This is a genomic window from Streptomyces sp. NPDC102279 (assembly GCF_044766365.1).
Lineage (GTDB): Bacteria > Actinomycetota > Actinomycetes > Streptomycetales > Streptomycetaceae > Streptomyces.
Map to the genome: position 1 here is coordinate 113,581 of NZ_JBIWLU010000014.1, position 56,684 is coordinate 170,264.

49 protein-coding genes and 2 pseudogenes (1 of these 51 running past the window's edge) are annotated in these 56,684 nt (G+C 72.2%); 29 read left to right on the plus strand and 22 right to left on the minus strand.

Annotated features, from left to right (window positions below; all coding sequences use genetic code 11):
• The 4 genes from ACIRQH_RS32420 to ACIRQH_RS32435 all read left to right on the plus strand — a co-directional run.
• A protein-coding gene (locus ACIRQH_RS32420) for a CHAT domain-containing protein (protein ID WP_404228266.1) crosses the window boundary here: on the plus strand, positions 1 to 1,235 show its 3' portion. The gene continues 1,495 nt to the left of window position 1, outside the view; the window shows 1,235 of its 2,730 coding nt (coding positions 1,496–2,730); its start codon lies off the left edge, out of view; it ends in the stop codon at positions 1,233 to 1,235.
• A gap of 62 nt (positions 1,236 to 1,297) precedes the next feature.
• A complete protein-coding gene (locus ACIRQH_RS32425; RefSeq protein ID WP_388871445.1) occupies positions 1,298 to 2,047 on the plus strand; it encodes an NUDIX domain-containing protein in 750 nt (249 codons plus the stop codon).
• A 282-nt stretch (positions 2,048 to 2,329) separates the two neighbouring features.
• Entirely contained in the window at positions 2,330 to 3,445 is a 1,116-nt protein-coding gene (rsgA, locus tag ACIRQH_RS32430; RefSeq protein ID WP_388871442.1) for a ribosome small subunit-dependent GTPase A, read from the plus strand.
• Positions 3,446 to 3,648: 203 nt separating this feature from the next.
• Positions 3,649 to 5,088: a bifunctional transcriptional activator/DNA repair enzyme AdaA gene (locus tag ACIRQH_RS32435; RefSeq protein WP_404228425.1), complete on the plus strand. Its 1,440-nt coding sequence runs from the start codon at positions 3,649 to 3,651 to the stop codon at positions 5,086 to 5,088.
• Between the two features lie 36 nt (positions 5,089 to 5,124).
• Here the strand turns inward: ACIRQH_RS32435 and ACIRQH_RS32440 are convergent, their stop codons facing one another.
• The 4 genes from ACIRQH_RS32440 to ACIRQH_RS32455 form a co-directional block, all read right to left on the minus strand.
• The gene (locus ACIRQH_RS32440) at positions 5,125 to 5,286 is read right to left on the minus strand and encodes a GNAT family N-acetyltransferase (RefSeq protein WP_404228269.1); all 162 of its coding nucleotides are present in this window, start codon (positions 5,284 to 5,286) and stop codon (positions 5,125 to 5,127) included.
• 61 nt (positions 5,287 to 5,347) lie between these two features.
• Positions 5,348 to 5,512 carry a hypothetical protein gene (locus ACIRQH_RS32445; protein WP_404228271.1) on the minus strand — a complete coding sequence of 55 codons (165 nt, stop codon included), beginning with the start codon at positions 5,510 to 5,512 and terminating at the stop codon, positions 5,348 to 5,350.
• A 152-nt stretch (positions 5,513 to 5,664) separates the two neighbouring features.
• Positions 5,665 to 6,405: a peptidase E gene (locus ACIRQH_RS32450; RefSeq protein WP_358818210.1), complete on the minus strand. Its 741-nt coding sequence runs from the start codon at positions 6,403 to 6,405 to the stop codon at positions 5,665 to 5,667.
• Positions 6,406 to 6,500: 95 nt separating this feature from the next.
• Positions 6,501 to 6,869: a PPOX class F420-dependent oxidoreductase gene (locus ACIRQH_RS32455; RefSeq protein ID WP_404228274.1), complete on the minus strand. Its 369-nt coding sequence runs from the start codon at positions 6,867 to 6,869 to the stop codon at positions 6,501 to 6,503.
• Between the two features lie 209 nt (positions 6,870 to 7,078).
• Between ACIRQH_RS32455 and ACIRQH_RS32460 the strand changes: the two genes are divergently transcribed.
• Positions 7,079 to 8,362, plus strand: a complete 1,284-nt coding sequence (locus ACIRQH_RS32460; RefSeq protein WP_404228276.1) for an SGNH/GDSL hydrolase family protein — start codon at positions 7,079 to 7,081, stop codon at positions 8,360 to 8,362.
• Between the two features lie 25 nt (positions 8,363 to 8,387).
• Here ACIRQH_RS32460 and ACIRQH_RS32465 read toward each other — a convergent pair whose 3' ends face one another.
• Positions 8,388 to 8,870, minus strand: coding sequence for a DUF456 domain-containing protein (locus tag ACIRQH_RS32465; protein ID WP_358818207.1), 483 nt, complete (start codon positions 8,868 to 8,870; stop codon positions 8,388 to 8,390).
• Between the two features lie 36 nt (positions 8,871 to 8,906).
• Entirely contained in the window at positions 8,907 to 9,887 is a 981-nt protein-coding gene (locus ACIRQH_RS32470) for a helix-turn-helix transcriptional regulator (RefSeq protein ID WP_388871429.1), read from the minus strand.
• Between the two features lie 1,603 nt (positions 9,888 to 11,490).
• Between ACIRQH_RS32470 and ACIRQH_RS32475 the strand changes: the two genes are divergently transcribed.
• The 3 genes from ACIRQH_RS32475 (at position 11,491) to ACIRQH_RS32485 (ending at position 16,327) form a co-directional block, all read left to right on the plus strand.
• Positions 11,491 to 13,194, plus strand: coding sequence for a protein phosphatase 2C domain-containing protein (locus ACIRQH_RS32475; protein WP_404228427.1), 1,704 nt, complete (start codon positions 11,491 to 11,493; stop codon positions 13,192 to 13,194).
• Between the two features lie 99 nt (positions 13,195 to 13,293).
• Positions 13,294 to 15,036 (plus strand): pyruvate dehydrogenase, encoded by a 1,743-nt coding sequence (locus tag ACIRQH_RS32480; protein ID WP_358818204.1) that lies wholly within the window; start codon positions 13,294 to 13,296, stop codon positions 15,034 to 15,036.
• A gap of 877 nt (positions 15,037 to 15,913) precedes the next feature.
• Positions 15,914 to 16,327 (plus strand): ATP-binding protein, encoded by a 414-nt coding sequence (locus tag ACIRQH_RS32485; protein ID WP_388871662.1) that lies wholly within the window; start codon positions 15,914 to 15,916, stop codon positions 16,325 to 16,327.
• Between the two features lie 84 nt (positions 16,328 to 16,411).
• Here ACIRQH_RS32485 and ACIRQH_RS32490 read toward each other — a convergent pair whose 3' ends face one another.
• A complete protein-coding gene (locus ACIRQH_RS32490) occupies positions 16,412 to 17,449 on the minus strand; it encodes a DUF2637 domain-containing protein (protein WP_388871423.1) in 1,038 nt (345 codons plus the stop codon).
• 315 nt (positions 17,450 to 17,764) lie between these two features.
• Positions 17,765 to 18,556 carry a (2Fe-2S)-binding protein gene (locus ACIRQH_RS32495; RefSeq protein ID WP_404228430.1) on the minus strand — a complete coding sequence of 264 codons (792 nt, stop codon included), beginning with the start codon at positions 18,554 to 18,556 and terminating at the stop codon, positions 17,765 to 17,767.
• A gap of 252 nt (positions 18,557 to 18,808) precedes the next feature.
• On the opposite strand from ACIRQH_RS32495, the gene ACIRQH_RS32500 reads away from it, so the two are divergent.
• On the plus strand, positions 18,809 to 19,822 hold the full coding sequence (locus ACIRQH_RS32500) for an FCD domain-containing protein (RefSeq protein WP_404228280.1): 1,014 nt from the start codon (positions 18,809 to 18,811) through the stop codon (positions 19,820 to 19,822).
• Between the two features lie 155 nt (positions 19,823 to 19,977).
• The gene (locus ACIRQH_RS32505; protein ID WP_404228283.1) at positions 19,978 to 20,283 is read left to right on the plus strand and encodes a hypothetical protein; all 306 of its coding nucleotides are present in this window, start codon (positions 19,978 to 19,980) and stop codon (positions 20,281 to 20,283) included.
• Positions 20,284 to 20,452: 169 nt separating this feature from the next.
• Here the strand turns inward: ACIRQH_RS32505 and ACIRQH_RS32510 are convergent, their stop codons facing one another.
• Together ACIRQH_RS32510 and ACIRQH_RS32515 are read right to left on the minus strand one after the other, a co-directional pair.
• Entirely contained in the window at positions 20,453 to 21,226 is a 774-nt protein-coding gene (locus tag ACIRQH_RS32510; protein WP_404228285.1) for a hypothetical protein, read from the minus strand.
• Between the two features lie 137 nt (positions 21,227 to 21,363).
• The gene (locus ACIRQH_RS32515; RefSeq protein ID WP_388871408.1) at positions 21,364 to 23,037 is read right to left on the minus strand and encodes a PucR family transcriptional regulator; all 1,674 of its coding nucleotides are present in this window, start codon (positions 23,035 to 23,037) and stop codon (positions 21,364 to 21,366) included.
• A 409-nt stretch (positions 23,038 to 23,446) separates the two neighbouring features.
• Here ACIRQH_RS32515 and ACIRQH_RS32520 point away from each other — a divergent pair, with 409 nt between their 5' ends.
• The 6 genes from ACIRQH_RS32520 to ACIRQH_RS32545 all read left to right on the plus strand — a co-directional run bounded on the left by ACIRQH_RS32520 (position 23,447) and on the right by ACIRQH_RS32545 (position 31,677).
• Complete coding sequence (locus ACIRQH_RS32520) at positions 23,447 to 24,337, plus strand: xanthine dehydrogenase family protein subunit M (RefSeq protein WP_358820890.1); 891 nt, start codon at positions 23,447 to 23,449, stop codon at positions 24,335 to 24,337.
• The gene (locus ACIRQH_RS32525; RefSeq protein WP_388871405.1) at positions 24,337 to 24,939 is read left to right on the plus strand and encodes a (2Fe-2S)-binding protein; all 603 of its coding nucleotides are present in this window, start codon (positions 24,337 to 24,339) and stop codon (positions 24,937 to 24,939) included. Before ACIRQH_RS32520 ends, ACIRQH_RS32525 begins: the two co-directional genes overlap by 1 nt.
• A gap of 2 nt (positions 24,940 to 24,941) precedes the next feature.
• Complete coding sequence (locus ACIRQH_RS32530) at positions 24,942 to 27,329, plus strand: molybdopterin cofactor-binding domain-containing protein (RefSeq protein ID WP_358820888.1); 2,388 nt, start codon at positions 24,942 to 24,944, stop codon at positions 27,327 to 27,329.
• A gap of 272 nt (positions 27,330 to 27,601) precedes the next feature.
• Entirely contained in the window at positions 27,602 to 29,059 is a 1,458-nt protein-coding gene (locus ACIRQH_RS32535) for an NCS2 family permease (RefSeq protein ID WP_388871401.1), read from the plus strand.
• Positions 29,060 to 29,101: 42 nt separating this feature from the next.
• Positions 29,102 to 30,256 carry an XdhC family protein gene (locus ACIRQH_RS32540; protein WP_404228290.1) on the plus strand — a complete coding sequence of 385 codons (1,155 nt, stop codon included), beginning with the start codon at positions 29,102 to 29,104 and terminating at the stop codon, positions 30,254 to 30,256.
• A gap of 245 nt (positions 30,257 to 30,501) precedes the next feature.
• Positions 30,502 to 31,677, plus strand: a complete 1,176-nt coding sequence (locus ACIRQH_RS32545; protein ID WP_358820885.1) for a glycoside hydrolase family 6 protein — start codon at positions 30,502 to 30,504, stop codon at positions 31,675 to 31,677.
• Positions 31,678 to 31,893: 216 nt separating this feature from the next.
• Here ACIRQH_RS32545 and ACIRQH_RS32550 read toward each other — a convergent pair whose 3' ends face one another.
• The 3 genes and pseudogenes from ACIRQH_RS32550 to ACIRQH_RS32560 form a co-directional block, all read right to left on the minus strand.
• Positions 31,894 to 32,334 (minus strand): SRPBCC family protein, encoded by a 441-nt coding sequence (locus ACIRQH_RS32550; protein WP_404228293.1) that lies wholly within the window; start codon positions 32,332 to 32,334, stop codon positions 31,894 to 31,896.
• Between the two features lie 160 nt (positions 32,335 to 32,494).
• Positions 32,495 to 33,286 carry a polysaccharide deacetylase family protein gene (locus ACIRQH_RS32555; protein ID WP_404228296.1) on the minus strand — a complete coding sequence of 264 codons (792 nt, stop codon included), beginning with the start codon at positions 33,284 to 33,286 and terminating at the stop codon, positions 32,495 to 32,497.
• Between the two features lie 120 nt (positions 33,287 to 33,406).
• Positions 33,407 to 33,990, minus strand: a pseudogene (locus ACIRQH_RS32560) (FAD:protein FMN transferase); the annotation flags it as partial.
• 86 nt (positions 33,991 to 34,076) lie between these two features.
• Between ACIRQH_RS32560 and ACIRQH_RS32565 the strand changes: the two are divergent.
• Both ACIRQH_RS32565 and ACIRQH_RS32570 read left to right on the plus strand, forming a co-directional pair.
• The gene (locus tag ACIRQH_RS32565) at positions 34,077 to 34,775 is read left to right on the plus strand and encodes a response regulator transcription factor (protein WP_404228298.1); all 699 of its coding nucleotides are present in this window, start codon (positions 34,077 to 34,079) and stop codon (positions 34,773 to 34,775) included.
• Entirely contained in the window at positions 34,772 to 36,313 is a 1,542-nt protein-coding gene (locus ACIRQH_RS32570; RefSeq protein WP_404228301.1) for an ATP-binding protein, read from the plus strand. Before ACIRQH_RS32565 ends, ACIRQH_RS32570 begins: the two co-directional genes overlap by 4 nt.
• Positions 36,314 to 36,386: 73 nt before the next feature.
• On the opposite strand, the gene ACIRQH_RS32575 is transcribed toward ACIRQH_RS32570, so the two are convergent.
• Both ACIRQH_RS32575 and ACIRQH_RS32580 read right to left on the minus strand, forming a co-directional pair.
• Positions 36,387 to 37,760, minus strand: a complete 1,374-nt coding sequence (locus tag ACIRQH_RS32575) for a diacylglycerol kinase family protein (RefSeq protein ID WP_358820880.1) — start codon at positions 37,758 to 37,760, stop codon at positions 36,387 to 36,389.
• Between the two features lie 149 nt (positions 37,761 to 37,909).
• Positions 37,910 to 38,395 carry a winged helix-turn-helix transcriptional regulator gene (locus tag ACIRQH_RS32580; RefSeq protein WP_388871378.1) on the minus strand — a complete coding sequence of 162 codons (486 nt, stop codon included), beginning with the start codon at positions 38,393 to 38,395 and terminating at the stop codon, positions 37,910 to 37,912.
• Between the two features lie 97 nt (positions 38,396 to 38,492).
• Between ACIRQH_RS32580 and ACIRQH_RS32585 the strand changes: the two genes are divergently transcribed.
• Complete coding sequence (locus tag ACIRQH_RS32585) at positions 38,493 to 38,984, plus strand: PaaI family thioesterase (RefSeq protein WP_388933379.1); 492 nt, start codon at positions 38,493 to 38,495, stop codon at positions 38,982 to 38,984.
• Between the two features lie 21 nt (positions 38,985 to 39,005).
• Here the strand turns inward: ACIRQH_RS32585 and ACIRQH_RS32590 are convergent, their stop codons facing one another.
• Positions 39,006 to 39,395 carry an NUDIX domain-containing protein gene (locus ACIRQH_RS32590; RefSeq protein ID WP_388871368.1) on the minus strand — a complete coding sequence of 130 codons (390 nt, stop codon included), beginning with the start codon at positions 39,393 to 39,395 and terminating at the stop codon, positions 39,006 to 39,008.
• Positions 39,396 to 39,580: 185 nt separating this feature from the next.
• On the opposite strand from ACIRQH_RS32590, the gene ACIRQH_RS32595 reads away from it, so the two are divergent.
• The 5 genes from ACIRQH_RS32595 (at position 39,581) to ACIRQH_RS32615 (ending at position 45,407) form a co-directional block, all read left to right on the plus strand.
• Positions 39,581 to 40,216 (plus strand): DUF1345 domain-containing protein, encoded by a 636-nt coding sequence (locus ACIRQH_RS32595; protein ID WP_388871365.1) that lies wholly within the window; start codon positions 39,581 to 39,583, stop codon positions 40,214 to 40,216.
• Positions 40,217 to 40,368: 152 nt separating this feature from the next.
• Positions 40,369 to 41,424, plus strand: coding sequence for a Dyp-type peroxidase (locus tag ACIRQH_RS32600; protein WP_404228305.1), 1,056 nt, complete (start codon positions 40,369 to 40,371; stop codon positions 41,422 to 41,424).
• Between the two features lie 2 nt (positions 41,425 to 41,426).
• Positions 41,427 to 42,269 carry a family 1 encapsulin nanocompartment shell protein gene (locus ACIRQH_RS32605; RefSeq protein WP_358820874.1) on the plus strand — a complete coding sequence of 281 codons (843 nt, stop codon included), beginning with the start codon at positions 41,427 to 41,429 and terminating at the stop codon, positions 42,267 to 42,269.
• Positions 42,270 to 42,502: 233 nt separating this feature from the next.
• Entirely contained in the window at positions 42,503 to 45,064 is a 2,562-nt protein-coding gene (locus tag ACIRQH_RS32610) for an ATP-dependent Clp protease ATP-binding subunit (RefSeq protein ID WP_404228308.1), read from the plus strand.
• Positions 45,065 to 45,128: 64 nt separating this feature from the next.
• Complete coding sequence (locus tag ACIRQH_RS32615; RefSeq protein WP_358820872.1) at positions 45,129 to 45,407, plus strand: hypothetical protein; 279 nt, start codon at positions 45,129 to 45,131, stop codon at positions 45,405 to 45,407.
• 120 nt (positions 45,408 to 45,527) lie between these two features.
• Here ACIRQH_RS32615 and ACIRQH_RS32620 read toward each other — a convergent pair whose 3' ends face one another.
• Positions 45,528 to 46,016 carry a GreA/GreB family elongation factor gene (locus ACIRQH_RS32620; RefSeq protein ID WP_404228311.1) on the minus strand — a complete coding sequence of 163 codons (489 nt, stop codon included), beginning with the start codon at positions 46,014 to 46,016 and terminating at the stop codon, positions 45,528 to 45,530.
• Between the two features lie 169 nt (positions 46,017 to 46,185).
• Between ACIRQH_RS32620 and ACIRQH_RS32625 the strand changes: the two genes are divergently transcribed.
• Positions 46,186 to 46,263 (plus strand): 50S ribosomal protein bL37, encoded by a 78-nt coding sequence (locus tag ACIRQH_RS32625; RefSeq protein ID WP_373287922.1) that lies wholly within the window; start codon positions 46,186 to 46,188, stop codon positions 46,261 to 46,263.
• A gap of 44 nt (positions 46,264 to 46,307) precedes the next feature.
• On the plus strand, positions 46,308 to 48,590 hold the full coding sequence (locus tag ACIRQH_RS32630; RefSeq protein WP_404228433.1) for an FdhF/YdeP family oxidoreductase: 2,283 nt from the start codon (positions 46,308 to 46,310) through the stop codon (positions 48,588 to 48,590).
• A 117-nt stretch (positions 48,591 to 48,707) separates the two neighbouring features.
• Here the strand turns inward: ACIRQH_RS32630 and ACIRQH_RS32635 are convergent, their stop codons facing one another.
• Together ACIRQH_RS32635 and ACIRQH_RS32640 are read right to left on the minus strand one after the other, a co-directional pair.
• Entirely contained in the window at positions 48,708 to 50,351 is a 1,644-nt protein-coding gene (locus ACIRQH_RS32635) for a peptidoglycan-binding protein (protein ID WP_404228314.1), read from the minus strand.
• A 164-nt stretch (positions 50,352 to 50,515) separates the two neighbouring features.
• Entirely contained in the window at positions 50,516 to 50,977 is a 462-nt protein-coding gene (locus tag ACIRQH_RS32640) for a peptidoglycan-binding protein (RefSeq protein ID WP_358820868.1), read from the minus strand.
• A gap of 316 nt (positions 50,978 to 51,293) precedes the next feature.
• Between ACIRQH_RS32640 and ACIRQH_RS32645 the strand changes: the two genes are divergently transcribed.
• The 3 genes from ACIRQH_RS32645 to ACIRQH_RS32655 all read left to right on the plus strand — a co-directional run bounded on the left by ACIRQH_RS32645 (position 51,294) and on the right by ACIRQH_RS32655 (position 54,275).
• Complete coding sequence (locus ACIRQH_RS32645; RefSeq protein ID WP_404228317.1) at positions 51,294 to 52,199, plus strand: peptidoglycan-binding protein; 906 nt, start codon at positions 51,294 to 51,296, stop codon at positions 52,197 to 52,199.
• Positions 52,196 to 53,155: a helix-turn-helix domain-containing protein gene (locus ACIRQH_RS32650; protein ID WP_404228321.1), complete on the plus strand. Its 960-nt coding sequence runs from the start codon at positions 52,196 to 52,198 to the stop codon at positions 53,153 to 53,155. Before ACIRQH_RS32645 ends, ACIRQH_RS32650 begins: the two co-directional genes overlap by 4 nt.
• A gap of 340 nt (positions 53,156 to 53,495) precedes the next feature.
• Positions 53,496 to 54,275: a cobalt-precorrin-6A reductase gene (locus ACIRQH_RS32655; RefSeq protein WP_388871346.1), complete on the plus strand. Its 780-nt coding sequence runs from the start codon at positions 53,496 to 53,498 to the stop codon at positions 54,273 to 54,275.
• A gap of 13 nt (positions 54,276 to 54,288) precedes the next feature.
• On the opposite strand, the pseudogene ACIRQH_RS32660 reads toward ACIRQH_RS32655, so the two are convergent.
• The 3 genes and pseudogenes from ACIRQH_RS32660 to ACIRQH_RS32670 all read right to left on the minus strand — a co-directional run.
• A pseudogene (locus ACIRQH_RS32660) lies at positions 54,289 to 54,437 on the minus strand (SAM-dependent methyltransferase); the annotation flags it as partial.
• A complete protein-coding gene (locus ACIRQH_RS32665) occupies positions 54,434 to 55,075 on the minus strand; it encodes a precorrin-8X methylmutase (protein ID WP_358820864.1) in 642 nt (213 codons plus the stop codon). The gene ACIRQH_RS32665 and the pseudogene ACIRQH_RS32660, both read right to left, overlap by 4 nt.
• Positions 55,076 to 55,309: 234 nt before the next feature.
• Complete coding sequence (locus ACIRQH_RS32670) at positions 55,310 to 56,563, minus strand: magnesium and cobalt transport protein CorA (RefSeq protein ID WP_388871343.1); 1,254 nt, start codon at positions 56,561 to 56,563, stop codon at positions 55,310 to 55,312.
• Between the last annotated feature and the right edge of the window lie 121 nt (positions 56,564 to 56,684).

Genomic DNA, 56,684 nt, shown 5'->3' on the forward strand with positions numbered 1-56,684 from the left:
AGGCGACGGAGGTGAGGGAGTGGAGGGAACTGCTCATCGAGCGGGAGCAGCAGTACGAGGACCACTTCCTCCAGCACCCACTGACATCGGCGACCCATGACGACGACATCGCCCATCAGTTGGTCCAGTACACCCTCAACCACGAGGGCTCATGTGTCGTGCGGTACTTCCGCTTCGGTACGTCGGATGCGGCCCTGGAGGGCGAGGAGACGACCGAGCCCGACTCTCTCGGCATCGTGGTCTGCCGGGACGGGGTGCTCACCCTGCTGCCCTCCGTTCCGTACACGGACGTGGCCGAACTCGCGCGCAAGGTCTTCGAGGACCTCGCGGACCCGGCGTTTCCGGTACCGAAGGAAGAGACCTGTCGGCGCATCTGGAACCTGCTCGTCGAGCCGGTGTGGGAGAGCGCCAACAAGGGAGGGCCGCCGAGCCATCTCACCCTGATCCCGACCGACGACATATTCGCGATCCCGCTCCACGTCGCCACCGCGCCGGAGGACGACCGGCCGCTCGCCGCCCGGGTTCCGCTGTCCCACTCGGTGAGCGTGGCCGCCTTCGTCACGCGTGGCCGCCATCTGCTCAAGAAGCAGCTCATGGAGCACGACGACGACCTGGCTGCCCTGCTGTCCACCGACGCACGGGCGACGGGCGACGAGATCGTCGATGTCGGCTGGACCGCAACGCACGTCCATGTGGCCGGTCAGGTCCCCGACGCCCTCGTGGGCAAGATCGGGGGCGCCTTCACCGCCGACTGGGACGGACTTGAACAACTGGTCGCAGCGAAACCGGAGTTCTTCGTGTACGCCGGGCATGGCGTGTACGTGGAGGAACCCGAGGTCTCCGGCCCGCTGATCTACCTGGGAGAGACGGACATGCTCTCGCAGTTCGACCTCGCCTTGCGTGTCAGCCTGCCGAGGAACAAGCTCACCGTGCTCGGCGCCTGTCTGGCCGGACAGGGTATGCGGTCCGACGGCGGTGACGTCCTCGGATTCATGCGGTCTCTGATCATCAGCGGTGCCGGTGCCATAGGGGTGCCGCTGTGGTCCGTACGCAACTCGGCGATGGTGGCGACGGTGAGTGCCCTGCTCCGCGAGAGCAGAGCGGTTCTCGGGTCCTCGTCCACCGGCGTCTTTGACGTGGTGCAGACCCTGCACGACCACTACAGGGAGAGTATCGAGACGTACACGTCGGTGGAGGCCCGAGTCGATCGGCTCCCCATCGCCCTGTATCTATGATCCGGTCGCGCTCGTCCCCGTCCCGGCGGCGGACCGACACCGCGCGCAGATTGAGGAGGGCCATGAACTCACCCGACCGAGCCACCCGTAAGCGGGCCGCACTCACCGACTACGAGGCGCTGCGTGAGCACCGCCCGGAGCTCTTCGTGAACCCCTCCGGCGCGGCTTTCGAAATCCTCCTCGACCGCGCAGACCAGGACCGGGCAGCCGACGCCATGTCGCGAGTGGCCGTCGCGGCCGGGCTGCCCGAGAGCGTCGGACACATCGGCGTCGTCTATCGCGACGCCTACTTCTGCCTGGTACGTGATGCCGTGCGGTTCACGAACGGCCAACTGGGAACGTACATCCGCATCGTGTCCGCATCCGTGTCGGGAGGAGCGGCGGTTCTTCCCCTGCTCGCCGACGGACGCGTCGTCCTGTTGCGTCACTTCCGCCATGCCAGCCGGCACTGGCACTGGGAGATCCCCCGCGGCTTCGGTGGTCCGGGGGAGGGCGGCGCGGGTACGGCCGCCCGGGAACTGCAAGAGGAACTGGGCGTCCATGTCACGGACTTCACGTATCTGGGCCCCCTTTCTCCCGACACCGGCCTGCGTGCGGGCGTGGACCATCTGTACCTCGCACACCTCGGGACAGCCGAGTTGGCGGATGAGCCCACCCAGGACGCCAGGGCGGAGGGGATTGACGCGTACCGGGCCGTGACGCAGGGAGAGCTCCGGACGATGGTCGCGGACAGGGAGATCTCCGACGCCTACACCCTGTCCGCGTACGCACTGGCCATGGCCCAGGGCGTGCTGAAAGCCGACATGGGCTGACGGGAGCGAGCGGGGGAGGCCCGGCGTCCGGGGCTCTGTCCGTAATTCGATGGCGCCGTCGCTGAGCGGTCTCTAGAGTGGGGGCCGTTGGAGCGACCACGGTGTTCGTGGCGCAGGTGACGTGGAACGTGCACGGGGAGGTGTGACCGATGGCTGTCTTTGAGATGGGCGCTGCCCGCATCCAGAAGTTCATCAAGTCCATCTCCGTGGCCGCCGGCTGACCTTCCTCTTCCTTCGCGCCGTTGTGCGCGTCGCCGGGGCCGCCCTTGTGAAGGGTCTCCCTTGACTTCCAGTTCCGCCCTCCCGACCTCGTTCGCGTCCCTGGACCTCTCCCCGCTCGTGTCCTACGGCTGGGACGACGCCTGGGCCGACGAGTTCGCTCCCTACCTCTCCGAAGGTCTCGTCGCCGGGCGCGTGATCCGCGTCGACCGCGGTCAGTGCGACGTGGCCACCGCCGACGGGGTCATCCGCGCGGACACGGCGTTCGTGACACCGAACGACCCGATGCGCGTCGTGTGCACCGGCGACTGGGTCGCCGTCGAGCCCTCCGGTCACCCCCGCTACGTACGGGCGTATCTGCCCCGCCGTACCGCTTTCGTACGCTCCACCTCCTCCAAGCGGTCCGAGGGGCAGATCCTCGCCGCCAACGTCGACCACGCGGTCGTCGCCGTGTCGCTCGCCGTCGAACTGGACCTCGGCCGGGTCGAACGCTTCCTGGCTCTGGCCTGGGAGTCCGGCGCGCAGCCCGTGGTCGTCCTCACGAAGGCCGACCTGGTGCCCGATCCGGTGACGCTCGGCCATCTCGTCCAGGACGTGGAGAACTCGGCACCGGGCGTGCCCGTGCTCAGCGTCAGTGCCGCGACCGGCGAGGGACTCGACGTCCTCGAAGCCGTCCTCGCCGCAGGGACCGCGGTCCTGCTCGGCCAGTCCGGCGCCGGCAAGTCCACCCTCGCCAACGCCCTGCTGGGCGCGGACGTGATGGAGGTCCAGGCCACCCGCGACATGGACGGCAAGGGCCGGCACACCACCACGACCCGCAACCTCCTCGTCCTGCCGGGCGGCGGCGTCCTCATCGACACCCCGGGACTGCGCGGAGTCGGCCTCTGGGACGCCGAGACCGGCGTCGGCCAGGTGTTCGCCGAGATCGAGGAGTTCGCCGCCGACTGCCGCTTCCAGGACTGCGCCCACGTCGCCGAACCCGGCTGCGCGGTGCTGGAGGCCGTCGACTCCGGCGCGCTGCAGGAACGGCGGCTCGACAGCTACCGCAAGCTGATCCGGGAGAACCAGCGGATCGTCGCCAAGACGGACGCCCGGCTGCGCGCCGAGATCCGCCGGGACTGGAAGCGCAAGGGAGCCGAGGGCCGCGCGGCGATGGAGGCCAAGCGGGGCCGCTGGTAGCCGCACCCGCGGAGAGCCGGTGGTTCCGGCTCTCCGCGCCCGTTCACCGGTCCGGCCGGGTTGGCGCGGACGGCCCGTCCGTCGCTCCACCCCGGCCTGCCGGGGCCGCCGCAGCGTCGCTCCCGGCGCCTTCGACCGGTCCGCAACGTGGTGTCCGATTCCCGCCAGCCGCGCGGCCCGTCCCGGGCCACACTGGAAGGGTGATCGACGAGGACGCCAGGTACGAGACCGTACGCAGCCGGGACGCCCGCTTCGACGGGGAGTTCTTCTTCGCCGTGCGGACGACCGGGATCTACTGCAGGCCCAGCTGCCCCGCGGTGACCCCGAAGCGGCAGAACGTCCGCTTCTACGCGACGGCCGCCGCCGCACAGGGCTCCGGGTTCAGGGCCTGCCGCCGGTGCCGCCCGGACGCCGTGCCCGGTTCCGCGGCATGGAACGTACGGGCCGATGTCGTCGGCCGCGCCATGCGTCTGATCGGCGACGGCGTGGTGGACCGCGAGGGCGTCGGCGGGCTCGCCGCCCGCCTTGGCTACAGCGCCCGCCAGGTGCAGCGCCAGCTCACCGCCGAGGTCGGCGCGGGCCCCGTCGCCCTCGCCCGCGCGCAGCGGGCGCACACCGCGCGCATCCTCCTCCAGACCACCGGACTCCCCATCACCCAGATCGCCTTCGCGGCCGGGTTCGCCAGCGTGCGCCAGTTCAACGACACGATCCGCGCGGTCTACGCGTCGACGCCGAGCGCACTGCGGGCCGCCGCGCCCCGCACCGGCCCGGCCGCCCGTCGTGCGGACACCCCCGCCGCCGGTGTCCCCCTCCGGCTCGCCTACCGCGGCCCCTACCAGGTCACCGCCGTCTTCGACCTGCTGGCCTCCGAGGCCGTACCGGGCGTCGAGGCCGTGAGCGGACACCGAGGCCGCCGCAGCTACCGGCGCACCCTCCGACTTCCCTACGGAACGGGAATCGTCGCCGTCGACGAGCGACCGCGCGGAGGAAGGGGCGGCGAGGCGTCAGCCGAGTCGAGCGGCGCCGGTGCGGGCGGGGCCTGGTCCGACGGCCGCCCGGGTGGCTGGCTGGACGCCCGGCTGCATCTCACGGACCTCCGCGACCTCACCACCGCGGTCCAGCGGCTGCGCCGGCTGTTCGACCTCGACGCCGACCCGTACGCCGTCGACGAGAGGCTGGGGTCCGACGCCCGGCTGGGCCCGCTCGTCGCGGCGCGGCCGGGCCTGCGTTCGCCGGGCACCGCCGATCCGGACGAGCTGGCGGTACGCGCGCTGGTGGGGACGGAGGAGGCCGAGCGCCTCGTCCTGCGCTACGGGAAGGAGTTGGACGCCCCGTGCGGCACGCTCACGCACCTCTTCCCGGAGGCGGCCGTACTCGCGGGGGCGGAGCCGGAGGGCCCCCTCGGCGCACTGGCCGCGGCCCTCGCCGACGGGGCCCTGCGCCTCGACCCGGGCGCCGACCGCGACGAGGCGCAGGAGTCCCTGCTCACCCTGCCCGGCATGGACGGAACCACCGCCACCGTCATCCGCACCCGCGCCCTGGGCGACCCGGACACGGCCGCCCCCGACACCGACCTCCCGGACGCCTGGCGCCCCTGGCGGTCGTACGCGGTCCAACACCTGCGCGTGGCAGGACAGTTGTAGGAAGACGGGCGCGCCGTGGGCCGGGCGCCCAGCGGGTCACCGGCCGGAGGGCAACGCGTCTGGCCGGATCAGGGCGGGCAGGTGCCGGTCGTGCCTGCCGTTGTCGTGGAGCAGCGCTTCGCGCAGGGTGCCCTCCAGGGCGAAGCCGGTCCGTCCGGCGACCCGGCAGGACGCCGGGTTCGGCACCGAGTGGCCCAACCACGGTCGGTGGAGGCCGAGTTCTCAAATGCCCAGTGGGTGACCCGTCGTACGGCCGCCGTCACGACGCCACCGCACCGGGCCTCGGGAGGACCCAGTGGACGATCTCCGCACTGCTGTCCGCGAGGTCGACGTCGTTCCACCCGATGAGCCCGACCGGCCGGTCGTCCGCCGACCGCGCGACGGCCCACACCACCCCGGTCTCGGCCCGCCCGTGCTCCCGCATGTGCTCGCTCCGCGGACAGGTCGCCTCCCGGGACTCCACGAACAGCAGGCTCCACCGGCGGTCATCCCCCTGCGGGAACCGTCGGCGGCGGGGGAGTGACGGGGATCATCGAGGCATCGTGCCGCGGGCGTTCGGGGCCGCGGCAACCGATATCAGTCGCCCGGCGCGGCCAGTTCGCGGGGTTCGACGCGGGTCTCCGTCGCCGTGTCGCCCTCGCGGGTGACGACGTAGGCGGCCTTGCCGGGGACCTCCGTGACGGCCTCGATCAGGCGGGTGCCTCGATAGACCAGGCCCACGCCGTCGTCGGTGCAGTGGGTCTCGGGGAGGGTGCCGTCGGCCACGAGGCGGTGGACGAGGGGGCGGCGGCCCGGGTCGCTGTCGTAGTGGACGCCGTTGCCGAACGGCAGGTAGCCCAGTCCGTCGGTGAGCGCGCGGAGTTCGGGGCCGAAGGAGTCCGTGGTGCCGCCCCGGAACCAGCAGAGCGAGCCGGCGCTCACCCCGCTGAGCACGACCCCTGCCTCCCAGGCCCGGCGGAACACCGCGTCGAGTCCGTGGACCCGCCACACGGCGAGCAGGTTCGCCGCCGAACCGCCCATCACCCACACGACGTCCTGTTCGAGCACGGCGCTCTCGACGTCCTCGATGTTCGGCATCGGGAACAGGTGCAGCGGCGTGAGGTCGAAGCCCGCCACCCGGGCCGCCTCGCTCATCCTGGACGTGAAGTGCTCGGCGTCGCCGATCGCCGTCCCGACGTACATGACGCGGGGGCGGCGGCCCTCGACCCGGGCCAGTTCCACGGCGTGGTGGACGAGCGGGCCGAACAACACCCGGGTGCGGTCGCCGACGCGGTGACCACCCGAGGTGGCCAGGATCGTGGGTTCCGTGGCGGTCATGGGTCGGGACCCTACCAAGGTCCACAGGCCTCGCGATCTTGGGCCGATGTGTCTCCAGATGGACCTTCATCAACGGGTTCGGCCCGCTTGGCCGTTCAGTCCTCCAGGCCCCAACTGTGGATCCGCCGCGGGTGGATCCGGATCAGCTCCTCACTGAAGTGCGGCCCCAAGTCGTGCTTGCCGGTGAGGAGTTCGGCCTCGCCGCGGATGTCGAGGCCGCGCACCTTCCACGGACTCAGGCTGACGATGTCGTCGACGACCAGCGCGACCTTCGGATTCCTCTGCAGATTGCGCCATTTCTTGGTCGTTCCCATGGCGTACCCGCCGATCAGGATCGTCCCGTCGTCCTGCGGGAAGAAGCCGACGGGGTTGGCCTGGGGCTGCCCGAGAGGGTCCACGGTGGCCAGTCGTCCCAGCCGCTGCGACCTGAGGTACGCGCGTTCCGCCTCGCTGAATTCGGTCATGACTGCAGCCAAACACGCGCCGCCCCGCGACGCATCGGGTTCCGGACCCAGGTCCATCGGAGGACACGGATCCGGGTCGACGGCGCGGGCGGCCGCCGGCCAGGGTGGTGCCGCAGCCCGGCCTTGCCCGGACGGTGCGGCCCGTCGTCTCGCCGCCATTGGTGTGACGGTGCGTTGCGCGGGTCCGTGGTCAGGGAAGCCATGGCCCCATGAGCCGCGCGATCATGCTCAGGCGCCTTCTCGTCACCCTGGTGACCACCCTGGTTCTCACCCCGCCGAGCGCGATCGCCGAGGCGGAGTCCGGCCTCGGCCCGATCGCGGCGGCGCGGGCGGAGAACCGGAACGGCGCCCGGGACACCTGGACCGGCAGCTGGGAGGGCGCCGCCTCCGGCACGGCTCCCGCGCTGCCCGGCGCCTCCATCCGCAACGTCGTCCACACCAGCGTCGGCGGCCGGGCCGCCCGCGTCCGTCTCTCCAACCGGCTCGGCACCGCGCCCCTCCAACTCGGCTCCGTCACCCTGGCGTTGCAGATCCCGGGCGCGCCGGCCCGCCCGGGCGCCGTGGCCGGCACCATGCGCACCGTCACCTTCGGCGGCGCCCGTTCACTCACCGTTCCCGCGGGCCGGGACGTGGTCAGCGATCCCGTCGCCCTGACGGTGCCCGCCGACGCCAACCTCCTGGTGTCGGTGCACACCCCCGCCGACTCGGGCCCGGCGACGTTCCACCGCTCCGCGCTCCAGGCCAACTTCGTCGCGCCCGGCGGCGACCGTACCGCCGACGAGGGTGGCGCCGCGTACACGACGACGGTCGGCAACTGGTACTACGTGACCGGCGTCGACGTGCTCGGCCCCTCGACCGCGGGCAGCGTGGTGGCGCTCGGCGACTCCATCACCGACGGGACGGGCTCCTCGTTCAGCGCCGACCACCGCTGGCCGGACCGGCTCGCCGACCGGCTGCGGGACCTCCCCGCGGGCCGCCGCCCCGGCGTCCTCAACGCGGGGATCTCCGGGAACCGCGTCCTGCGCGAAGGACGCGGCCCGAGCGCGCTGACCCGTCTCGACACCGACGTCTTCTCCCGCTCGGGCGTCCGCACGATGATCGTGCTGGAGGGCATCAACGACATCAAGGGCAGCCCCGAGGTGACGGACCCGCTCGACCTGGAGAACGCCTACCGGCTCCTCGTGCGCCGCGCCCACGCCCGCGGCATCCGCGTCATCGGCGCCACGATCACCCCGTACGGCGGCCACAGCGCGTACACCCCGGCGCGTGAGGCGGTGCGGCTCGCGGTCAACGACGCCATCCGCACCCGGCGGATCTTCGACGCCGTCGCGGACTTCGACGCCACGGTCCGCGACCCGGCCCGCCCGAACCGCATCCTCCCCGGCTACGACCCGGGCGATCATCTGCACTTCAACGACACCGGCATGCGGGCGCTCGCGGACACGATCGACCTGACCGCCCTCGTCCCGACCGGGGCGGCGCGCCACCCGTAGGCCCCGGTGGCGGGTGACGATCCCGTCAGCCCCAGATCGCGGCCCCCAGCCACGCCCACAGGATCAGCAGGCAGGCGAAGAACTCCGTCAGGACGCTCCAGCCGCCCGACCGCATCGCGGTCCGTACCGACGTCCACGCCTCGCCCCGGCCGCCGAGGCGCAGCCGCTCACAGAGGTAGATCCCGCCGACGAAACCGGGGATCGCGCCCACCACCGGCAGCAGGACGAAACCCAGCAGGGACCCGGCCCCGGCGTACACCGCCATTCGGGTGGTGGCGCCGCTCTCCCGCAGCCGGCGTGGGGGAAGCACGAACCGGACGGCCTGTGCGAGCAGCAGGACCACCGTCGCGCCGACGAGGACCCCCCAGGACAGGGCCTGGGGATCGCTCAGCGCCCACCACAGGACCGCGGCCCAGACGAGCCACGACCCCGGCAGACCGGGCACCAGTACTCCGGACAGGCCGAGCAGAATCACCACGCCGACCAGCAGGAGTTCCCACACTCCCATCTGCCCAGCCTGCCCGAGCGGGCGCGGAACCGCAGGTCAGTCCCGCGCCACCCAGCCTCGTTCGTAGGCGTGCCAGCCCAGCTGGAGCCGGGTCGCGACGCCCGTCAGCTCCATCAGCCGCTTCACCCGGCGCTGTACCGTCCGCAACCCCAGATCGAGCTGTTTGGCCACGCTCGCGTCGGTGAGCCCAGCGAGGAGCAGGGAGAGGATTTCCAGATCGGCGCCGTCCGGGCCGTCCGGCTCCTGCTCCAGCACTCCCCGGCTGCCCAGCCGCAGCGGCAGCGCGTCCCGCCACACCGACTGGAACAGCCCCGACAGCAGCTCCAGGAGCCCGCTCGCGTGCACCACCAGCGCCGCCGGCTCCGCGCTGTGCGAGGTCAGGGGCACCATCGCCAGGGCCCGGTCGGCGATGACCAGCTTGGTCGGCACCTGGTCCACGACCCGCACCTGCTCGTCGCGGCCCAGTGCCGCGGACAGCTCGGTGATGCCGGTCGGCAGGTCGAGGACGGACCGTTCGACGACGACGCGGTAGCGCACGCCGCGGTCGGCGGCCTGCTCCTCCGCGTCGTTGTCCGTTCCGGACACCACCAGCGGCTTCCCGGTGACCAGCGCGCACACCTCCTCGGCCGCGCCGAGCTGGAGCTGGAGGAACCGCTGCGAGACCGCCGCCGCGCCGATCACCACCTCCACGAGGTCGTGCACGGCCGGCTCGGCGGCGGAGGCCCGGTACTCCTCGGCCAGCAGGGCCGCCGCCAGCTCCGCCTTCTCCAGTTCGTGGCGCTGCTGGGTGAGCAGCGCGCCGAGGGCGACGCCGGGCGGCGCGGCGACCCAGCGTCCGGGTCGCGCCGAGGACTGCGCGGCCAGACCGTGCCGCTCCAGGATGCGCAGCGCGCGCTCCGTGTCGTGCTCACCGAGTGTGAGCCGGCGCGCGAGATCGGGTACGTCGGCGGCACCCACGGACACCAGTGCCCGGTACGCCGACTCGTGGGTCTCGTCCAGACCTATCGCTCCCAGCATGCGGCGACGTCCCTCCCCAGAATGCGTTCCGGCCGGTCGGCGGCACCATGGCGGGAAACGGCCACGGCGCAAACCCGCCTCGGCACATCATCGCCGTACCCCCCGCCCCTCTGACAAGCTCACGTCACCGCAGCACCAACCGCCGCCCGTAATGCCCTGCTTGGGTGCGGCCTGCGCGAACGCGGGCCGCGCCGGCCCGGGGCACTCACCTCGGTGAAGCTGTCGCACTCCTAGGACGAGGGGAAGACCTGGACGCCCGCCGCGACCGTCCGGCACGACGGCCGGCGGACGGCGACCGCCGATCACAGCGGAGCCCAAGGGAAGCAGGTCACACTCGAGGCCGAACTGACCGACGCAGCAGGCGACTCGGTCGGTCAGACCGTGAACCGGGCCTGCGACGTGCGCTGAGTCCCGGGCACCAAGACGCCGCCGGGCGGTTCTCCCGTGGGGGGTGGGACCGCCCGGCGGTCATGTGCGAGGGCGTTCTGCCCCGTATTTCTGTTCGACGGCCCCCTCGGCAGGCCGTTCGACGGCCAGCACCTTGGCCGGTTTTTCCGGATGCCCCGTTTTCAACAGGCCGTCGCGGTGGACAATTAGGGGCATGAGCCAGCAGGGGGAGAAGCCCACCGGTCACGAGGACGCATGGTGGGGGGAGTTGTACGACGACTCCACCGAGGACACGGGGCCCGCGCCGGCGGCCGACTCCCTGGACGACCGGTTCGCGTCGGCGGCCGGGACACTGGGCGACGGATCCGGAACCGGCCAGGAGCCCGCGCCCGACGGGGAGTTCGGACCGGAGCGGGGTCTCGTCCCGGGGCCGGGGCAGGCACCCGGAGCGGGGCCGGTTCCCGTACCCGCGCAGGGGACCGTGCCGGGACCGGGACCCGTGCCGGGGTCCGGGGCCGCGCCAGGACCGGGGTCGGAATGGGGACCCGCGCCAGGTCGCGGCAGCGGGACCACACAGCCCTCCGGTGCCTTCGACGACGAGACTCCTGCGCCATATCGGGGTCGGCGAGACGCCGGTGCGCCGGACGCGTCCCGCCCGGAGGCGGGGGAGCGGCCCCCTGGCGTGCCCGGACAGGCTCCCTCCGGCTGGGACCGCCCGTCCCCTTCTTCGGCTTCTTCGGCCTTCGACGAGGCTCCTGCGCCGTACCCCGGTCGGCGGGACGCCGGTGCGCCGGACGTACCCGGCCCGGAGACCGGGGACGGGCCGCCCGCCGTACCGGGGCAGACCCCCGCGGCCTGGGATCGGGAGTCCGCTCCCTGGGCGGAGCGGGACAGTACCCCGGCGCCCGGGGCCTGGACCGGCGCGACCCCCCGCCGTGAGGCGGCGGCGCCACGCCCCGGCCGATGGGAGCGGGGCCCGGGGACGGGTCCGGATTCCGATGAGGCCGCGTATCCGGACAGGGACCCGGAACCCGACGCGGACCGGCCCACGCGGGCCGGGCTCGGGCACCGGCCCGGCTCCTGGAACTCCCCGCCCGCCGATCCGGCGGCCCCCGCGCCGTTCCCGCCCGGCCCGACGCCACCGGGGTTCACCCCTCAGAGGTCCGGCCCGGGCGTGAACGCCGAGGTGCCCGCAGGGTGGGTGCCCGGGTCGAGGGTGCCGGCTGACGCGCCCCCGCCACCGGCGGTCGCGCCGCCCAAGCCCACGTCCGCACCCCCGAAGCCCGTGTCCGCGCCCGGCGTTCCGAACGCCGCGGAGCCCGGCGGTGCGACGGTCGGTCCGGATTCCGCCGGGCCCGCACCTGCGGGTCCGCCACCCGGCCCGGGCCCGGCCGGCGACACACTCACCGGTTCCGCACCCGTCGGCCCAGGTCCCGCCAGGTCCGCACCCGCAGGTCCACCCCCTGCCGGTCCCGCACCGGCGGGCCCTGCACCGGTCGGCCCGGGGCCCGCCGGGCCTGCGGCGGGTCCCGCCTCTGCCGGGTTCGGTCCCACCGGTCTTGCACCCGCAGGTCCACCCCCTGCCGGTCCCGCACCGGCGGGCCCTGCACCGGTCGGCCCGGGGCCCGCCGGGCCTGCGGCGGGTCCCGGCTCTGCCGGGTTCGGTCCCACCGGTCTTGCACCCGCAGGTCCACCCCCTGCCGGTCCCGCACCGGCCGGCCCCGCACCGGTCGGCCCGGGGCCCGCCGGGCCTGCCCCCAGTGGGACTGCGTCCGCCGGGCCGGATCCCGTCGGCGCCGTTCCCGCAGGGCGGGCAGAGGGCGGTCCCGTGCCCGCCGCCCCTACCGGGCTCCCGAGTACCACCGGCGGTTTCCGGACGCCCCGGGTCGCGGTCGAGCCCGCCGACGCCCCCGGCGCGTCCAGGGAACCCGCGCTCTCCGTCCCCCAGCAGCCGTCCGCCGTCGGCCACGTCGGATCCGGTCCGCCCACCTACGACGCCGAACCGACCGCGCTCCCGCCCGCCGACCCGGACGAACTCGACGACCTGGTCGCCGACACCGTGCTCGACGGCGCCCGCTACGGGACGAGCACCCTGCGGGCCGCGTCGGTGCGCGGGGACTCCGCCCGGTACCGGGGCGAGCCGCGCCGGGACGCGCTGCTCACCGCCCGGTTCGGGTCGGGCGAGCAGGCCCTCGTGCTGGTGGCGATGGCGACCGGCGCCCGGGCCACCCCGGGAGCGCACCGGGCCGCGGCGGAGGCGTGCCGGTGGATCGCGCGGGCCGTCGGACGCAGCCACGCGCGGCTGGCCGACGACATCCGCGCCGCGCGCCGCGGCGACCTGAAGTCGGGCCTGCACCGCCTCACCGACCGCAGCCTCGGCAAGCTGCGGGCGAGCGCGGCGGAGCAGGGCGTCGAACCGGAGGAGTACACGGCAGGCCTGCGCTGTCTGCTGCTGCCCGCCGACCCCGAGTGCCGTACCCGGGTCTTCTTCGGCGTCGGCGCCGGCGGTCTGTTCCGGCTGCGGGACGGCGAGTGGCAGGACATCGAGCCACGGGTCGCCGAGGCCACCGGGGAGGCCGTGGTCGGCTTCGGCTCGCTGCCGCACGAGACCCCGGAGGGTGACCGGCTCACCATGGACCTGGGGATCACGACACCCCCGAGCCCCTACGAGCCCGCGCCGCGCCCGCCGCGCCCCCCGTTCCGGTTCCGGGCCTCGATCGCCCGCCCGGGTGACACGCTCCTGCTCTGCACGGGAGGTATGGCGGAGCCGCTGCGCGGCGAACCGGAGCTGGCGGAGTACCTCACGACACGGTGGGCGGAGGGGGAACCGCCCGGCCTCGCGGCCTTCCTCGCGGACAGCCAGGTCCGGGTCAAGGGGTACGCGGACGACAGGACCGCAGCCGCTGTTTGGGAGGCGTAACCGCGCGCGGTGTGAATTCATGGAGCCAGGGGACGGACGACGGGACGGGGGACCCGGACCGCCCGAGGGCTTCGAGGATCACGAAGAGGTGCGTGCAGCATGGCCAAGCAGAACGTCGCCGAGCAGTTCGTCGACATCCTCGTCCGTGCGGGCGTCAAGCGGCTGTACGGGGTCGTGGGCGACAGCCTCAACCCCGTGGTGGACGCGATCCGGCGCAACGCGGCCATCGACTGGATCCACGTCCGGCACGAGGAGACGGCCGCGTTCGCCGCGGGCGCCGAGGCGCAGATCACCGGCAGGCTCGCGGCCTGCGCCGGCTCCTGCGGGCCGGGCAACCTCCACCTGATCAACGGCCTCTACGACGCGCACCGCTCCATGGCCCCGGTGCTGGCCCTCGCCTCGCAGATCCCCTCCAGCGAGATCGGCCTCGGCTACTTCCAGGAGACCCACCCCGACCAGCTGTTCCGCGAGTGCAGTCACTACAGCGAGCTGATCTCCAGCCCGAAGCAGATGCCGCGGCTGCTCCAGACCGCCATCCAGCACGCGGTCGGCCAGTCCGGGGTCAGTGTCGTCTCGCTGCCCGGTGACATCGCCGCCGAGCCCGCCCCCGACAAGACCATCGAGACCGCCCTCGTCACCTCCCGGCCCGGTGTCCGGCCGGGCGACACCGAGATCGACGCACTCGTCGAGATGATCGACGAGGCCCAGAAGATCACGCTCTTCTGCGGCAGCGGCACGGCGGGCGCGCACGCCGAGGTCATGGAGTTCGCCGAGAAGATCAAGTCGCCGGTCGGGCACGCCCTGCGGGGCAAGGAGTGGATCCAGTACGACAACCCGTTCGACGTCGGCATGAGCGGGCTCCTCGGGTACGGCGCCGCCTACGAGGCGACCCACGAGTGCGACCTGCTGATCCTGCTGGGCACCGACTTCCCGTACAACGCCTTCCTGCCCGACGACGTCAAGATCGTCCAGGTCGACGTCCGTCCCGAACGCCTGGGGCGGCGCTCCAAGCTGGACCTCGCGGTGTGGGGAGACGTGAAGGAGACCCTGCGCTGTCTTACCCCGCGGGTCCGGCCCAAGGGCAACCGGCGCTTCCTCGACAAAATGCTGAAGAAGCACGCCGACGCGCTCGAGGGCGTCGTCAAGGCCTACACCCGCAAGGTCGACAAGCACGTCCCGATCCACCCCGAGTTCGTCGCCTCGGTACTCGACGAACTCGCGGACGACGACGCGGTGTTCACGGTGGACACCGGGATGTGCAACGTCTGGGCGGCCCGCTACATCTCGCCCAACGGCAGCCGCCGCGTGATCGGTTCGTTCTCGCACGGGTCGATGGCGAACGCGCTGCCGATGGCGATCGGCGCCCAGTTCACCGACCGGAACCGGCAGGTCGTGTCGATGTCCGGCGACGGCGGGTTCTCCATGCTGATGGGCGACTTCCTCACCCTCGTCCAGTACGACCTGCCCGTGAAGGTGGTTCTCTTCAACAACTCCGCCCTCGGCATGGTCGAGTTGGAGATGCTCGTCGCAGGTCTGCCCTCGTACGGCACCACCAACAAGAACCCGGACTTCGCGGCCGTGGCGCAGGCGTGCGGGGCGTACGGCGTCCGCGTGGAGAAGCCCAAGCAGCTCGCCGGAGCCCTGAAGGACGCCTTCGCCCACAAGGGCCCCGCCCTTGTCGACATCGTCACCGACCCGAACGCCCTGTCCATCCCGCCCAAGATCAGCGCGGACATGGTGACGGGCTTCGCGCTCTCGGCGTCGAAGATCGTGCTGGACGGCGGTGTCGGGCGCATGCTCCAGATGGCCCGGTCCAACCTGCGCAACGTGCCCCGACCGTAGGCCGCGGGTTCCGCGCCGGTGCTGTCGGGGGCCCGGCGCACGCGGTGTGCGGACCCCGTAGGGCCCGGGGGTGAGGACGGCGGGCCTCAACTCCGCTTCTTGTACAGAGAGTTCGGTAGACGCGTGTAGGCGGATCGGCTGACCGTCCACGGTCGGCACGTCTCCCGGACGCGCGGTCCCGAAGCCGTGCCGGGCGAACGGCTCGCCGCGTGTCCCCGCCGCGGGCGCACCGCCCCGCCTCCCCTCGCGGGAGTACGGCGGCGGGCCCGGGTGAGGACGCCGCGAGGGACGACCGACGCGTCGTACGGCGGTGCCTCCGTCCGGGGGACCGGGACCGCGCCCGGCGCGACCGGGGCGGGGCACCCCTGCACCGTGGGGGCCGCCGTCTCCTCAGGCGTCGGGTCTCCGACGCGGACCCCTCCGTCGACCAGGAGTTTTCTCCGGCCGGGCAGGAGGCGTAGGGCCCACGAGCGATCCGGAACTCCCGGACCCCGCACGCCGGATCGATCCGAACATGCCACAGGTCCACGCCGGTGGCACCTGGTGCGCTCGCCCAGCGGAGCGCGGTGACGGCCGAGGCGCCCGCCTCCGGCCCGCCCCGGCGGACACGGGACCGGCGTACGGAGAGGATCTCCTGCCTCCGGACGGTTCCGTCGCGTCGATCGGTGCCCGATGCAGGCGTCGCACGACCGCGGCCGTGGACCCGGTGACCGGCGATTCGACATGACTGTCACGTTCCCGTTGGGGCATGGATCCCGTGAACGTGTTCGAGCAGGGGGGATCCGACATCGGCACGCAGGCGGGGGTCATGAAGAGGCAGCCAAGCGGAGGCGCTCCGACGGCCAGGGGGACCTCCTCCACCGACCCGGTGGACGACATGTCCGACGGGGCGACGGAACAGCCGGACACCACCCAACTGCGGCGCCGGCTCGTCAAGGCGGACCTGCGGGCGGTGCCCGAGGTGCGCAGGGCGCTGCGCGAGCTGTTACGGCACTGGGGGAAACCGGGCCGGTCCGAGATAGCCGAGCTGCTGACCAGCGAACTGGTCACCAACGCGCTCGTCCACACCGACCACGACGCCGTCCTGACGGCGACCGTCGGAGCGCGCCGACTGCGCGTGGAGGTGCGGGACTTCGTGGGACGCAGGCCCCTGCTGCGGGTGCCGGACGCCGGCGACGGCACGCACGGCAGAGGTCTGGTCCTCGTGCAGTCCCTGGCGGACGCGTGGGGCGTGCGGGCGCACGGCGTGGGCAAAGCGGTGTGGTTCGAACTGGACGGCGGCGCGGTGTAGAACACCGCGCCGCCGTCGTCATGCGTGTCCGGGTCCGGCCGGGGCCGGATCACCCGGGCTGTCGCCCGGGCCGGGAACCGGGCCTCAGCCGAACTGCCGCTCCAGGTCCTTGAGCTTGCGCTCCAGGGAGTCGAGCCGCGGAAGGGCCATCGTGTCGTCCTCCGTGGTGAGGTCGACGGTGATCGGCTCGGTGTTCTTGCGGACGGGGGTGAGGGAGGGCCGCGAGCGCACGGGCAGCTGCTCCGCGGTGGATATGGCAGGCTCCGCGGAGCCCGCGGCGGGCGCCCGCTCCACGGTCGCCGTCTCCAGTTCCCGGCCGCCACCCCGCCCGGCGAAGCCGCGGTGACCACGGCTCAGGGCCTTGAGGTGCGCCCGCTCGACGCGCTCCTCGTTACGGCGGCGCAGTCGGTTCTGCTCCTTCTGGCGCCGGTCCTCGCGCACCTCGTCCACGGCCTCGTCCAGGGTGCGGACGTTCTCCAGGAGCATCAGCGACCACGCGCTGTACGTCTCACGGGGGGCCCGCAGCCAGCGGACGATGCGGATCTGCGGCAGCGGACGCGGCACCAGACCCTGCTCGCGCAGCGCGGCACGCCGGGTCTGCTTCAGCGCGCGGTCGAAGAGCACCGCGGCCGACAGGGACATGCCCGCGAAGAACTGCGGGGCGCCGGCGTGGGCCATGCCCCGGGGTGCGTGGACCCAGTTGAACCAGGCCGCGGCACCCGCGAACGTCCACACGAGTATGCGGGAACCGAGAGCCGCGTCACCGTGGCTGGCCTCGCGCACGGCGAGGACGGAGCAGAACATGGCCGCGCCGTCCAGGCCGAACGGTACGAGGTACTCCCAGCCGTCGGAGAGGCCCAGGTTCTGCTGGCCGAAGCCGACCAGGCCGTGGAAGGAAAGTGCCGCCGCGACCGCGGCACAGCAGAACAACAGCACATAGGAGGCCGAGCCGTAGATGGCCTCCTTACGCCTGCGGCGCTCCTCGCTGCGTTCCCAGGAGTCGTCGCCGCTCGTGTCCCCGGACCGCTTGCCGCGCGCGAGCACCGCCACCGCCGCCAGCAGGCCCAGGAGCAGAACGGCGCCTGGAAGCAGCCAGTTCAGCGATATGTCGGTCAGTCTCATCTGGGGTCCCTTGCATTGGGATAGGGCGTAACGCCCGCCATAGTGGCCCAATCACGTCGGCCCTCAGGGGGTTTCGGGGCAAGAGGCCGCCAAGGAAGTGCAAGGGGATGCGCAGGGCGACGTTCTGCTCGAACTGCCGCGCGAGGGACGGGAGTTGAGTGCGAATAAGATTACCCGTACGGATGGTTCGACGGAAAGTTCCTGCGAGAAGTGAGGAACTTGTGAACTACCTGTGATCCGGGAAACCTCTCCGAGGATCCCTCGGGTGATGTTGATCTTAGGGTACGCGCGGGCCCGCGCCCGACCGCGGGTGCTTCAACTGGCTTCGACGGCCGTCAACTTGCGGACGCGGTCCGCGTCGCAGGTGCGCGGGCAGGTCGCGCAGGTGTCCTTGGGGGCCAGTGTGTAGAAGAGGCAGCAGCTCGCCCGGTCGCGGGTGGGCAAGGACTGGCCTGCGGGGCCGGTCAGTTCACGGAACGCCGCGGAGCCGACGTACGGCCGGGTGGCGCCGGGCAGCAGCAGCTCCAGCTCGCGCCTGCCGCGCGCCTCCTCGCCGAACAGGGGTGCGAGGTACCAGAGGCCTTCGACGATCTCGTCGGTCGCCATGCCCCACAGGGCCCGGCCGCGCCGCCGCATGCGCGGCCCGAATCCGCCGAGGACCGGCTCCAGGTGCTCGGCCACGGCGGCCCGCACCTCGGCGCGCAGTGCCTCCTCGTCCGGCACGACCCGCGCACCGGGCAGCCCGGCGGCCGGGTCATCCGGCAGGCAGGCGAACGTGGTGACACGGACGGCGAACCGGCCGAGCTCGCGGTGGTATGTGACGTGCTCCACAGGCATGCGGGGCACCCGGCGCTGCAGGAACCACGGCACGGTGATCAGGAGGCAGGCCGGCCAGGCGTACCGGTGCAGTCCGAAGCTCGCCACGACATCGGGCCGCGCCTGCTGCGCGTAGTCCCGGATCACCTGCGCCTCGTCCCACGCGAGGAACGCGTCGAGTTCAAGTCCGCCCTCCGCCAGACCGGCGGCGGGGGCCCAGCCCGCACCGCTCGGCGCCGCTTCTCCGTCGGCCAGCTCGGTGACGTTCAGATCGGGCATCGCCTCGGTCATCCGCGCGTACGCGTCCGTGACGGGCGACACGGCGGCGAGCGTGTCGGGGCCGGTCGCAGCGGTCGCGACGGCCTGGGCGGGCGGGGCGGGAGCGGACATGCGGAACCATCGCTTCACGATCGTTTGCAGGTAAGCCTTACCTTACCCTCGATTTCGAATGTTTGAACTGAGGCGATGTGCGCCTATCGTGCTTGACGGACAGGTGACAATCGCCGCAATGGCCCCAAGCAGCACCGAGCCGGAGGAGGACCCGTGGAGCAGGCCGGTCCGCGCAGCGCGCACGGCTCCGAAGGGGCGGGGGTCCCGGAGACCGAAGCGGCCGCCTTCCGGATCCCGGCGCAGTCACGGCCCGCGGAACGGAGCCGGCCGCCCAGGGGCGTCCCCTCGGGCGATGCCGGCACCGGACCGGACGGCGCCGACGCCTCGGCCCGCGGGGAGCACACCCACGGCGAGGCGCCGGTCCCGCGCCCGCGCGGCGCCGGCTCCCCCTCCGTCGTCCCCGCGCAGGGCGCGCGTCCCGGAACGCGGGACGCGGGCACCCGGGCCCCGGATCCCGACGAGCACCGGTCCGCCGGACGGGCGGACGCCTTCCGTACCGGCGCTCCGGCCGACGACTCGACGGCCGGAGCGCGTGCCCGGCCCGTCGTTCAGCGGGCCTCCGTGCGCGGGCAGGTCCTCGACGCGCTGCGCACCGCGCTCGTCGCGGGCGAACTCGCCCCCGGCGAGGTGTACTCGGCGCCCGCGCTCGGCGATCGCTTCGGGGTGTCCGCCACGCCGGTGCGCGAGGCCATGCAGCAGCTCGCCCTCGAAGGCGCCGTCGAGGTCGTCCCCAACCGGGGCTTCCGTGTCATCGAGCGCGGTACCCGCGAACTGGCCGAACTCGCCGAGATCCGCGGGCTGATCGAGGTCCCCGTGATGCTCCGGCTCGCGCGCACCGTGCCCGCCGCGCGCTGGGCCGAACTGCGCCCGCTCGCCGAGGCCACCGTCCGCGCCGCCTCCTCCGGCTGCCGCGCCACCTACGCCGAGACCGACCGCACCTTCCACCGCGCGGTCCTCGCCCTCGCGGGAAACGCCCAGTTGGTGCGCATCGCCGACGACCTGCACCGCCGCGCGCAATGGCCCCTCGTCGGCGGTCCGGTCTCCCGGGGCCGCGCCGACCTGGTGGCGGACGCCGCCGAACACACCGCGCTCCTCGACGCGTTGATCGCCGGGGACCTCGCGGTCGTCCAGGCACTGGTGCGGGAGCACTTCACCGGCGCGTCCTGAAGCCGGCCCGTACGTAACCGTCCGGAGCCCGTCCGTCACGGAGCCGTACGGTCCGCGCAACACTCTCCGCCGCCGGGAACCCGCACCGCCCGCGTCCGCGTACCCCGGTGCACAGGTCCCGGGCGAGAGCCCGACCGCAACCGGGGGAGAGAGCCATGCCAGACCCGTCCTGGGCGGCGCAGCAGCAGGCACAGCAGGCCGCTCGGCAGGCCCAGCAGGTCCATCAGAGCCATGTCCGCATCCACCACCACGCACACGACATGGCACGCGTCCACGGGGGTCCGCCCCGCACGCACCGCCCGACGACCCACACCGGAGGCGGCCGTGGCGGCGGCCTCGGCGGCCTCCTGACGCTTCTCGTCGTGGTGGCCGTCGTCGTCTGCCTGGTCCGCGACCCCGGACTGCGCCACGACGCCACGACGTTCGCACGGGACCTGCTGGCACGGATCCGGAGCAGCTGACGCCTGCCCCGCCTTCCCCGGCGGACGCGCGACCACGGCCACGGTGCCTCGCCGCGTCACCGGACCACCCGTCCTCGGGGACGCCGTTCACCCGTCGCGGGGCCGCGTCGATCCGAACCACCCGGGCCCGCCGTGGGCGCACGTGTCGCGTGTGCACCCACGGGTCCGGTCAGGCCGTCGCGGCGGGCGGCGCCAACTGGGCCGCCAGCCAGGTGGGTACGCCCCCCAGCAGCCGGAACAGCCGGCCCGCCTCCGCACGGAGCCGGGAGGCCTCCGGCTCCGACTCGGCGTCCGCGAGCGAGGCCAGCGCCGGGGCCGTACCGACGAGATAGCCCAACTCCTCGCGGATGCGCAGGGACTCGGCGAAGCCGTGCCGGGCCTCCGCCAACTCCCCCTCCCGCAGGGCGAGTCCGGCGAGATGCCGCCAGGTGAAGGACATCAGCAGCGGATCGTCCTGGGCGGTCGCGCCCGCGTGCGCCCGCCGGTACGCCGCCCGGGCCGCCTGCGGTGCCCGGGCCAGGTTCTCGGCGAGCAGTCCGCGCCGGAAGTCCAGCAGGGCCCGTCCGGGAGCGCCCGGCGCGATCAGGGCGGCGGCCCTGCCGAGTGCGGCACGTGCCTCGTCGGCCCGGTCGCGCACCCTCAGCAGGGTTGAGGCGTAGGCGAGTTGGCCGCGTTCGCAGGCCGCCGCACCGCGCTCGTCGTCGGTCTGCGCGAGGGCCTCGGCGGTGCGCAGCGCGTCCTCCGCCTCGGCCCACCCCTGCTCGGTGTAGAGACAGCGCTCGACGAGCAGCGAGGCCCTCTGGAGCGAGGCCTCCGCCGTGTGCGGCTGGAGCAGCGCCGCCGCGTCGGCCCAGCAGGCGCGCGACCGCAGCCGCCATACCGCGGTCTGGAGTGGATCGTCCCCTGCAGTCGTTCCGGAACCAGACATGGCGGTATGCGCCACGTTGCCCTCCCCGAGCACACCATTGAGCTGTTGAGTGGTGGCATCTCAGCACGGATCACCGGGCCCGGCCAAGAGGGTGGGTGAAGGATTTCACAAAGTGGTGGGGCGGGAGGGGCCTTCCGGGACCCCGTCGTGGTTCAGCTCATCCGCAGGGCCAGGAAGAAGTCCAACTTGTCCTCCAGGCGCGACAGGTCACGACTCGTCAACTGTTCGATGCGGCCGACGCGGTAGCGCAGCGTGTTGACATGCAGGTGCAGACGGGCCGCGCAGCGCGTCCAGGAGCCGTCGCAGTCGAGGAACGCCTCCAGGGTGGGGATCAGTTCGGCGCGGTGCCGGCTGTCGTAGTCGCGCAGTGGGTCGAGGAGCCGGGCGGTGAAGGCGCGGCGGACGTCGTCCGGCACGAAGGGGAGCAGCAGCACGTGCGAGGCCAGCTCCTGGTGCCCGGCCGCGCAGACCCGTCCGGGGCGTGCCGCGGCGACCCGGCGGGCGTGCCGTGCCTCCTCCAGGGCGCCGCGCAGCCCCTCCGCCGAGTGCACGGCGGCGCTCACCCCGAGCGTGAGGTGCCCGTCGTCGTTCAGCCCGGCCGACAGCGGGGCCCGTACGGCCTCCAGGAGCCGGTCGGCGTGCAGACCCGAGCCCGAGCCGTCGTCGTCGGCCGAGACCGCCGGAAGGGGGACCAGCGCGATGGCCTCGTCACCCGTGTGGGCGACAGCTATCCGGTCGGAATGTTCGGGTCCCGGGGACAGCGGGTCCACGAGGATCTCCTCCAGCAGCGCCTGGGCCACCGGACCGCCCTCGATGTCACCGCCCTCCCACTCCACGCGCGCCACGACGACCTGCCAATGCGGGGCCGCTCCGAGGCCCGGCAGCAGCACCGGCGCCGCCACCCGCAGCCGTGCCGCGATCTCGGCGGGCGCCGCGCCCGTCTGGACCAGCTCCAGGACCTCCTGAGCGAGCCGCCGCCGCACCGTGCGCGCCGCGTCCCGGCGGTCCCGCTCCACGGCGATGAGCTGGGTGACGCCCTGGAGCAGGTCGAGCCGCTCCTCGGGCCAGTCCCCGGCATCCGCCTCGACGGCGAGCAGCCAGTCGGAGAGCACGGTCTCGCGCACGTCCCGCGATGCGGTCGCGGCGCGCGCCGCGGAGCGGATCGGGAAGAGCGAGTACGTCGCCTGGCCGACCGTGACCCGGTGCGGCCCGCGGCGCCCGGTACGGGCCGCCGCGAGGTGCTCGGCGGCGAGCCTGGCGCAGATGTCCGCGGGCAGCTCGCCGCCCGCGGCCTTGGAGCCCGCGACCGTCCTTCCGGCGGGGGACAGCACCCAGGCGCGCAGGTCGAGGTCGGTGCCGAGCAGGTCGAGGACCACGTCAGGACCTCCGCCGGCGGGGCCCGACGTCATCATCCGGCGGTGCCGGTCGACCACGGCGGCCAGGTCACCCGCGCGCTCGCCCGAGACCTGTCGCACGACGTGCTCGGTGATGGTCGCGAAGGCCACCGACTCGTTCACGGCGAACAGCGGCAGGCGGTGCCGTGCACAGGCGAGGACCAAGTCGTCGGGGATGTCACCCAGCTCCGCCTCACCCGCCGCGAGCCCCGCGACCCCGGTGCTCGCGAGGATGCGGACGAAGGGCTCGGAGTCGCTCGCGTCGTGCCGCCAGGCGAGGCCGGTGAGGACCAGTTCGCCGCCCGAGAGGTACCGGCTCGGGTCCTTGAGGTCCGTGGTCATCACACCGCGGACGGTGCGGTCGAGCTCGTCCTCGCCGCCGAGCAGCCGCAGGCCCAGCGCGTCGGTGTCCAGCAGTGCGCGCAGCCGCATTCTCGTCGCCGCCGTTCTTTGTCTCGAAATCTACGATGAAGCGTCGGTGAGGTTCCCGCGAGCGGGTCCCCGGGCCGCGCGGAGCCGGTCCGCGGGTGCCGGGCGTCAGTGAGCCGGTCCCCGGGTCGTGGCCTGGGCTTCCGCGAGCGGCGCTCACTGTCGCCAGGGGGCTGTGCTCACTGTTTCCAGGGGAAACCGAGGAGGTAACTGAAGGCCTCCGTTCATACGAATCTACAAGATGCACGCGTTGGCCAGCCAACTCCTTCATGGTTTCGGTGACTGACCCCCGTATGGGACAGCGCTGTGTACTGGCCTCACTCCGCGTTAACACCTCATGAACGAGCCGGGCCGCCCGCACACGATCTGGCTTGATCAGAACGACCGACGACACGAATGAAGAGAGCCACTCATGGACTTCCTTCGCCCCGCCAGCTGGGAGGAGGCGCTCGCCGCCAAGGCTGAGCACCCCACGGCTGTGCCGATTGCGGGTGGCACCGATGTGATGGTCGAGATCAACTTCGACCACCGCAGGCCCGAGTACCTGTTGGACCTCAACCGCATCGGCGAGCTGAGCGAATGGGAGGTCGGCGAGGAGAGCGTGCGTCTGGGCGCCTCCGTTCCGTACACCCACATCATGGAGAACCTGCGCGGCGAGCTGCCGGGGCTGGCCCTCGCCTCCCACACGGTGGCCTCCCCGCAGATCCGCAACCGGGGCGGAGTCGGTGGCAACCTCGGCACCGCCTCCCCGGCCGGCGACGCCCACCCCGCCCTCCTCGCGGCCGGCGCCGAGGTCGAGGCCGAATCCGTCCGCGGAACGCGCCTGATCCCGATCGACGCGTTCTACACGGGCGTGAAGCGCAACGCGCTCGAGCCCGACGAGCTGATCAGGGCCGTGCACGTCAAGAAGGCGGACGGCCCGCAGCAGTACTCGAAGGTCGGCACCCGCAACGCCATGGTGATCGCCGTGTGCGCCTTCGGCCTGGCCCTGCACCCCGACACCCGGACGGTCCGCACCGGCATCGGCTCGGCCGCGCCGACCCCGGTCCGCGCCAGGACCGCCGAGGAGTTCCTGAACGCCGCGCTCGACGAGGGCGGCTTCTGGGACAACGGAAAGATCATCACCCCGTCGGTCGCCAAGCAGTTCGCGGACCTGTGCTCCGCCGCCTGCAACCCGATCGACGACGTCCGCGGCACCGCGAGCTACCGCCGCCACGCGGTGGGCATCATGGCCCGCCGCACGCTGACCTGGACCTGGGAGTCGTACCGCGGCGGCGCCGCCCGCACGGAGGGAGTCGCATAATGCGCGTCAATTTCACGGTCAACGGCCGCCGGCAGGAAGCCGACGACGTCTGGGAGGGCGAGAGCCTCCTGTACGTCCTGCGCGAGCGCATGGGCCTGCCCGGTTCCAAGAACGCCTGCGAGCAGGGCGAGTGCGGATCCTGCACCGTCCGCCTGGACGGCGTGCCCGTCTGTTCGTGTCTGGTCGCCGCCGGACAGGTGGAGGGCCGCGAGGTCGTCACCGTCGAGGGGCTCGCCGACTTCGCCAAACAGCGCGCGGAGCACGGCGGTTGCGCCACCGGCGCCTGCGGCACCGCGGAGAGGAGCGGGACCTCGCTCGACGCCGCCAAGGGCTGGGCCGCCAAGGGCCACGACTCGCAGGCCGGCGAGGGCACCGAACTCTCCCCGATCCAGCAGGCGTTCATCGACGCCGGCGCCGTCCAGTGCGGCTTCTGCACCCCGGGCCTGCTGGTCGCGGCCGACGAGATGCTGGAGCGCACGCCGAACCCGACCGACGCGGACATCCGCGAGGCGCTGTCCGGCAACCTGTGCCGCTGCACCGGCTACGAGAAGATCATGGACGCGGTCCGCCTCGCGGCCGCCCGCCAGACCGAGGAGGTCTGACCATGGGAACGACCGGTACACCCACCGACATCACCCAGGGCTCCAAGACCAAGGGCGGCATCGGAGAGTCCACGCTCCGCCCGGACGGCATCCTCAAGGTCACCGGAGAGTTCGCGTACTCCTCCGACATGTGGCACGAGGACATGCTGTGGGGGCAGATCCTGCGCTCCACCGTCGCGCACGCCGAGATCGTCTCGATCGACACCTCCGAGGCCCTTGCCCAGGCCGGCGTCTACGCCGTCCTGACCTACGACGACCTGCCCACCGCGGTGAAGACCTACGGCCTGGAGATCCAGGACACTCCGGTCCTCGCCCACGGCAAGGTGCGCCACCACGGCGAGCCCGTCGCGATCGTCGCCGCCGACCACCCCGAGACCGCCCGCCGCGCCGCCGCCAAGATCAAGGTGGAGTACCGCGAACTGCCCGTCATCACGAACGAGGCGTCCGCGACCGCGCCCGACGCGATCCTCATCCACGAGGGCCGCGACGACCACCACATCGGCCACGTCCCGCATCCCAACATCGTGCACCGGCAGCCGATCGTCCGCGGAGACGTCGAAGAGGCCGCCAAGAAGGCCGACTTCGTCGTCAAGGGCGAGTACACCTTCGGCATGCAGGACCAGGCCTTCCTCGGCCCCGAGTCCGGACTGGCCGTGCCCTGCGAGGACGGCGGCGTCGAGCTCTACGTCGCCACCCAGTGGCTGCACTCGGACCTCAAGCAGATCGCACCCGTCCTCGGCCTGCCCGAGGACAAGGTCCGGATGACGCTCTCCGGCGTCGGCGGCGCCTTCGGCGGCCGCGAGGACCTGTCGATGCAGATCCACGCCTGTCTGCTGGCGCTGCGCACCGGCAAGCCCGTCAAGATCGTCTACAACCGCTTCGAGTCCTTCTTCGGACACGTCCACCGCCACCCCGCGAAGCTCTACTACGAGCACGGGGCGACCAAGGACGGCAAGCTCACCCACATGCGGGCCCGGATCGTGCTCGACGGCGGCGCCTACGCGTCGGCCTCCCCGGCGGTCGTCGGCAACGCCTCCTCGCTCAGCGTCGGCCCGTACGTCGTCGAGGACGTCGACATCGAGGCGATCGCGCTCTACACCAACAACCCGCCCTGCGGCGCGATGCGCGGCTTCGGCGCGGTCCAGGCGTGCTTCGCCTACGAGGCCCAGATGGACAGGCTCGCCGACCAGGTGGGCATGGACCGGGTCGCGTTCCGCCAGCTCAACGCCATGGAGCAGGGCACGCTCCTGCCGACCGGACAGCCCGTGGACTCACCGGCCCCGGTCGCCGAACTCCTGCGCCGCATCAAGGCGATGCCGCTGCCGCCCGAGCAGCAGTGGCTCGCCGCCGGCGAGGAGGCCGACGTACGCCAGCTGCCCGGCGGCCTGTCCAACACCACGCACGGAGAAGGCGTCGTCCGCGGCATCGGCTACGCCGTCGGCATCAAGAACGTCGGTTTCTCCGAGGGCTTCGACGACTACTCCACCGCCAAGGTCCGCATGGAGGTCGTCGGCGGCGAGCCGGTGGTCACCGTGCACACCGCGATGGCGGAGGTCGGCCAGGGCGGCGTCACCGTCCACGCGCAGATCGCGCGTACCGAGCTGGGTGTCGCCCAGGTGACCATCCATCCCGCCGACACCCAGGTGGGCAGCGCCGGTTCGACCTCCGCGTCCCGTCAGACGTACGTCACCGGCGGCGCCGTCAAGAACTCCTGCGAGCTGGTCCGGGAGAAGGTCCTGGAGCTCGGCCGCCGCAAGTTCGGCACCTACCACCCGGCATGGGCCACCGCCGAACTCCTGCTGGAGGGCGGCAAGGTCGTCACCGACGGCGGTGAGGTCCTCGCCGACCTGGCCGACGTGCTGGAGGGCGAGGCGGTGGAGATCGAGGCCGAGTGGCGGCACCGCCCCACCGAGGCCTTCGACCTGCGCACCGGCCAGGGCAACGGACACGTCCAGTACTCCTTCGCCGCGCACCGCGCCGTCGTGGAGGTGGACACCGAACTCGGCCTGGTCAAGGTCATCGAACTGGCCTGCGCCCAGGACGTCGGCAAGGCGCTCAACCCGCTGTCCGTCATCGGCCAGATCCAGGGTGGCACCACCCAGGGCCTGGGCGTGGCGGTCATGGAGGAGATCATCGTCGACCCGAAGACCGCGAAGGTGCGCAACCCCTCCTTCACGGACTACCTGATCCCCACCATCCTCGACACGCCGACCATCCCCGTCGACGTGCTCGAACTCGCCGACGACCACGCCCCGTACGGGCTCCGTGGCATCGGCGAGGCCCCGACCCTGTCGTCCACGCCGGCCGTCCTCGCGGCGATCCGGAACGCGACGGGTCTGGAGCTCAACCGGACGCCGGTGCGCCCCGAACACCTCACGGGTACCGCGTAGCGCCGGCCACGACTCTCCGGGCGGCGCCGGGAACGTCACACTTCACCGCGCCGCCCGGAGTACCCGGGACCGCACCGCTCGCGGAACCGGGGACCCAGCAGAGAGCAGCACACGCACACACGTACCGCACAGAGTTCTTCTCGTTCGTCTCGGGCCGTCCCCCGGGTCGTGCGGCCGAAGCACCATCCCAAAACCCGCAACCGCGATCGCGGTGCAGCAGCCGTCAGGGTGGCTGTGGCGGGTGCCCCTTTGAACCTTGGGAGCAGGCCCACATGACCCAGCAGTCACTGGAGCCGAAGACCGCCGCGACGGACGCGGGCGCGGGTAGCCGCGTCCCGGCCGGACGGTCCTGGCTCGACCGGTACTTCCACATATCCCAGCGGGGAAGCTCGATCGCGCGTGAGGTGCGCGGCGGCGTCACCACCTTCATGGCGATGGCGTACATCCTGCTGCTCAACCCCCTCATCCTGTCCGGCAAGGACGTGGCGGGGGATGTGCTCGGCCAGAAGGCCCTGATCACCGCGACCGCGTTCGCGGCGGCCTTCACCACGCTTCTCATGGGATTCGTCGGCAAGGTGCCGCTCGCCCTCGCCGCCGGCCTCTCCGTGTCCGGCGTGCTCTCCTCGCAGGTGGCGCCGCAGATGACCTGGCCGCAGGCCATGGGCATGTGCGTGATGTACGGCGTGGTCATCATGCTGCTGGTCGTCACCGGCCTGCGCGAGATGATCATGAACGCGATCCCGCTGGCGCTCAAGCACGCCATCACGATGGGCATCGGCCTGTTCATCTCGCTGATCGGCCTGGTCAAGGCCGGCTTCGTCCACCAGGGCAAGGCGACCCCGGTCACCCTCGGCGCCACCGGTGAACTGGCCGGCTGGCCGGTCCTGCTCTTCGCCGCCACCCTGCTGCTGATCTTCATGCTCCAGGCGCGCGGCATCCCCGGCGCGATCCTCATCGGCATCATCTCCGGCACGGTCGTCTCGGTCGCCCTCAACGCCGCCGGGGTCATCGATCCCAAGCAGTGGGCCAGCGGGGCACCCGAGCTGCACGGCAGCGCGGTCTCCATGCCGGACTTCTCGATCTTCGGCCACGTGGAGTTCGGTGGCTGGGGCGGGGTCGGCGCGATGACGGTCGGCATGATCGTCTTCACGCTGGTGCTCGCCGGGTTCTTCGACGCGATGGCCACCATCATCGGTGTCGGCACCGAGGCCAAGCTGGCCGACGCGCAGGGCCGTATGCCGGGCCTGTCGAAGGCGCTGTTCATCGACGGCGCCGGCGGCGCGGTCGGCGGCGTGGCCGGGGCCTCCGGCCAGACGGTCTTCGTCGAGTCCGCGACCGGCGTCGGCGAAGGGGCCCGCACCGGCCTCTCCTCCGTGGTCACCGGCCTGTTCTTCGCGGCCTGCCTCTTCTTCACCCCGCTCACGTCGATCGTGCCCGGCGAGGTCGCGGCGGCGGCACTGGTGGTCATCGGCGCGATGATGATGATGAACGCCCGCCACGTGGACTGGGCCGACCGGGCCACCGCGATCCCCGTCTTCCTGACCGTGGTGATCATGCCCTTCACCTATTCGATCACCGCGGGCGTGGCGGCCGGTGTGATCAGTTACGTCGCCATCAAGATCGCCCAGGGCAAGGCACGGGAGATCGGGGCCTTCATGTGGGGCCTCACGGTGATCTTCTTCGTCTACTTCGCGCTCAACCCGATCGAGAGCTGGATGGGCGTCCACTGACGCTCCGGCTCGCTCCACGCAACCGCTGTTAAGGAGACCGAGATGCTGGACATCGCCGAAGAGCTGCACCGGTGGGTCGAGCAGGGCCGCGACTTCGCCGTCGCCACCGTGGTGGCGGTCGGGGGCAGCGCGCCCCGCCAGCCGGGCGCCGCACTGGCGGTCGACGCCGACGGCACGGCGATCGGCTCGGTCTCGGGCGGTTGCGTGGAGGGAGCGGTCTACGAGCTGTGCCGGCAGGCCCTGGAGGACGGCGACACCGTCCTCGAACGCTTCGGCTACAGCGACGACGACGCCTTCGCGGTCGGACTGACCTGCGGAGGTGTCATCGACATCCTCGTCACCCCGGTCCGCACGCGGGACACCGCCCTCCGGGCGGTCCTCGCGACGGCGCTGGCCGCCGTCGCGGAGGGGCAGGCGACCGCTGTCGCGCGGATCGTGAGCGGCCCCGCCGAACTGATCGGCCGCGCCCTCCTCGTACGGTCCGACGGGTCCCACGAGGGCGGCTTCGGCGCCCACCCGGAACTCGACCGCACGGTGGTCGGGGAGACGGTGGCCCAGCTGGACGCGGGCCGCACCGGCACCCTGGAGATCGGTGAGCAGGGCTCTCGTTGCGGAGCACCGCTCACCGTCCTCGTGGAGTCGTCCGTCCCGCCGCCCCGCATGATCGTCTTCGGTGCCATCGACTTCGCCTCGGCACTGGTCCGCATGGGGAAGTTCCTCGGCTACCGGGTCACCGTGTGCGACGCCCGACCGGTGTTCGCGACCCGGACCCGTTTCCCCGACGCGGACGAGATCGTCGTGGACTGGCCGCACCGCTACCTGGAGAGCACGGACGTCGACGGGCGGACCGTCCTGTGCGTCCTCACCCACGACGCCAAGTTCGACGTCCCGCTGCTCCGGCGCGCCCTGCGGCTGCCGGTGGCGTACGTCGGGGCCATGGGCTCCCGGCGCACCCACCTCGACCGCAACGAGCGGTTGCGCGAGGTCGGTGTGACCGAGCTGGAACTGGCCCGCCTCAGGTCGCCCATCGGCCTGGACCTCGGAGCGCGCACCCCCGAGGAGACGGCGCTGTCCATCGCCTCGGAGATCGTGGCCAACCGGCGCGGCGGCAGCGGCACCTCACTGACCGGCGCCCACACGCCGATCCACCACGACCCGAACTCGGTCCCGGCCCGCCGCATCGGCTCGGTCGCCTGAGCGGCGATCCGCGCGAGGCCCGTCACGGACAGTGGCGGGCTTTTCCCGTTCCCTCGCCCCGCCTGCCGATGCGGTTCGCGTCCCGTCCCGGTCGGTCACCGCGCACCGGCTGCCCGCGCGTCGGCTCCGCTCGCGTTCCGCTGATTCCGGCGCGCGTATTGACGTAGGCATGCCGCTCGACGAGTCTCCTGTGGGAGCGCTCCCGCACGTCCCTCGTGACCGTTGTGACCCAGGAGTGAACCCGGATGAGACGACGTACCCCCACATGGCCGGTGGCTCTGTCCCTCGGCCTCGCCGCCCTGCTCGGCGTACCCCCGGCACACGCCGCGGAGGCCTCGGACGCCGCGGGGCGCGGGCCCGCGCTGTACGTTCCGGACGCCAACCCGGCCGCGTACCGACAGGCCCTCGACCTCGCCCGGGCCGGCCGGCTCCGCGACGCGGCGGGCATTCTGACGATGGTGAACACCCCGCAGGCCGTGTGGTTCGGCGACCAGACGCCGGCCGAGGTGGAGCGGCAGGTCCGGACGGTGGTGCGGGACGCGAGCCGCGACGACGCGACCGCGGTACTCGCGCTGTACGACATCCCCGGCCGCGACTGCTCCAACTACTCGGCGGGCGGGGCCGCGAACACCGCGGAGTACGAGGAGTGGATCGACGCCGTGGCGCGGGGGATCGGACACGGCGACACGATCGTCACCCTCGAACCCGACGCCCTCGCCCTGCTGCCGTCCGACTGCGGCCAGGACGACGCGCAGGGCACGAAGACCGCGGCCCGCTACACCGAGGTCAACTACGCGGTCGACGCGCTGGAGCCGCTGTCCGGGACACGGGTCTACCTCGACACCGGGCACCCCGGCTGGCACACGGTCGACTCCATCGTGCCGCGCCTGATCAAGGGCGGGGTCGCCCGGGCCTCCGGCTTCTACACCAACGCCTCGAACTACAACACCGACGACGCCAACTCCTGGTACGGCAAGCTGATCTCGTCCTGCCTGGCGTACGCGGCCGACGGGGGAGACGTCGCGGCGTGCCCGAGTCAGGGCTGGCCGCGGGCCGACGCGCAGACCTGGCTCGACCAGCATGTGCACACGCCCGCCTCGCGGATGAAGCACTTCGTCACCGACTCCAGCCGCAACGGACGGGGCCCCTGGACCCCGCCCGCGGGCAAGTACACCGACGCCCAGGACTGGTGCAACCCGCCGGACCGTGGTCTCGGCGCACGGCCGACGCTGCGCACCGGTGACCCGTTGCAGGACGCCCGCCTGTGGATCAAGACACCCGGTGAGTCGGACGGCCTCTGCCTGCGCGGAACGACGGGCCCGCAGGACCCGGAGCGCGGGACGGTCGACCCGGACGCGGGGGACTGGTTCCCGCAACAGGCCCTGGAACTTGCACGGTTGGCCAACCCGCCGCTCCTGTAGTCGAGTCGGCGCTCGATGGACTCGGCGTCCCGCCGCTCCCGGGCGGTGGGGCGTCGCTGTCGGCGAGGCGGCGCCGTTCCCCGGCCCTTGGACGGCGCCGCCCGCTGACCGGCTGCGGCCCGGGGCCGCCTGCCCGGCGGGGCCGGGCAGGCGCGGTGACGAGAGGCCGATGAGAAGGGGCGGGGGAGGGAACTCCCGTGCCGCGGGCAGACGTTGTCACTCCTGCCTCAGCAACGCGTCCGTCGCCCGCCCGAACATCCACCGCGCCGACCGTTCCAGCGGGCGGTCGGCGAGGCCGGGCAGCCCCCGTACGTTCACGTCCTCGCGCCAGACCACCCGTGAGCCCCCGTCGCCCGCCGGGTGGACCTCGATCTCGGCCCACCCCGTGACGAACCTGCCCCGCTTCTCCAGCCGGCACCGGCCCGGGCCCCCGTCGCGCGGTGGCTGCCAGGCGGTGACCTCCATCGGGTCGTCGAACGCGAGGGGCCCGATCCCCGACCGCGCCACGAACACCGTGCCCCGCCCTGTCGGCGGAGGGGTGCGCACGGTGACCCGGGTCAGCGGGACGACGTCCGCGTGCCGGGGCCAGTCGGTCAGGCGGCGCCAGCTCTCGGCGACGGAGTGCAGGGACACGCGTTCCAGGACGAAGACGACCACGGGGCGAGCCTAAGCGTGATCAGCGGGGGAACCGCGACCCGGCCGAGGAACCGCTTCTCGGGTCGTGGCCGTGGTCACGGGTACGAGTGGGGTCGACGTGCTGCGCACGGGCCGTCGGCACGGCGGTCAGGGCGGGCAGGGCGGGCAGAGCGAGCGCGGGTCAGGGCCGGTACACGGTGCCCGGCTCGGCCTTCCCCGGCGCCAGCAACTGGGGCACGGTGACGAACACGTACCCGCGTTCCTTCAGCGCGTCGATGATCCCGGGCACCGCGGGCACCGTGCCCGGGTAGAGGTCGTGCAGCAGGACGATCCCGTCGCGGGACGACTGCTGCAGGACACGCTTCTCTATCAGCGCGGAGTCGTCGGTCCGGTAGTCCTTGGCCGTCACGCTCCACAGGACCTCCGCGAGCCCCTCCTCCCGCGCGATCCGGTGCACGGTGTCGTCCGTCCGGCCCTGCGGCGGACGCATCAGCGTCGGCCGGCGTCCGATGAGCCGCTCTATGGCGTCGTCCGGGCGGCGCAGTTCCTCCCGTATCTCCTTCGGGGATATCCGGGTGAGGATCTTGTGGTCCCAGGTGTGGCTGGCCACCTCGTGGCCCTCGGCGGCCATGCGCCGGACCAGGTCCGGGTACTTCTCGATGTGCCGCTTGCCCAGCAGGAAGAAGGTCGCCGGGACCTTCTTCTCCTTGAGGATGTCGAGCAGCCGGGCCGAGTGCTCGCTCGGGCCCGCGTCGAAGGTCAGCGCGATGCACTTGGCCTTCCGGCAGTCGACGGTCCCGAACCCCGTCCGCAGCGCGGCGTTCTTCGCGTCGGCCCGTGCGGCGCTCGGCGCGGTGGTGTGCAGCGTCGTGCATCCCGTGAGCGGGAGGGCCAGAGCGACGGCGGCGGAGATCGCGGCCGCGGCACGGAACCCGGGCAGGGGTCTTTTCATCTTCCAGGGCAGAGAAGGCATGCCCGCACTATACATACTGTGTATACACAGTATGTATAGTGCTTCGTGCTGGGCGGACGCGCTGGTCAGAGAGTGTGTGGGTTCGGTCGACGGCCCGGGTGACCGCTTCTCGTGGAGAGCTCAGCCCGCCACGGGAAGCCCCGCCGTCCGCAGGACCCGGCGGTCCGCGTCCACCGCGAACACCTCGCAGCCCGGACGGGCCGCCGCCCACGCGACGCCCTCCGGACCCAGAGCGAAGGCGGCCGTCGCCGTCGCGTCCGCGTCGTTCGGCGAGGGCGCCACCACCGTGACGCCGAGCAGCCCGGTGGCCTGAAGGCCGGTGCGGCCGCCGAGGATGTGCTCGCCCCGGTCGTAGCGCGCGGACGTGGCCACCGCGCCGTCGGTGATCTCCACCACCGCGCACAGCCGGTCGGCCCGGTCCGGGTGGCGCACTCCCACCCGCCAGGGACCGCCGGCGACCACCACGTCGCCGCCCGCGTCGACGCAGAACCGGCGGACTCCCGAGGCCGCCGGCAGCTCCGCGGCCCGCTGCACCGACCAGCCCTTCACGACCGCGCACGGATCGAGCCCGCGCCCCGGCAGCCGGGCGTCGAAGGCGCCACCGCTCGCGGCGCGGAACTCCTCGCACGGACCGAGGACCTCGGCCGGCTCCACGCTGAGCGAGGTGGGTTCCGGTTCACCCGGTCGAGACGGGACACCTCGCTGCGGGCGACTTTCACGTACTCATCGATGGGGATCAGGAGGCGCCCGCGCCCGAGGTGCCGGGTGAGGCGTGCAGCACTATGGGCGGGTGGAAAAAGTGCGCCTCCTGGTCGTGGACGACGACCCGCCCATCGCCGACCTCGTGGCTACGGTCGCCCGCTACGAGGGCTGGGAGGCCGTCACGGCCCACACCGGCGAGGACGCGCTGCGCCGGGCCGCCGACTTCCGGCCCGACATCGTGGTCCTCGACCTGATGCTGCCGGGCCTCGACGGCTTCGGTGTCCTCGACCGGCTGCGGCAGTCCGGCACGATGGTCCCCGTCGTCTTCCTCACCGCCCGCGACGGCGTCGCCGACCGTGTCGCGGGCCTCACCCGCGGCGGCGACGACTACCTCGTCAAACCGTTCGCCGTGGAGGAGCTCATGGCCCGGCTGCGGACCGTGCTGCGCCGCAGCGCGGGACCCGGCTCCCAGCGTTCGGTCCTGCGGGTCGCCGACCTGACGATGGACGAGGACACCCGCGAGGTGCGGCGCGCCGGCCGTCTCCTCACCCTCACCCCCACCGAGTACGAGGTGCTGCGCTACCTGATGCGCAAGTCGCCCACCGTCCTCACCAAGGCACAGATCCTCGACCACGTCTGGGAGTACGGCTTCGGCGGCCGCTCGAACGTCGTCGAACTCGTCGTCAGCCGGCTGCGCCGCAAGCTCGACGGCACCGACGACGACGAGGCCCAGCTCATCCATACGGTGCGCGGCGTCGGCTACGTGGTGCGCCAGGTCGCCGCGTGAGCGGCCCGGGCACGCGGGATCACGCCGGCCGGCTGCGGGGCGTCCGGGAGGCGTACCGCCGCACGCGTCTGGGGACCCGGCTCGCCCTCGGCATGGGCGTGCTCTCCCTCGTCGTCTTCGCCGTCGTGGGCACGGCCCTGACCACGTACATGCGGGACTACCTCGACCGTCAGCTCGGCGAGCAGATGAAGCTCGTCCAGATCGCCCAGTCCAAGGACGCGGCCTCCCACGGAACCGTCAAACAGCAGCCCTACTACGGCTGGTTCACCGCCGTGTACGACGTCTCGGACGGCCGGGCCGTGCTCCGCGAACCCGCCGATGTGCCCGCCGACACCGTCGAACTCGCCGCCGCCGCGGAGGAGTTGCCGCCCGAGGGCTCCGCGCACAGCCTGCGGGACGCGCGGATCGACGGCGAGGGCGCCTACAAACTCCGCACCTGCGAGGTCGAACCGGGCGTCGTACTGGTCACCGCCGCGCCCATGACCGACCTCCAGGGCACCGTGCGCCAACTCGTCACCGTCCAGGTCGTGGCGTTCGCCCTGGCCCTGCTGGCCCTCGTCGTGGCCGGCCGGGCCGTGCTGCGCCGCGGCCTGCGGCCCATCAGCGACATGGCGCACACCGCCCGGGGCATCACCTCGCACAACCTGACCGGATCGGCCCGCCTCCCGCTGCGGGCGGGCGGCGGGAAGGGCGGCCCGGAGGTCGAGGAACTGCGCACCGCGTTCAACACCATGCTGGAACACATCGACGACTCGCTCGCCGTGCGCACCGAGGCCGAGCAGCGGCTGCGCCGGTTCGTGGCCGACGCCTCGCACGAACTGCGCACCCCGCTGATGTCGGTACGCGGCTACGCGGACCTGTTCCAGTACGCCGCCGCCAACGAGCCCGCCGAACGAGAGAGGCACCTGGCCCGGCTGCGCGCCGAGGCGGCCCGGATGGGCGTCCTCCTCGACGACCTGCTGCTGCTCGCCCGCCTCGACGCCGCCGAGGTCGAGACCCCGCTCCGCCTGGAGGACACCGACCTCGCGGAACTGGCCCGCGACGCGGCGGACGCCTTCCGGGCGGGCCATCCCGGCCACGACCTGTCGGTGACGGTCGCCCCCGGGCCCGTACGGCTGCGCCTGGACCCGCTGCGCATCCGGCAGGTCCTGGACAACCTGCTCACCAACGCCGCGGTGCACACCCCGCCCGGCACCGCCGTCGCGCTCGGGCTCTCCGCGTCCGCCGGCACCGTCGTCGTCCGCGTCCGTGACGCCGGACCAGGTATCCCGGACGCCGACCGGGAGCGGGTCTTCGACCGCTTCTACCGGGTGGACAAGGCGCGCGGCCGCGACCGGGGCGGCAGCGGACTCGGACTCGCGGTCGCCCGCTCCCTGGTCCTCGCGCACGGCGGCACCGTCGACCTCACGAGCGCACCGGGCGCCACGGTCTTCACCGTCGGCCTCCCGTACAACGGAGACGGCCCCGCCCCCGCCCGGCCCGACGCGGTGCCGGCTCCGCGGACGGAGGAGGGCAAGCAGCGGCTCCCGCGGACCTGAGGTGTTCGGGGGGCGATCGGGGTGACAGCTTCGAGTCTCCGGAACAGGCTCCGCCGCTTTGGACGTATGCCGGTCAGACGAGCTTGCGCAGGGTGTCCGGCCCCGGCGGTCTGTGCCCCGGGCGCCGCACGCCGGCCGTGCGGCCCACGAGCACGGCCAGCGACAGGAGCCGCCGCCAGTCGAGGGCGGGCTGGACCGTCGGGACACCGGGCCGCTTCTTCGGGACGCGCACGCGCAGCACACCCGGCTCGACCCGGCAGTGCACCGGCGTCGGCAGGACCATGGCCTCGCCGTCGATACCGACCTCCAGTTCGTCGCTGTCCGCCCCGACGACCACCTCGCGGGCCGTGAGGACCGAGAGGCCGCCCGGGTCCGGGGCGAGCAGCAGCGCGGCTGCCTCCACGGCACTGTCGACCTTGACGCCGAGGATGCCGAGCAGCCCCGAGTCGAGCCGCTCGCGGCGGCCCAGACCGGCGGACTCGTTCGTGCGGTAGGGGTTGTTGCTGACCAGCAGCGCCTGGGGTGCGTCGAGGGTCGTGCCGGCGGCCTCCGCGGTCAGCTGCGGTCCGCGCTGGCGGGTGAGCAGGTCGGGGAGGAGCTGCAGCGAGGTGCCGATCTTGTCGTCCCGGTAGGCGGGATCCTGGACGACGGCGGCGTAGGCGCCGAACGACGCGTTGTTGACGAAGGGGTGGCCGCCCGCGAAGCCGAGGTCCACGCGCAGCTCCACACCGTTCGGCAGCGCGTCGAGACAGGTGGACGGGTCGTCGCGGTCGAGGCCCAGGTCCATCGCGAAGTGGTTGCGGGTGCCGGCCGAGATCACCAGGAACGGCAGTCCGTGTTCGGCGGCGACGGCCGCGACGAGCGCCTGCGTCCCGTCGCCGCCCGCGACGCCCAGCAGATCCGCTCCGTCCACGACCGCCTGCCGGGCCAGCTCCGTCACGTCCCGGTGGTTCTCCGGGTCGAGCAGCACGACCCGCGCGCCGAGCCGCTCGGCCTTCTCCACGAGACCGAATTGCTCCACCTTGCCGCCGCCGGAACGCGGATTCATCAGGACGAACGGCCGTCGCGGCGGCGGGGTGCGGTGCTCCTTCATCGGCCGGACCCGGCCGCGGGCGCTCCGCAGCGCGTACCGGCCGCACCACACCGCGAGGATCCACAGCACGGGCGACAGCAGCAGTGTCCACAGCAGCGTGACCGCGAGGACCACGATGACGCCGAGGGGCACGGCGATCGCCAGCAGCCCCGCGATCCAGCGCGCGGGTCCGCGCCGGGTGAGCATCCACCACAGCGCCGCCGCCGCGACGGCCATGCCGACGACGGCGGCGATCAGGAGCAGGACACCGCGGACGCCTCCGGTGAACAGCGGCACGGCCACCGCGAGCGCCGCCGCGGCGAGCGACGCCCTCGCCGCCCACCGTTCACGGGCCGGCGGTCTCGTGTCCGTCATCGTTCCTCCACCGCTCGGTCCCTCGCGCACTGGACTCACCGTACGAGAGGAACCGCGCCGCCGGTCACCCGGACCCGGTCGGCCGGGTCGGGGAACCCGCGCTCCGGGCGGGCCCCGCCCACTGCGCTCACCTCGGGCGGGCGGTTCCCTCAGGGGGCGGTGACAGCGCCGTCCGCGCGCTTCGCGGAGGGGCCGGGACGGGTGCGTGCGTCGGGTGGAATCAGCTCGCCGTGTCCCGCACCGCAGACGACCACCGTGCGGACCTGTTCGCCACAGCCGTCGTGCACGACCTCCAGGGGCGGTCCCTCGGGATCCGCCGTGTAGCGGTCGCCCCACTGCTTCAGGGCGATCATGGCGGGCCACAGTTCCCAGCCCTTGCGGGTGAGCCGGTACTCGTACCGGGTGCGGCTGCCCGGTTCGCTGTACGGGACGGTGTCCAGGATCCCGGCCGCGACCAGCTTGCGCAGCCGGTCGGCCAGCACGCTCTCGGACAGGCCGACATGCCGCCGGAAGTCGTCGAACCGCCGCACGCCGTTCATGGAGTCCCGCAGGACCAGCATCGACCACTTCTCGCCGATCAGGTCGAGCGTCCGCTGCACCGTGCAGTTGTCGGTGCTGGTGTCGAGCCACGTCATGGGGCCCATCGTAGGCTGGCTCTGTCATTGACAGCCAGGTCCCGTACTGGCTAACTTCGAAAAAAGAAGGCAGATCGGCGAGCGAACGGGGAGCGTCATGGGCAGGTCACGCACATACGACTGGGAGGACCCGGCCGTCTCCGCGGCCGCCGTCGGGCACTACAGCGGTCTCGACTTCCTCCGCGAGGTGCAGGCCGGACGCCTCCCCGCGCCACCGATCGCGGCGACCCTCGGCATGACCCTCGACGAGGTCGAGCACGGCCGCGCGGTCTTCTCCCTGGTCCCGGGGGAGGAGCACTACAACCCCATCGGAAGCGTCCACGGTGGCGTCTACGCCACCTTGCTCGACTCCGCCGCGGGGTGCGCCGTGCAGTCCGTGCTGCCCCCGGCCATGGGTTACACGTCGCTGGACCTGACCGTGAAGTTCCTGCGGCCGGTCACCGTGGACACCGGCAGGATCCGCGCGGTCGGCACCGTCCTCAACAGCGGCCGCCGCACGGCCCTCGCCCAGGCGGAACTCCTCGACGAGGCCGACCGGCTGCTCGCCCACACCACCAGCAGCTGCCTGCTGTTCCCCGTCCCCGTCTGAGGACCACGGGAACCGACGGGCCTACAAGGGTGTGTGACCCTCCAGGTACCGCCGTACGGACTCGGGCAGCCCGGTGCCGATGGCCTCCGCGAACGGGGTCCAGCGGAGCTGCTCCGCGGTGAGCCGCGCCTCCGCCGAGGGGGTGTCGCTCAGCAGCCGGCACACCACGGTCGACGGGCCGGCCACGGGCCCCTCCGCCCCCTCGCCGTCCGCCTCGAGGAGTGACGAACCGTCCACGAGGTAGCCGGTGAGTTCGTAGACCACGCGCGCCGCCGTGGCCTGCGGACGCTCGGCCAGTTCCGGCGGCCCCGACGGCAGCCTCCAGCCGTCCGACCCGTCGACGAGCAGCAGCAGCCCGTCGTCCACGACGACCGCCTCCACCGTGTCCCGGGCGGTCTGCTCCAGTGTCATGGCCCAACCGTTCCTTCCGTTGCCGCGCGTTCGTCGGGCCGGTCCCGTCCGAGTGCTCCGTTCCTACCCGGCGGGCGTCGGTTCACGCGGCCGGGCGCCTCCTGTCGGACCGCGTGGCGAGAGCCTTCGCCCCGGGCCCGTCCCCACCGGGCTGCGATGTCGCAACACGACTAACGTGACGGTGTATGAGGACGAAGCTCCCCCTGGACGCGGTGCCGCGCCTCACCGGCGCGGTCGTGCTCGGTGCAGCGGTCGGCGTGGCCGTGGGACTGCCGACCGATGTCCTTCTGGGACTGCTGGCCGGGATCGCCGCGACGGAACTGTTCTTCGTCCTCGCGGGCTGGGTGGTGCTGTGGCCCATGGACGCGGCGGCCACCCGGCGCAACGCGCGGCGCGAGGACTTCCGGCCCGTGACCGACGAGTTCGTGGTGGTCGCGGTCGCCCTGTGCGGGCTCTTCGCGATCGTGCTGCTGCTCCTGCGCGGAGGCAAGGCGGACGACGGACATGCCGCGGCCGTCACGGCCCTGTGCGGCGTCTTCCTCGCCTGGTCCGCGCTGCACCTGATGTACGCCACCCGCTACGCCTACGTGTACTACGAGCACAACGGCGGCATCGACTTCAATTCCGACGACCCGCCCTCGTACCGCGACTTCTTCTATTTCAGCTACAACCTCGGAATGACCTATCAGGTGTCCGACACCGACGTGTCGAGTTCCGCGATCCGTTCCATCGTGCTCAGGCATTCCCTCCTTTCCTACGTGTTCGGCACCAGCATTCTCGCCACGGCCATCAACGTCGTCGTGGGAATCGTCAGCGGCTGACGCGCCGGGGACCGGACGCCGGTGCCGACGTGTCCACCGCACCGAGCGGTCGGGATCTCGTGCGGATTCCTCCGGCACGCAGCAGGATGGAGGGAAGAACCGACCGTCCCGTACGCGAGGGACGCTCCCGCGTCTCACGAGGAGGCCGACTCTTGGCTGAGCGACAGGCCGTCATCTCCCGACCGGCCAGGGCCACCGTCTTCCTCGTGCTCACCGTCACGCCGGGCCACGAGGACACGGTCCGCGACCTCCTGGAAGACGTGTCGGGCCTGCGCCGCTCCGTCGGTTTCCGCGCGCCCGGCGACCGGCTCGCCTGCATCGTCGGCGTCGGCTCCGACGTCTGGGACCGGCTGTTCGACGGGCCCCGCCCGCGGGAGCTGCACCCCTTCGCCGAGTTGAACGGCAAACGGCACCGAGCTCCGTCCACCCCCGGCGACCTCCTCCTCCACCTCCGGGCCAACCGGATGGACCTCTGCTTCGAACTGGCCCGGCTCATCATGGAACGCCTGGACGGCGCGGTCACGACCGTCGACGAGGTGCACGGGTTCAAGTACTTCGACGAGCGCGACCTGCTCGGATTCGTCGACGGCAGCGAGAACCCCGAGGGACAGCTCGCAGCCGACTCCGTGTTCGTCGGGGACGAGGACCCGGACTTCGAGGACGGCAGCTACGTCGTCATCCAGAAGTACCTGCACGACATGGCCGCCTGGAACGCCCTGCCCGACACCGAGCAGGAGAAGGTCATCGGGCGCACGAAGGCGGCCAACGTGGAACTCCCCGACGACGTCAAACCCGCCGACTCCCACGTCGCGCTCAACACCATCACCGACGACGACGGCGACGAACGCAAGATCGTGCGGGAGAACATGCCGTTCGGCACGCTCGGCGAAGGCGAGTTCGGGACCTTCTTCATCGGCTACGCGCGCACCCCGGACGTGACCGAGGAGATGCTGCGGAACATGTTCCTCGGCGACGGCCCGGCGCCGCACGACCGCATCCTCGACTTCTCGACCGCGATCACCGGCTGCCTCTTCCACGTCCCGACCGTCGACTTCCTCGACGACCTGCCCGCCGCCCCCGGCGAGGAGGAGACGGACGTCCCCGCGGCCCCGGGCGAGGAGACGGCGGCGGACCACCCGCCCGCCCCTCCCGCGGAGCGGCCCACGGCGAACGGCTCGCTGGGCATCGGCAGCCTCAAAGGAGTCTGAACATGACCACGTTCGACGGCACCGGCAATCTGCACCGCGAACTCGCCCCCATCACGCCCGCCGCCTGGGCCGAGATCGAGGACGAGGCGCGCCGCACCTTCCGGCGCAACCTCGCCGGACGGCGCGTCGTGGACGTCACCGGCCCCGAGGGCCCGGAACTCGCGGCCGTGGGCACGGGCCACCTCTCCGGCATCGACGGCCCCTCACCCGGGGTCACCGCCCGGCTGCGCCAGGTCCAGCCCCTCGTCGAGCTGACGGTGCCCTTCCGGGTCGGCCGCGACGCCGTCGACGACGTCGACCGGGGCGCCAAGGACTCCGACTGGCAGCCGGTCAAGGACGCCGCCCGCACCATGGCGTTCGCCGAGGACCAGACCGTCTTCAACGGCTACGCCGCCGCGAGCGTCGACGGGCTGCGCGCCCGCACCTCCAACCCGGTGCTCCGCCTCCCCGCCGAGCCGCGTGACTTCCCCGACGCCGTCAGCCACGCCCTGAGCACCCTGCGGCTGGCCGGCGTCCAGGGCCCCTACACGCTGCTGCTGGGCGCCGAGGCGTACACGGCGGTCAGCGAGACCTCCGACCACGGTTACCCCATCGCCGCCCACCTCGGCCGGATGCTGGACGGCCGCCTGGTCTGGGCGCCCGCCGTCGAAGGGGCCTTCCTGCTCACCACCCGGGGCGGCGACTACGAACTGCGGCTCGGCGAGGACCTCGCCATCGGCTACACCTCGCACGACGCCGACGGCATCGACTTGTACTTCCGCCAGACCCTGACGTTCCTCGTCTACACGGACGAGGCCGTGGTGGCGCTCGACCCGTGGACCGACGCGGGTACCGGCCAGGGCTGACAGGCGCTGACACGCGTTGACAGACGCGGTCTCGGCCGACCGACGTCCGCTTTCCGCGTGTGCGGTCCTGTCCCGCCGGCCTTCCCAACCCGCCCTTCCCCGAGGGGAGTTCACCTCGTGCGGGTGAATTGCCGCGGCCGACGGACCCCGGCCCGAGCGAGGTCCCTCCGGTTGCGGAGCCATAAGGCCCGCGAAATGGTGGAGAGTACACATCGCCGCTCCGGGAGCTGCTCATGTCGATGTCGACGTACGGTTTCGGCTCGTCCGATCCTTTCGGCGAATTGCTGAACCGCTTTTTCGGTATGTCACCCGCGTCGTCCCCACCCGCGGTGCAGCGCGTGCCGATCGGGCGGCTGCTGACGGAGTCCTCGCAGGAACTGCTCAACCTGGCCGCGCGACGGGCCATGGAGGACGGCACCTCCGACCTCGACACGGAACACCTGCTCTGGGCCGCCACGAAGGTGGAACCCGCGCGCTCGCTGCTGGCCCAGGCCGGAGTCGACCCCGACGCCCTCGCGACGCAGCTGGCCGAGGTGCTGCCCCGGGAGACCAGCGAGCCGTCGTCGGAGCCGGGTCTCACCCCGGCGGCCAAACGCACCCTCGCCACCGCCTACGCCCGCTCGCAGGCGACCGGGGTCTCCTACATCGGCCCCGAGCACATCCTGGGCGCGCTGCTCGGCGACGCGGACAGCGGTGCCGCCCAGCTGCTGCGCGCCGACGGACAGGACGCGCAGAAGCTGGCGGGCCTCACGGAACGCGCCGCCCGCCAGGAGAACCGCTCGTCCGAGCCCGAGCAGCCGGAGACGACCCTGGACGAGTTCGGGCGGGACCTGACCGAAGAGGCCAAGGCCGGAAGGCTCGACCCGGTGGTCGGACGGGCCGAGGAGATCGAGCAGACCATCGAGATCCTCTCCCGCCGCTCCAAGAACAACCCCGTCCTCATCGGTGAGCCCGGAGTCGGCAAGACCGCCATCGTCGAGGGGCTCGCCCAGCGCATCGTCTCCGGCGACGTCCCCGACACCCTGAAGGGCAAGCGCGTCGTCTCGCTCGACCTGTCCGCCATGGTGGCGGGCGCCCAGTACCGCGGGCAGTTCGAGGAACGCCTGAAGAAGGTCATCGAGGACGTCCAGGACTCGGACGGGCAGATCATCCTCTTCATCGACGAACTCCACACCGTGGTCGGCGCGGGCGCCTCGGGCGAGAGCTCCATGGACGCGGGCAACATGCTCAAGCCCGCCCTCGCGCGCGGAGAACTGCACGTCGTGGGCGCCACGACCATCGACGAGTACCGCAAGTACGTCGAGAAGGACGCCGCGCTCGAACGCCGTTTCCAGCCGGTGCTGGTCCCGGAGCCGACGGTCGAGGAGACCGTGCAGATCCTGGAGGGCCTGCGCGACGCCTACGAGGCGCACCACCAGGTCCGTTTCGCCGACGGCGCCCTCGCCGCGGCGGCCGAGCTGTCCGACCGCTACATCAGCGACCGCTTCCTGCCCGACAAGGCGATCGACGTGATGGACCAGGCGGGCGCGCGGGTACGGCTGCGCGGCGCGAGCCGCTCGACCGAGGTCGCCGAACGCGAGGACCGCATCGCGAAACTGCGCCGCGAACGCGACCAGTCCGTCGCCGCCGAGGACTTCGAGCGTGCGGGACAGCTGAAGCAGCGGCTCGCCGAGGCCGAGGGCGAACTCGCGGGCATCGAGGAGCGCCGTGCCGGCGTGGTGTCCGTGACCGCCCGCGACATCGCCGACATCGTCTCGCGGCGCACCGGCATCCCGGTCTCCCAGCTCACCGCCAGCGAGAAGGAGAAGCTCCTCAAGCTGGAGGAGGAGATGCACTCCCGCATCGTCGGCCAGGACGAGGCGGTCACCGCCGTGTCGCAGGCGGTTCGCCGCAACCGCGCCGGCATGGGCGACCCCAACCGCCCCGTCGGCTCCTTCCTCTTCCTCGGCCCGACCGGCGTCGGCAAGACGGAACTGGCCAAGACCCTCGCGGAACTGCTCTTCGGCGACGAGAACCGCATGACCCGCTTCGACATGAGCGAGTTCCAGGAGAAGCACACGGTGGCCCGACTGGTCGGCGCGCCTCCCGGATACGTGGGCTACGACGAGGCCGGCCAGCTCACCGAGAAGGTCCGTCGGCAGCCGTACAGCGTGGTGCTCTTCGACGAGGTGGAGAAGGCGCACCCCGACATCTTCAACACGCTGCTCCAGATCCTCGACGACGGACGGCTCACGGACGGCCAGGGCCGCACCGTCGACTTCCGGCACTGCGTCGTGATCATGACGTCCAACATCGGCGCGCACCTCATCCTCGACCACAAGGGCGACGTGTCCGAACTGAAGGACGTGCTGATGGACGAGTTGCGGACCCGGTTCCTGCCGGAGTTCCTCAACCGCATCGACGACATCATCATCTTCCACGGCCTCAGCCAGAACGACCTCGGCGAGATCGTCGACCACCTGCTCGGTCAGAGCGAACGCCGGGTGCACGCGCAGGGCATGAAGCTGGAGGTGACGGACGCGGCCAAGAGACTGCTCGTCGCCCACGGCCACCAACCCGAGTTCGGCGCACGCCCGTTGCGGCGGACCATCCAGACCGAACTCGACAACCGCATCGCGGAACTGCTGCTCAGCGGCGAGGCCGAACCCGGCGACACGATCGTCGCCGACGTCCGTGACGACACGGTCGACTGCACCGTGCGCAAGGGCGACGGCCCGGCGCGGGAGGACCGGGGGAGCGGCGGGGACGCGGACGAGCGGGACAGCGCGACGAACGACGGGACGGAGGACTCCTGACACCGAAAGGCGTGCCCTGGCGGGCGTACGTCCGTCCCGGGCAGTCCATTTGAGGAGGCTGCGCATGACGCACCACAAGTCCAACCGAGCTGTCGAGGGCGATCCGGAGCACGGCCACAGCAGGGGCATGCCCCGGCGGGTCGACGAGGACGAGCTCCAGGCGCGTACGGAGCGCGACCGGCGTGAGGTCGGTCTGCCGGGCGGGCCCACGGAGGACCCGGAGGCCGCGTACCGGCAGGAGCGCGAGGAGGTCGACCGCGAGGTCGGTACCGGTGAGATGCCCTCCGGCAGGGCCACCCGGCGGGAACGGGATCCCTTCCCGCCCTCGCACTACGAGCGCTGAACGAACGACGACGGCCGACCGCGGGACCACGTGAGCGTGGTCCCGCGGTCAGCCGTCGTGCTGTCCTTGCCCGGCCGCCCCGCTCTTCGGCCGTTCCGTCGGGTGCGCCGTACGGCGCGGTCAGCCGTCGCCGCCGGGCCCGGTCCCGTCGCCGAGCGAGACGACCTCCGCGCTCTCCTCGCCGTCGGGGGCGTCGAAGGCCACGGTGTCCCCGGGGCGGCGGCCGAGCAGTGCGCGCCCGAGGGGGCTGTCGGCGGTGACCAGCGTCGGGTCCTGTGCCACGGCGGTCTCGCCGATCTGCACGGTCTGCACGGTGCCGTCGCCGAACCGGACGGTGACCGTGCTGCCGACCCCTACCAGACCGGTGGGGGCAGGCCCCGCCACGTCCGCCTGACGCAGCCGCGTGGAGATGTCCCTGATGCGGTCGTCCAGCCGCCGCTGGTCGTCGGCGCGCTGCAGCTCGTCCGCCTCGTCGGCCCGGTCGCCCACCTCGGCGTCGGAACCCCGCAGGGTCGCGGCGACGCTGTCGCGCTCGGTGCGGAGGTCGGCGAGTTCCTGTTCGAGGGCCTGCCGGGCGGTCTCGCTGATCGGCGCTGGTTCGCTGGGCATGCCCGCTCCTCGGGATAGGGAACTGTTCGGCACGATCACGTGCGGTGAGTCGCAAACACGTCGATCGTAGGTCGAATCGCGACGATATGTGATGTATGGAATCGTGGATCGCGGTGTTCCCCGACCATCAGGACACCTCGCGGTGTCCCGCGAGTGAGGGAGGTTCGGCATGTCGTCGAAGCGACGCCGGAAGAAGAAGAGCAGGCGCAAGCACGCGGCGAACCACGGGAAACGGCCCCAGTCCTAGGCGCGGTGAGACTCTTGAACGCATCCCGGAACGGCCACGACGGTGTGGAGCCCAACGTGGGGCCCGCCCCGAAGGGTGAACCGGAGTTCCATCCGTACCACCACCCGGCGGCCGGCTGGGGTGCGGCCAAGAGCGTCACCCGCGTTCTGGCGGCCGAGAAGGCCTTCGTGGACGGTCCCCGCGCGATCATGCGCATGAACCACGAGAGGACGGGCTTCGACTGTCCGGGATGCGCGTGGCCCGACGACACCAAAGGCCTGCACCTGGACATCTGCGAGAACGGGATCAAGCACGTCACGTGGGAGATGACCGGCAAGCGCGTCGGCGCCGAGTTCTTCGCCGCGCACTCGGTGAGCGAACTCTTCGAGTGGAGCGACTTCGACCTGGAGGACCAGGGCCGGCTCACCGGGCCGATGGTCTACGACCCCGAGTCGGACCACTACAAGCCGATCAGCTGGCGCGACGCGTTCGAACTGGTCGGCCGGACCCTGCGGGAGCTCGACGACCCGAACCAGGCCTCCTTCTACACCTCGGGCCGCCTCGGCAACGAGCCCACGTTCCTCTACCAGTTGATGGCCCGGGAGCTGGGCACGAACAACCTGCCCGACTGCTCGAACATGTGCCACGAGGCGAGCGGCCGTGCCCTCACGGCGTCCCTCGGCACCGGCAAGGGCACCGCGGACCTCAGGGACTGGAAGGCCACCGACGCCCTGTTCATCATGGGTGTCAACGCCGCCTCGAACGCGCCCAGGATGCTCACCGCCCTCGCCGAGGCCTACGACCGCGGTGCCCAGATCGTGCACATCAACCCGCTCGTCGAGGCCGCGGCGACCCGCACCATCGTTCCGCACGACTTCACGGACATGGCCCTCTTCAAGTCGACGCGGACCAGCACCCTGAACCTCCAGGTCCGCATCGGCGGCGACATGGCGCTCCTGCGCGGCATGTCCAAAGCGGTCCTGGAGCAGGCCAAGACCGATCCCAAGGCTCTGGACCAGGAGTTCATCGACCGGCACACGGCCTACTTCGACGACTACCGCGCGGTGTGCGAGGCCACGTCCTGGGACGAGATCGAGCGCCAGTCCGGGATCGACCGCGACGGCATCCTCAAGGCCGCGAGGGTGTACCGGGAGGCGGACCGCAGCATCATGAGCTGGTGCCTGGGCGTCAGCCAGCACGAACACGGCGTCGACACCGTGCGGGAGATCGTCAACCTCCTTCTGCTGCGCGGCAATCTGGGCCGCGAGGGTGCCGGTCCGTCACCGGTGCGCGGCCACAGCAACGTCCAGGGCAACCGGACGTGCGGCATCGACCACCGGCCCAGTGAGGAGTTCTTGGCCCGGCTCGGCGAGGTCTGCGGGATCGACCCGCCGCGCGAGCACGGCATGGACACCGTCGCGACGATCCAGGCCATGCGGCGCGGGGACGTGAAGGTGTTCGTCGGCATGGGCGGCAACTTCGCCCTCGCCGCGCCGGACACCCCGTACACCTACGCCGCCCTGCGCACGTGCGACCTCACGGTCCAGGTGAGCACCAAGCTCAACCGCAGCCACCTCGTGCACGGCCGGCAGGCGCTCATCCTGCCGTGCCTCGGCCGGACCGAGAAGGACCACCAGCGCGGCGGCATCCAGAGCACCTCCGTCGAGGACTCGATGAGCATGGTCCACCTGTCCATCGGCATGAAGCGGCCCGCCTCGAAGCACCTGCTGTCCGAGCCCGCCATCATCGCCGGCATGGCCCGCGCCGCCCTCCCGGACAGCGCCACTCCCTGGGAGTGGTACATCGAGGACTACGACCGCATCCGCGACACGATGGCGCAGACCCTCGACGGCTTCGAGGACTGCAACCGCCGCGTCCGCCTGCCGCTCGGCTTCCGCATCAAACAGCCCGCCCGCGAACTGGTCTTCCTCACCCCGAGCGGCCAGGCCGAGTTCTCCACCGCGCCGCTGCCCGACGTCGTCCCCGCGCCCGGCACGCTCGCGCTCGGCACGATGCGCTCCCACGACCAGTGGAACACGACGATCTACTCGGACAACGACCGCTACCGGGGCGTCAAGAACCTGCGCACGCTCGTCTTCATGAACGAGGACGACATGCGCGAACGCGGCATCTCCGAGTTCGACCCGGTCGACATCGTCGCCACCGCCAAGGACGGCACCCACCGCCGCCTCGACGGCTACCTGGCCATCCCCTACGACATCCCCCGCGGCTGCGCGGCCGGCTACATGCCGGAGATGAACGTCCTCTGCGCGATCGGCGACTACAGCCTCCAGAGCGACCAGCCCCTGATGAAACACGTCAAGGTGACGATCGAGTCCCACGCCTGAACGCAGGCGTACGGGGCCGGCGGTGTGGAACCGCCGGCCCCGGCCTTCCCCCGTGGCCTGCCCTCCGTCCCCCGTTCCCCCGTTGCCCCGGGGCAGTTCGGTCGGTGGGGCGTCCGGTCAGCGGACCCGGATGAAGAGCACGTCGTAATTGCTGTTCGTGCTACGGCTCTTGACGTAGACGCCGTCGCTGCCGCCGTTGGGATTGCCGGTGTTGCCCTCGACGGCGGTGAAGCTGGAGCCGGACACCGTGCGCACGATGCCTATGTGTTCGTGACCGCCGGTGAAGTCGTTGCCGCCGTTCCAGTCGTAGGCCACGATGTCGCCCGGTTGCGGGCTGGTCGTCACCGACAGGTGGTAGTTGCCGGCCCGCGCCTGCTTGACCCAGCCGGACACATAGGTGTTGCGGTAGGTCGTGGCTCCCGTCTGCTTGCCGACCCAGCTCACGAACGTGGCGCACCAGGCGTAGTCGTCGGTGGACAGCGACAGGCCCACGGCCGACCCGTAGCTGTTCGCCCGGGCGCTGCCTTCGACCGTGCCCTCCTCGGCCGCGGCCACGCTGAGGATCTTGCTGTAGCCGCCGCCGGGCGGGGGCGACGACGGCGGAGTGACCGCGCCGTACAGGGCGGCCTTGGTGTTCGAGCCCACGTGGCCGTCGACCGAGAGGCCCTTCTCGGCCTGGAAGTCCCGCACGGCGCTGTCGGTCAGCGACCCGAAGTCACCGTCGACGGCGAGGTCGGCGCCGTGGTGGTTGAGCAGACTCTGCAACTCGGTGACGCAGCCGCTCTTCTGGCCCTTCACGATCTCGCTCGGGCACGAGCCGGAGTTCAGGTTGATCGGCGCCGGTGCCCCGTTGCCGCCGCCACCGCCGATGTTCGAGTACAGGGCGGCCTTGGTGTTCGCTCCCACCTCACCATCGGCCGACAGACCGCTCGCGGACTGGAAGGACTTCACGGCCGCCAGCGTCTGCGGGCCGAACCCGCCGTCCACGTCGAGGTGTTGGCCCTTGCCGTTCAGCAGGGCCTGCAGCGTCGACACACAACCGCCGCTCTGCCCCTCCACGATGTTCGCCGGGCAGGACGCCGACCTCAGGTCCAGGCTCGTCGACGGCGACTCGTCGGTGTCGTACAGCTCCCGCTTGGTGTTCGTGCCGACCTGGCCGTCGACCGACAGACCGTGGGCGGACTGGAAGCTGCGGACCGCGGTCTCCGTCCCCGCCCCGAAGTCCCCGTCCACCTCGACCGAGTAGCCGTGGTGCCGGAGCAGCCGCTGCAGTTCGCTGACACAACCGCCCTTGTCGCCCTTGACGACGTTCGCCGGGCACGAGGAGGACATGAGGTTGACCGGCGCCGGTGCCGAACCCCCGGTCGCGTACAGCTTGCTCTTGGTCTGGGGGCCCACCCGCCCGTCCACGGCGATCGCGGTGGCGGCCTGGTACTCGCGCACCGCGTAGTAGGTGTTCGCCCCGAACTCACCGTCCACCTGCAGACCGGCGCCGTGCGCGTTGAGCAGCGTCTGCAGCTCCGTGACACAGCCGCTCGTCTGGCCCTGCACGATGTCGGTGGGGCAGGACGACGAGGTCAGCTTGATCGCCGCCGGCGCGGCCGCCGCGGGACCGGCACCGAACAGGACGCCGGCCGAGAGCATCGCCGCGGTGGCGGCGAAGGTCCCGGTCCGGACCCGCCACCCCGGGCCGCCGCGGACGGGACCCGGGCGGCGAAGGCTCTCGCTGTCGGCGGGAGCGTGGATCGCAAGTCTTCCCATGGTTGTGGGACATCTCCTTCGATGATGGGTGGGCCTGCTTCAGCGAGCCCGTTCCGGCCCCGCCGCGATGTTCACGGGGCCGGTGCCCGACCGCCGTACCGCGGCCCGCCTTCCCGGAGAGGGAAAGCGGGCCGCGGGGTGGGTTCACACGGCGGCCGGACCGTTCAGCACGGGTAGAGGGACGCGAAGTCGTTGGCGAACCGCTTGAAAGCGGCCTTGGTGTCCGCGCCCGGGTCGCCGTCGATGGCGTCGTTGTAGCCCCAGCCGAACTTGAGCATGCGCTGCAGCGCCTTGATGGTGTTCGGGCCGGGGTCGCCGTCGATGCTGTCGGTGTAGCTCCAGTACGCCCGGAGGTGGCGCTGCATCGCCTTCCAGCTGTTGGTGCCCAGCTGACCGTCGATGCTGCCCGTGTAGCTCGCCGGGGCGTCGCGCATGAAGCACTGGACGTACTTGGCCTGCGTGGTGCTCAGACCCAGGTTGTTCGTCGCGAGAATGGAGACGGACTGGGTCCGCGGGGCCTGTGCGGGTGCGGCGAAGCCGGGTCCGGCGGTCGCCAGGCCGCCGGCGGCGAGTCCGATCACTGCGGCGGTACCCACCAGGGTCCTGGCCAAGACTTTCGATCGCATACGTCGTTTCCCTCTCGGGTCGTCGGGCGCACCTGCCACGGCTGTGGTGCAGGTGGCGAGACGAGCGTGCGGCGTGGGGGGCGAGGGGCACCAGCGTTGCGCCGCAAGTGAGGTCCCGACGGGACGTCCCCTGCGCTGACCTGCGGGGACGCGTTCCCGGGAGAGGGCTCGGTGGGACGGTGGCGGCGGCGGTGGCGCGATGACACTTGGGTGCAGCAACCACGTTGCCGTGCGACAGGGTGTCCGCTGATGCACAATGCGACGGCACAGGGGGCACTGACCACGGCCACTGATCATGAACGCCTGGTGGGGGAACATGTCGCGTTGGAAAGCGCTGCCTGCGGAACTCGACCCGCGCGTCCGGCAGTTACTGGTGCGCTTACGTCGGCTGAAGGATCACAACGGGCTGACCATGCGGCAGCTGGCGGCCCGGACGGGGTACAGCGCGAAGTCGTGGGAGCGGTATCTGAGCGGCCGGTCGGTGCCGCCACGTGACGCGGTGGAGGCCATGGCCCGGATCTGCGGTGACGACGCCGTCCGGCTGCTCGCGCTGCACGAAGTCGCCGTCGAGGCGTGGCGGGACAAGCCGTCGGGCACGCAGGAACAGGCCACGCGGGAACAGGCCACGCGGGAACAGAGCACGCAGGAACAGGGCGTGACGGAACCGGCGGTGATGGAGCCGGCCCCGTCGGACGCGGCCCCTCCGGTCCCGGCAGGACCGGAGGCAGTCGCGCCGGAGCCGGGGACGATGCCGACGCGCGCCGCCGAAGGACCCCGAATATCCCGGCGGTCGCTGAGCATCGTCCTCGTCGCGGGCTGCGTGGCCCTGGTGCTCGCCGCGTCGGCGGCGGTATTCGTGGCCGTACGGTTCGTGGGTGACGAGAAGGGCGGCGCACCGGCGCCCGCCGGGCATGCCGCGTCCACCGCCGCGGCGTCACCGGCCGCCACGAAGGCCGCGTACCGCTGTCGCCTGGAGCGGATCGACGGGCGCTGGTACGCGGGCAACAGCCGAGCCACCGACGCCACGGTGGCGTACGGGGACTCCGGACCGCAGGTGGCAGAGGTGCAGTGCCTGCTCCGCAGGGCGGGGATCTCCCCGGGCGGCATCGACGGGATGTTCGGCCCGCTCACGATGGGCGCGGTCGAGCGCCTCCAGAAGCAGGCGCACCTCGACGTGGACGGCATCGCCGGGCCGAACACCTGGAAGGCCCTCCGGGGATGACACCGTCGCCCGAACATGCCCGACTGGCGGCCGAATTACGGGCGTTGCGAGAGCGCACCGGCCTGAGCCTGTCCGGCCTCGCGGCGAAGACCGCGTACAGCAGGTCGTCCTGGGAGCGCTATCTCAACGGCAGGACACTGCCGCCGCGACAGGCGGTACGGGAACTGTGCCAGCTGGCCGGTGAACCGGAGGGACGGGTGCTCGCGCTCTGGGAGATCACGGAGTCCGGATGGAGCGGCCGGGCCAAGGAGGCACCGCGGGCGGCGACGGCACGACCGTCGGAGACGACATCGAAACCGCAGACGTCACTGAAACCGCAGACGGCGCCGAAACCGGAGACGGCGCCACGGCCTTCGGTCCCGTCGCCCACGCCGGTGTCCGCTCACGTGGCCTCGCCCGCGGACCGGTTGTCGACGCGGCAGAGCTCCTCGCCGTCCAGCCGTCGGACGGTGACCCTCATGGCCGTCCTGGCGGCGGTGTGCGCCCTGGCCGTCGGAGGAGTGACGGTGGTGCTCCTCGTGGTGACCCGCGACCACGGCGATGCGCGGCGCTCCGCCACGCAGCCCTCGTCGGCGGCCTCGTCCTCGACCCACCCGAACTGCCGCGGAGCCGCCTGCGAGGGTCTGAGCCCCATGGTCACGAGGTGTGGCGCGCAGCCCGAGACCCTTGCCCGGCGTCGCATGTCCACCGGCGCCTGGATGGAGGTGCGGTACAACCGATGGTGCGGGGCGAGCTGGGCGCGGACCTGGGGCGCCCGCGTCGGCGACCGGATCGAGATGAGCGCGGACGGCGCGGGAAGCCCGGTCCGGCGCGCCAAGATCAAGGACGACGTCGACACCGATTCCTTCGTCTACACGCCGATGACGGCGACGCTCCCCGGCACGGTCGTCAGGGCCTGCTTCCTGCCGGCGGCGAACGACAGGAAGGAGTGCTTCGACAGCCGGGTGACGCAGTGACGAGACCGGTGCCCCGGGCGTCGGTACGCACAGCCGGCTCGTCGATCTCGCGGGCTCCGCACGCCCACTGCGGTCGGGGCCCGGGCCGGCGGCGGCTTGGGAACAGCAGCGGTTGGCGGGGAAGGGGGAAGGGGGAGGGGTGGTCCAGGCCGTCGCGAGGCCGACGAACTCCGAACCCGTGGAGGCGAGGGACGCGGTGAAGCCGGGGCGACGTACGTTGTCCGGGAGCCGCTCCACGAACTCCACCACCTCCTTCGCGTCCTCGTTCCAGGGCGGGAAGCAGAACGCGTCGAGCACCGCGACCGCCCGTGGGCCCATTCAGGAAGGGAACCGAACTCTCGTGCACGTGCTGATCCTGGGCGGAACCACCGAGGCCCGCCGTCTCGCCGAACTCCTGGCGCCCGACGCGGCCGACAGCCTGCTCGGGCTGCGCGTGACGAACTCCTTGGCCGGACGGGTGGCCGCGCCCCGGCTGCCGCCCGGCGCGGTGCGCGTGGGCGGCTTCGGCGGGGCCGAGGGGCTGGCGGCGTGGCTGCGCGAGCACGAGGTGGACGCGCTCATCGACGCCACACATCCTTTCGCCGGGACGATCAGTTCCAACGCGGCGAAGGCCGCCGGCACCGCCCGTGTTCCCCTGCTGGCCCTGCGGCGCCCAGGCTGGGTTGCGGTCGAGGGAGACGCCTGGCACGAGGCCGGCTCGCTGGAAGACGCGGCGGAACTGCTGCCCACGCTCGGCCGTCGGATGTTCCTGACCACCGGGCGCATGGGGCTCGCGGCATTCGCGGCCCTGGACGACCTGTGGTTCCTCGTACGGTCCGTGGACCCGCCCGCTTCTCCGCATCCACCCCGCATGGAAGTGCTGCTCGACCGGGGTCCGTTCACGCTCGACGGGGAGCGCGAGCTGCTGCGCCGCCACCGGATCGACGTCGTCGTGACGAAGGACAGCGGGGGAGCGGCCACCGCGCCGAAACTGTCCGCCGCCCGTGAAGCGGGGCTGCCCGTGGTCGTGGTGCGCAGGCCGCCGGTACCCGATGGCGTGCAGGTCGTGTCAGGGCCGGAACAGGCGCTCCGATGGCTCAGGGATGAGTGGGGCATGCGCACTGTCCGGGACGCCGGCTGAAAGGCAGCGCGGGCTTCGCCGCGACCGAGTGGGCGGCGGGCCGGCCGTGGTGGACGCCGTGATAGGCGATCACGTCCGCCTCGGCGATGACCTCGACCGCCCGGACGGTCGTCCGCGGCGGGTCGCCGGGCCGAGCCCGACGCAGTACAGTCTGCCGCTCACTCTTCCTCACTCGCGATCGCATTGAGCGCGGCGGCGGCGATGGCACTCCCGCCGCGACGGCCGCGTACGACGAGATGCTCCAGGCCGGACGGATGCGCGGCCAGGGCGTCCTTCGACTCGGCCGCACCGACGAAGCCGACGGGGACACCGATGACGGCGGCCGGACGAGGCGCTCCCTCCTCGATCATCTCCAGAAGCCGGAAGAGCGCGGTGGGCGCGTTGCCGATGGCGACCACGGCACCGTCGAGATGGTCGCGCCACAGCTCCATGGCGGCGGCACTGCGGGTCGTGCCCAACCGAGCGGCGAGCGCCGGGACGGACGGGTCGGAGAGCGTGCAGAGCACGTCGTTGGCAGCGGGCAGTCGCTTGCGGGTCACGCCGCTGGCCACCATGGAGACATCGCAGAGGATGGGCGCGCCGGCGCGCAGGGCCTCGCGGGCCCGTGCCACCACCCCGGGCGTATGACCCAGGTCCTCGACGAGGTCGACCATCCCGCAGGCATGGATCATCCGGACCGCGACCTGGCTGACATCGGCGGGCAGGGCCGAGAGGTCCGCCTCCGCGCGGATGGTGGCAAAGGACTGGCGGTAGATGGCCGCGCCGTCCTTCTCGTAGTCGAACACTGTGCTCTCACTCATCCGTTGACGTTCGTGGTACGTGCCGCCGCCGCGCCGGCGGCGAACTCTGAGGGGTGGTGTGCGGTGGTGCGGGGCTGCCCGCCGCGTACGACGGCGACGCCACAGCCGTCTTCACGGGGGTGCCTTCGGTCCCGTCGTCGAGCGGCGGACGTCCGGACGGACGCGACGCTGGTCCCGTCGACGCCTGGGACCCGGGCGCCACACCCTCGCGGCGGCACCTGGCCGGACGACTGCTCAGAGCCAGTCCCGCCGCTTGAAGATGACGTACAGACTGGTGCACACGACCGCCATCAGGACGATCGCGAAGGGGTATCCCAGCACCCAGTGCAACTCCGGCATGTGGTCGAAGTTCATGCCATAGATGGTTCCGACCAGGGTCGGGGCGAACAGGATGGCCGCCCAGGACGAGATCTTCTTGATCTCCTCGTTCTGTTCGAAGCCCGCCTCCGCCAACGCCCGCATCTCCGCGTTCTGCTGCTGGGTCACCAGCGTCGCGTTGACCGTCAGGATGTCCGTGAGGGCCTGGCGGAAGCCGTCGACGCGTTCGCTGGTGTGCGTGACGTGGTCGGCGACGTCGCGGAGGTAGCGCTGGAGTTCGTCGTCCGTGCCGTACTTGGCGAAGCCGGCCATCAAGCCGTGCAGCATGCCGACGAGCGGGCGGGTGGCGCGCTGGAACTCGACCATCTCGCGGGAGAGTTCGTAGATACGGCGGGACACCGCCGGGTCGCCGCGGAACACCTCGGTCTCGATCTCGTCGATGTCGTTCTGGACTCCGGCGACGACCGGCACATAGCCGTCGACCACCGAGTCGAGGATCGCGTACAGGACGGCCTCCGGTCCGAGGCGCAGCAGTTCGGGGCTGCCCTCCATACGGCGGCGCACCGCGGAGAGGTCCGGCGCCGCGCCGTGCCGGACGGTGATCACGAAGTCCGGCCCCACGAAAACGTGCAGCTCGCCGAAGTCGACCTCCTCGACCGCGTCGAGATAGCGGGCGGCGCTCAGGACGACGAAGAGCGTCTCGCCGTAGCGCTCCAGCTTCGGCCGCTGGTGCGCCTCCATCGCGTCCTCGACCGCCAATGGATGCAGGTCGAACTCCGCCGCCAGCGACAGGAGTTCAGCCTCCGTCGGACGGGCCAGGCCGATCCACGCCATGCCGTCCGGCTGCTCGCGCAGCTCACGGAAGGTGTCGGCGAGGGACTCCGGGGTCGCGACCCGCACACCGTCGCGGTACAGCGCGGCCTGCACGACGCTGGCGACCTCGGACGGCTCGAGAGCCGGCTGCTCGGCGTCCGGTGCCGCAGGCCGCGTGGGCGCCGGCGAGGGTGCGGCGAGGGCGCGGCGCCAGACGGACTTGCGTGTCTCCTTCGCGCCCTTGGGGCTCCCGGACGTCCTCGACTCCCCGGCGCTCCCCGCGGTGTCGCCCGGGTCCTTCCCGTCCCGCTGACGGCGCGGATTCTTCGAGGCTGAGCGGGCGCGTCGCTCCGACATCGCGGCTGCCTCCAGGGTCGACCGTACGTCTGTGTGATCACTCAGCAGGATATACGGGGCAAACGGCCTGGGAGCATCCGGCGGCGGTGAGATCGCGGCAGAGTTGCGGACAGAAGGTGTC

Coding starts and splice junctions, on each gene's coding strand:
- ACIRQH_RS32580 (WP_388871378.1), bottom strand. CDS start 38,395: ATGACGTGGCTCGACACCAGCACCGACAACTGCACGGTGCAGCGGACG.
- ACIRQH_RS32605 (WP_358820874.1), top strand. CDS start 41,427: ATGACCACGTTCGACGGCACCGGCAATCTGCACCGCGAACTCGCCCCC.
- ACIRQH_RS32460 (WP_404228276.1), top strand. CDS start 7,079: ATGAGCCGCGCGATCATGCTCAGGCGCCTTCTCGTCACCCTGGTGACC.
- ACIRQH_RS32610 (WP_404228308.1), top strand. CDS start 42,503: ATGTCGATGTCGACGTACGGTTTCGGCTCGTCCGATCCTTTCGGCGAA.
- ACIRQH_RS32670 (WP_388871343.1), bottom strand. CDS start 56,563: ATGTCGGAGCGACGCGCCCGCTCAGCCTCGAAGAATCCGCGCCGTCAG.
- ACIRQH_RS32595 (WP_388871365.1), top strand. CDS start 39,581: ATGAGGACGAAGCTCCCCCTGGACGCGGTGCCGCGCCTCACCGGCGCG.
- ACIRQH_RS32505 (WP_404228283.1), top strand. CDS start 19,978: ATGCCAGACCCGTCCTGGGCGGCGCAGCAGCAGGCACAGCAGGCCGCT.
- ACIRQH_RS32515 (WP_388871408.1), bottom strand. CDS start 23,037: ATGCGGCTGCGCGCACTGCTGGACACCGACGCGCTGGGCCTGCGGCTG.
- ACIRQH_RS32540 (WP_404228290.1), top strand. CDS start 29,102: ATGCTGGACATCGCCGAAGAGCTGCACCGGTGGGTCGAGCAGGGCCGC.
- ACIRQH_RS32640 (WP_358820868.1), bottom strand. CDS start 50,977: ATGCGATCGAAAGTCTTGGCCAGGACCCTGGTGGGTACCGCCGCAGTG.
- ACIRQH_RS32665 (WP_358820864.1), bottom strand. CDS start 55,075: ATGAGTGAGAGCACAGTGTTCGACTACGAGAAGGACGGCGCGGCCATC.
- ACIRQH_RS32625 (WP_373287922.1), top strand. CDS start 46,186: ATGTCGTCGAAGCGACGCCGGAAGAAGAAGAGCAGGCGCAAGCACGCG.
- ACIRQH_RS32620 (WP_404228311.1), bottom strand. CDS start 46,016: ATGCCCAGCGAACCAGCGCCGATCAGCGAGACCGCCCGGCAGGCCCTC.
- ACIRQH_RS32635 (WP_404228314.1), bottom strand. CDS start 50,351: ATGGGAAGACTTGCGATCCACGCTCCCGCCGACAGCGAGAGCCTTCGC.
- ACIRQH_RS32530 (WP_358820888.1), top strand. CDS start 24,942: ATGGGAACGACCGGTACACCCACCGACATCACCCAGGGCTCCAAGACC.
- ACIRQH_RS32455 (WP_404228274.1), bottom strand. CDS start 6,869: ATGACCGAATTCAGCGAGGCGGAACGCGCGTACCTCAGGTCGCAGCGG.
- ACIRQH_RS32525 (WP_388871405.1), top strand. CDS start 24,337: ATGCGCGTCAATTTCACGGTCAACGGCCGCCGGCAGGAAGCCGACGAC.
- ACIRQH_RS32495 (WP_404228430.1), bottom strand. CDS start 18,556: ATGACCGAGGCGATGCCCGATCTGAACGTCACCGAGCTGGCCGACGGA.
- ACIRQH_RS32450 (WP_358818210.1), bottom strand. CDS start 6,405: ATGACCGCCACGGAACCCACGATCCTGGCCACCTCGGGTGGTCACCGC.
- ACIRQH_RS32575 (WP_358820880.1), bottom strand. CDS start 37,760: ATGACGGACACGAGACCGCCGGCCCGTGAACGGTGGGCGGCGAGGGCG.
- ACIRQH_RS32590 (WP_388871368.1), bottom strand. CDS start 39,395: ATGACACTGGAGCAGACCGCCCGGGACACGGTGGAGGCGGTCGTCGTG.
- ACIRQH_RS32425 (WP_388871445.1), top strand. CDS start 1,298: ATGAACTCACCCGACCGAGCCACCCGTAAGCGGGCCGCACTCACCGAC.
- ACIRQH_RS32615 (WP_358820872.1), top strand. CDS start 45,129: ATGACGCACCACAAGTCCAACCGAGCTGTCGAGGGCGATCCGGAGCAC.
- ACIRQH_RS32555 (WP_404228296.1), bottom strand. CDS start 33,286: ATGCCTTCTCTGCCCTGGAAGATGAAAAGACCCCTGCCCGGGTTCCGT.
- ACIRQH_RS32490 (WP_388871423.1), bottom strand. CDS start 17,449: ATGAGACTGACCGACATATCGCTGAACTGGCTGCTTCCAGGCGCCGTT.
- ACIRQH_RS32545 (WP_358820885.1), top strand. CDS start 30,502: ATGAGACGACGTACCCCCACATGGCCGGTGGCTCTGTCCCTCGGCCTC.
- ACIRQH_RS32480 (WP_358818204.1), top strand. CDS start 13,294: ATGGCCAAGCAGAACGTCGCCGAGCAGTTCGTCGACATCCTCGTCCGT.
- ACIRQH_RS32465 (WP_358818207.1), bottom strand. CDS start 8,870: ATGGGAGTGTGGGAACTCCTGCTGGTCGGCGTGGTGATTCTGCTCGGC.
- ACIRQH_RS32650 (WP_404228321.1), top strand. CDS start 52,196: ATGACACCGTCGCCCGAACATGCCCGACTGGCGGCCGAATTACGGGCG.
- ACIRQH_RS32520 (WP_358820890.1), top strand. CDS start 23,447: ATGGACTTCCTTCGCCCCGCCAGCTGGGAGGAGGCGCTCGCCGCCAAG.
- ACIRQH_RS32585 (WP_388933379.1), top strand. CDS start 38,493: ATGGGCAGGTCACGCACATACGACTGGGAGGACCCGGCCGTCTCCGCG.
- ACIRQH_RS32470 (WP_388871429.1), bottom strand. CDS start 9,887: ATGCTGGGAGCGATAGGTCTGGACGAGACCCACGAGTCGGCGTACCGG.
- ACIRQH_RS32485 (WP_388871662.1), top strand. CDS start 15,914: ATGTCCGACGGGGCGACGGAACAGCCGGACACCACCCAACTGCGGCGC.
- ACIRQH_RS32535 (WP_388871401.1), top strand. CDS start 27,602: ATGACCCAGCAGTCACTGGAGCCGAAGACCGCCGCGACGGACGCGGGC.
- ACIRQH_RS32445 (WP_404228271.1), bottom strand. CDS start 5,512: ATGCGGGAGCACGGGCGGGCCGAGACCGGGGTGGTGTGGGCCGTCGCG.
- ACIRQH_RS32645 (WP_404228317.1), top strand. CDS start 51,294: ATGTCGCGTTGGAAAGCGCTGCCTGCGGAACTCGACCCGCGCGTCCGG.